Genomic DNA, 57671 nt, shown 5'->3' on the forward strand with positions numbered 1-57671 from the left:
TGAAATTACGTTGTTTTCTTGAGTCCGCGGAGGCGGACATCGTTTGTATAGGAGCGGTTTCAACCGCCGTCTTATCTGACAAATTTATTTATGCTTGATTATGATTTAGTGATTATTGGTGGAACTGCGGCCGGACGTTATGCTGCTTTGACTGCAACTAATTTCCCGGCTCGCGTTGCTTTGGTGGAACCGCTCAGTAATTCTCAAGATTTGCCGGCGGGGGGAAAAGAGTCGATCGCCCTGGGTTTGAAATACAGCCAAACTTTGAGAGAGGCTGCTCGTTTTGCTCACCAGATGAGCCACCCACAGTTCGGACTTCGCCCAGATCTGGCTAATTCCGAAATGCCGATCGCATTGCAGTTTAACGGGGTTAAGAAATGGGCTGACGGCGTTGTTTCTAATTTGTCAGAAATTGACGATCTCGGCGTTTTAGCTGCTCGCGGGGTTGATATTATTTTTGGTAACAGCGAGTTTGTTGCCAAACCGAATTTGGCTTTGATTGCGGGCGATCGGAAATTGCGATCGCGCTGTTATTTGCTAGCTTGTCCAACTCTACCTGCAATTCCCAATATTGAAGGACTTTCGTCTGTCGGCTTTTTTACTTCCGAAACAGTCGGGGAATTGGCAAAACTGCCAAAGTTGCCGAAAAGTTTGGCTGTAATCGGTGCAGATCCCAGCGGTGTTGAAGTGGCTCAGACTTTTTCTCGGCTGGGCGTTGCTGTGACTTTGGTGGTGAAAAGTTCGCAGATTTTGGCGAAAGAAGACCGCGAGGCTGCTGGTTTGGTGCAAGCTGGAATGGAAGCTGAAGGAGTGCGGATTCTGACTGCGACTGAGGTGACTCAAGCTAGGGTGATTGACGGTAAAAAGTGGATTCAAGCTGGGGCAAGGGCGATCGAAGCTGAGGAGATTTTTCTCGCCGCTGGCCGCGGACACAATTTTGCATGGTTAAATCTGGAAGCTGCTAGGGTTAAATTTAGCGATCGCGGGTTGATTTTAAATGAAAAGCTGCAAACAACTAATTCTCGAATTTACGCTTGTGGCGATGTTGCTGGCGGTTATTCGTTCCCTCACATCGCCAATTGCGAAGCTGCGGTTGCTGTGAAAAATGCTTTGTTTTTGCCGATGTATCAAATAGATTATCGCGGGATTCCTTGGGCGATTTTTTCCGATCCGCAGTTGGCGAGGGTTGGCTTGACAGAAGCGCAAGCAAGGCGCCGTTTTGGAGACGATTTGATTGTGGCTAGGGAATATTTCAAGAATGTTGAAAGAGCTCAAATGTCCGGGGAGACAACGGGTTTTTGTAAGATTGTCGGGCGGCGTGACGGGGAGATTTTGGGAGCGACTATTGTCGGCCCGCAAGCTGCGGAGTTGATTCATGCGATCGCCTTTGCTGTGCGTCACGGAATGAAGGTTGAGGCGATCGCCGAACTTCCTTATATTTGGTCTAGTTTTTCGGCAATTAACGGTCAAACTGCTGCTGTTTGGGAGTCGCAGCGTCTCCGCAGCAATACTTTTATGCAGAATTTGTGGGAGAATTTGTTTCACTGGCGCAGGTATTGGAAAAGATAGTTTTTTTTGATTGGGCATTGGGCATTGGGCATTGGGCATCGGCCTACCCAGGGCATTGGGCATTGGAAATCGGCTTTCCCAGAGCATTGGGCCGGGTAGTCAGAAACCGGGTTTTTTGGGAGAATACTTTGTTATGGCGTGCAGATTGGGAAAAAAACCCGGTTTCTTTGGTTTTGATGCGTCACAAGTGTTTCTGAATGATTAAACCGCAGAGGCCGCAGAGAGCGCAGAGGAAGAGAAGACAGAACAGCCCTTGATTTAGTGGCCAATTATGAATATGATAACCAATATCAAAACTTGAAATACAGTCGAGACACACTACTAACTACCTGAGGTCGGATTCATGGATTGCAAAACTGCTACTTTAGTTTACGAAACCGGAAATCCTCTGGAAAACATTCGCAAGATGTTTCCAGAAGCTTGGCAATTTTTGACAGCTCAGTCTGCGGCTTTTGTGGCTGGTAAAGATGATGCTTTTGATGCGGAGATTAAAAAGTCGATCGGCAAAACGCCTTTTGGGTTCAGAATTACTCACCGCGACGATACTGAACAATTGACAAAAGATATATCTGAACTGTTGGGCGATATCACTTCTCGCTTACTTTTGGAACAGCATTTTTCTCAAGTTGTCGGTCGTCCTCTTTATTTCAGCACGATTTGCTGTTCCAGTCACCTAACAGCCGATCGCGAATTGACATTAGATGAAGTTTTGCCGATTCAGCGGGCTGCTGTTAAGTTGCAATAGCAGTTAGACATTAATCATTAGTAGCTGTAGGGTGCGTCGCCATCGACAATAATCAAAAAAGAGGGACAATCTCATCGCGACGCACCTGTCCCAAGATTTTTGTTGTAGCAAGCTTTTTTATAAATATTATAAGGTGAGTCGCCGCTAAAAAAGTTGATTGAATGCTGCATGATTTTTAATGGCGACACACCCTACGCAGACTAACAAACCGCAAAGACGCGAAGGTTGAGAAAAGAAGGGAAAGAGTTCAATTTGTGCCTGACTCGCTCTTGTGTCACCCAATCACGGGAGCGTCACAAACCTGTAATCGTTGCCTTGGCGTTTAACCTGTACTAAAATCGCTTTGTTCCATCGATCGCCCGTTGGCAAAAACCTCACATCTTCACTCGCACCAGAGGTAACGAAATTCGGAGCCCTAAGTGCTTGTTGCAATCCTTCTCGCGTATTGCTGCGCTGCAAACCGCTCATAATAGCTTTCGTCGCATCAAAACTCGTGGCGGTTCGCCAATTCACGGCACCTCCCCACTTTTGAATCGCATTCTTAGAAAATGGGTTGTTCGGATTAGTGTCAGGATGCCACGGAACGGACAAAACAAGCCCGTCAACGTCTTTGTTCCCCTCTTTTACCGTTTGAAACGTGTACAGTGTCGTGCTGCCGTAGAGCGCTAATTTGCCAGTATTGAGGCGAGCTAGGTCGATCGCGCGATCGATGCGATCGATATGAGGTGCTAGCATTAACGCTTGTGCACCTTTGCTAACAGCATCAGCAATGCTAGCACTCGAATTAAAAGTTGGCGTTGAAAAGTCACAAACCGTAGGCACTACCTTGCCACCCAAAGCCGAAAACGACGAAACAAATTCATCCTTAAACGATACGTTATCAGGAGCTTGAGAATCATAACAGATAGCAACATTAGTTTTGCCAGCTTTTTTAACCATATATTCTGCTAAAGGAGCCGCCATCGATTGAATCGCGGGGACTGTCCGAAAAATATAGCTACCGAAAGCTGATAAATTGTTAGCAAAGCTAGTTGGTGTAACCATCACCAGTTTTTTTTCTTGATACGTGGGAGCAGCAGCTAGAGAAGCATTGCTAGCATTGTGTCCGACGACTGCTAAAATTTTCGGATCCTTTACGAATTCGGTTGCAACTTCTTTGGCAAAATCTGGACTGTTGTCATCGTTCGCAATCAAAACTTGCAAACCCGCACCATTAATCCCTCCCCCAGCATTAACTTCCTCTTGAGCTTGGGCAACTCCTCGGAGCATTTCTTGCGCTACATTCGGGTTAGTGCCAATCGGAACGCTGACGGCTATTTGCAGAGAATTATCATTATTGACTTTGGCATTATTTAAATAAATTAGAGTCTCTGGATCGTTGCGATTTTGTTGCAGCGATTCCCGAAAGTTTTTAACAGCTTCTTTGTAATTACCCTCAGCAAAAGCTTTGACACCTGCTTGTTTTCCTGCTGTTTTTTGCGATTGCATCAATATCTTATCTCCCAAACTGAGACGACTGTTGCCAGAAACTGATCTAGGTAAAATTCCGCCCTTTAATATCTGTGGAATAAATGTGAATGCACCCCAGGCAATCAAAGGAAATGCAATAAAAACAATTGGGGGCGGGCCTTTCCTTTTTTGAGGTTGTTGATACATAATTAGTTCTCCTGCACTAGATTTTGTTTAGATACTTTGATTTATGTCAGCATTTCCTGGCACAGTCTAATAAATCTGTTACTTACCAGAAAATACTCCTGGTTGCAACCTGTAGAAATATCTACATATATTTGATTTAGCTGGACGAGTGCAGTATTAGCTGCTAGGCTTTGGCGACATGGGTTTCTTCCTGTCCTAGGTTCATATGATGATTATGAATAAAAGCTTTTTTAAAGTCAATTCATAAAGTCATTGGATGGACTCATAAAAATCATATTGTTAAGTTCATAAAAGTCATATTCGCCTAGGTTGGCTTCAATAACTCATCTCATGCCTGTTGTATTACCGTAATAAAACGTGTTTGTAGTGAGGACTTTAGTCCGCATCATCCGAGGACTAAAGTCCTCACTACGAACCAACTTTATTGGGAGCGTTCTTTTCGGACATGATAGAATTCTTCCACAATACTGTATATGTGGCTCAAAACAGCAGTTGGGCGATCGCTCTTTCCGTACATAAATAAGATGCGCGGTTTGAAGTTTAAGAATTGTGTCAAATTTTCTATCATTGTAACAAAAGCAAATTGTCAAGTCTCTCAAATGAGTTGTCACACAAACTCCTAGTAACAGCGAGGTGGAGGAATTATTGGCTTTTTCTAAATCTTCACTAAAATATGGCGTAAGATATGCAAGTTTATCTTGATGTACTTTGCATATCTTACGCCAGAAGTCCTGAAAAACGGAGAGGGTGGGATTTGAACCCACGTTAGAGTCACCCCTAAAGTAGATTTCGAGTCTACCGCATTCAACCGCTCTGCCACCTCTCCAATAGACTTGAGATGCGAGCTAAAACTATTTTACCGCACAGTGCGCCACATTGTAAATCCTTACAGAAAAGAAGTTTGATTTTCTTCCGATTCCAGAGTCGTCTTAAATCCCCCTGCTGGTGTCCACTGAAGAGCTCCGTCGCGCCCTGTCCAGAAAATCTGGGTTTTGCTTTGGCGCAGTTGGGCGGCGGTTTCTGGGTCGATTTCGTCCGCAGATGCGATCGCCACTTGCGGCCCAACTGCGCTCAATAACTCGGCTGTCAGGGTTTTTCCCGACCACCACAGCACTTCTACCCGCTTCAATGTTCCCGTGGCTGCTAATCTCTTTGATAACATACTTTGCGCTTCCGGTGTCATGTCACCGACAAGCAACCAAGTACGCTCGCCCACCAGTAATTCTACCACCGGGATTTCCGCGTCCACGAACTGCAACCGCGTCAAACCCAGATCAATTTTGCTGTCAGTTTCTAAAGGAAAGTAAACGCCTTGGCGAGATTGCACAGCCGTTATAAATTCCTGATTGCTGCCGCGGTTAATTTGTTTGGGAGCGTTATTATCATAAAACGTTTTAATTGGCAAGCGTTGTAATAATTTTCCCCAACCGCCGCTCAAGCCTAAATGACCGTGAGTGGCGATCGCAAAATTCACAGAATTAACTCCTTGCTGCTGCAAAAAAGGTAACAGCGTAAACCTCACCGTATTTTCATCACCAGTATTAATTAGCGTCACTTTTCCCTTATCTTGAATTACCAAAACTGGTTCCCCAGATGTCGCCAGCAAAGTAACTTGAAATAAAGATGATTGAACGTGCCAAGCTGGCAAAACTACGACTCCAATTCCCGCCATCAGCGCCAGCGGTAAAATCCAAGCCGAAGAAATCCGCAACGCAAAAACTCGGCTTTTCCCCTGCTTCCCTCTCCCCTTTCCTTGATTCTTGCCTTTTCCTAATTCCTGTTTCCCTCTCCTATCTTCCTGTTTCCCTTTTCCCTCGGACTTTTTCCTTCTATCCGTTACATCCGTTACATCCCGCACATTGCTCGTTGCCGAACTTCCCCCCAGCCAAACCCAGCAGATTAAACTGTAAAGCGCGATTAGCTGAAACACCGATACTTGGCCGACAGCTACTGAATTACCGGGCAATTGTGAGAAATATTCGGCGATCGCAATTAACCCCTTTGCCGGATAGTCAAGCAGTTGGGCTAACACACTCCCAGCCGGCGGAAAAATCAATCCAGCTAAAGCGCTAACCATCCCGCCAATACTCAAAATCCACAGTAAAGGAGCCGCAATAATATTGACTAAAATGCTGTAAGGTGATACCACACTAAAAACGTAAAGTAGCAGTGGCAGCACCCACACTGAAGCGGCGATGGGAACCACCAGAATTGAAGCGATCGCAGGTGGCATCCAGTCGAACTTTGCCATCAGCGGCGGCGCTGTCACCACTAATCCCAGAGTTGCCAAAAAACTCAGTTGAAAACCTAAATCCCAAATCCACAAAGGGTTAACTAGCAGTAAAATAGTAGCAGCGATTAACAGCAATCCCAACGGCTTAACTTCGCGACTTAGTACCAAAGCAAATAGTGTACCAAATCCCATCAAGGCGGCGCGGCAGATTGAAGCTTCAAAGCCTGTTAATCCCACGAGCAAAAATAAAGCACTGACGCCAAAACCAAATTGTAATTGTTTGGAAAAGCGCCTGGTTAAAGCTAAAACTAAACCCAAAACCATCGAAACTTGAGTACCCGAAGCTGCGATCGCGTGGGCTAATCCAGCCTGCACAAAAGAGTCGCGGATGGTGTAGGGTAAATCAACTGCTTGTTTGCCCAGGGCGATCGCACTGATCAACGGCCCTTCGGGAACACTCAACTGTGATACTTGCGATCGCACAATCCGCATCCGCATCGTTTGAATTGGCGACGGCTGCATCCCGGTTGACTCCCAGAAAGCACCCGTTTTGGTGTTAAGTCGATTGACATCCGCGATCGCATTTTCTCTCTTCCAGTCAATCTGACGCCCTTTGAGTCCTGCAAAAGCCCCTTCTCTGGCTAAATAGGCTTGAAAATCAAAAGCCCCCGGATTCGACGGCGGCTGCGGTTTGTACAATGAGCCCACAACTGCGACTGTATTGTCGGCATACAAGCCCGTTGCTTGCAGCAGGGGCACTGTAACGTAGAGTTTGCCGGATACTGGGCGGTTGACGACTACTCCTCCTTCGCCGCCGTTGATTTCGCTAACTGCATCCGTGTCTAGCCAAAATTGCGATCGGCCCGATCGAGTTAATCGGGGCGTACTAGCCAGTCTACCGCGAACTGTCACCGCCACTTCTTGGGTGTTTCCGCCAACGGGAATCAGTTTGCTGATGTCATTCATTGCCGGTTGGGGCGATCGAATTGCAAAATAAATGCTCGCCAAAAATGCGATCGAACCCGCGACAGCCCACACCCATTTTGCTCTCGGCAGCATCTCAAGCAAGCTCAATTTTTCCCTCGTTTCTAAGGGTTCCTCCAGAGCATTTTCTTTCGTTCTGCTGCGTCTTTTATTAGTGGTTTTGAAAGAGTTCCTTGTATGCTTTAACAACAATTTAGGCATGGCGACTGCGACCGCTATTCCTAAAGCAAATATCGCGTACCTACCCCAAGAAACTCCTGTAGAAATCAATCCCACAATGTAGGCAAGACAGAAAATGACACCCGTTACTTGATTCATTAATTAGAAACTATGGAATAAGTCATTAGTCATCAAGCAGAATAAAGAAAAGCAATGCTTCTCCCAATTCATACAGCAGATTCCACGTTGATGAAGTACACCCCCAAGCGATCGATCTCTGTAGGGAAACGGCACTGCCGTGTCCTCTATCTCTGCATCGACTTACCTGGAAGCGATCGATCTCTGTAGGGAAACGGCACTGCCGTGTCCTCTATCTCTGCATCGACTTACCTGGAATCTGCTGTATCTCAATTAAAAAAGACTGGTACTACCTTAAATAGACAGACCTAATTTTAAACCGAAAGCCGCGTGCAGCACCATAAGTGCCAGGGCAGTTGTGCCCAAATAAGCGTGAACCGCCCGCAGTGCCAGCTTATTGCCTCCAAAACCTGTCAGTGAAATCAAGCTACCAACAGCCAGCAAAACCAGCACTCCCGAACCCGTCCAAAAGTGCGGGCTTTCCATAACAGGCTTGTGCTGCATTACCAGCGACAGCAAGCCCCCTGTGTAGCCCAAAGCTAGAAACAGAAACATCCACGGTGCTAGCTTGCGGTGATCCGCTCGACTTTTGAGCGCGACATCCTTATCGGCGGCCAAACGTCCCTGCCATCCCGTATACCCGACGAAGCTACCCATGGCCACAACCACGATTCCCATCATTACAGGATGTCCCCAATGGGTAATTGGTTCGGGAATTCCGAGACTGCGAAATTGGCTGGCGATGGGTTCTAGAAGTTCGCTTAAATTTACCATTTGATTCTGACTCCAACCTTGGGGATAAATATTTTGGGAGAAAATATTAATATATTATAAAATATTAGTAGCAACTGCGATCGCGCACTTCAAAAAACAGTTGACAGTTGCCAGTTGCCAGTTGACAGTTGACCTAATGATGAGTGATAACTTCCGCGGCTACAACGGTCAAACATGACGCAGAAGCTTAAAGTTACACAAAACTTAGCCGGCTTTAGCCGGCTGTGAGATTTTTTACAGCAGTGATGCTGTTTTAAGTTAATTGTGAGCTGTTAACCAACCTTATCAGCTAAATCGAAAAGCAAAAATAAACGCAATTCGTCCGCATATCCACCCTGGGGCGGCTTTTCGCCCAATCTTCACAGCCTCATCCTCACTCTGGATGTTAAATTTTACCTGCCTGCTCATAGTTAATTTCAATGCCTTGACTTTTGAATGTCAAAGTGAGAAATTAACATCGCAGGCGACGAGCATTAGCAGTTTTACTTTTGGCAAATCGCTCTTAAGACAGAATCAACTGCTGCCAAAAAACTAGAGGTTCCAAGTTAGACACTTTTTGCATAAAGTTATGCAGATACCTTTAACCTAGAAAAATCGGGCTGATGCCGGAGTTTTCTGTCTGTGGCACAATCTGAAATGAAACTTTCACGTCAGATGTTGCGGTATCTGTCAAAGCTTTTAACTGAATGTTAAAAGCACCATTGATATCGCGTCATATAGCATGACTGCTGTCGGCCCTGGCAGACTTCGATCGACTGACGGCTAAAATGAGTGTCTGAAAGCACCCTGAAATTACCCTTGTCTATTGAGCTGCCATTGCTGTGCAACCTGTTCCTCTCAACTAACTCGCTGGGGATTCGGTTGCAGGTGGCAAACACCGACTTTCGCTGTCGCTTTCCTCAGAACCGTGCAACTGCTAAACTCGCTGCGCCGTCGCCAAAGTAGCTTCCGAAGGTTGGATTTGGTACTTTACGAGATTTGCCAGTTCTTGTAACTGACTAATTGCCTCTGCACCTTCTAGTTTCATCAGTTCGCGATCGTCCCGCATCTCAGTCCATGTGATACCGTAATCTGACACTAAAAATCGAATCAGATGGTTGTCCGTCAAACTGACCATAAATGAGGCACTGTTCATCTGACCCCCGCAAGTGTAGCAGGATGCCAAATAACCCCGACGCTCTAGCACGATCGCCAAAGCCTGGAGGTTCATGACCAAATCTTGGACGAATTTACGGTGTTGTTCTGCAAGTCTCAGAAACACAGTTTTTCTCCTATCACCACGCCGTATATTTTACACCCAATTTCATAATTTCTTAAGAATTGAGTATCTAGGTGCTGGTTCAGTATACGTTTAGTATGCTGAAAAAAAATCGAATTAGCGACCTCTTCAGCCTACCTTTACTAGATTAACCGAGTTGCGATCGCAACTAAGTATCAGCAGCGACATTAACCTCAAACACTATGTAACCGTAGACTCCAGCCCCCACAAAACTTCTGCTGTGACGGCTGATTCAGCCCTCGAACAGCCGAAAGATACAAATAACTAATGATAGCAATCGAGTTAGTTAAGTATAATAGTTCAATCGCCCTGGGGATACTCCTCCCAAAGCGTCGTAGTCTGTCGCAAGCTCCGAAAATCGCCATTTCCCAAAATCAAGTGATCCAGCAGCGGAATCGACAAAAACTGCGCTCCAGCAAGCAACTGCCGTGTCAAAGCAATGTCTTCCGGGCTCGGCTCGACATTCCCCGAGGGGTGATTGTGCGAGATAATCGCCCGCGTTGCCCCAAGGCGGATCACTTCCCTAAAAATATCCCTGGGATGAGCTAAAGTTTCGGTAGCTGTGCCGATCGTAATTACTTGAGTACCCAGCAGCCGATTTTTCACATCCAGCAGCACCACAGCAAAACGTTCCTGAGACTGCCACATCAAATCCTGACTCAGAGCATCCGCAGCAGCTTGTGGAGAGTCCACCACGGCCATGTCCGGCGGCCGCGACTGAAACACCCGTTTCCCCAACTCCACCGCAGCCAAAATCGAAGTAGCCTTGGCTGGGCCGATCCCGTGAATCTGCGTCAACTCCTGCACGCTAATGCTCCGCAGTACACCCAGAGGGTCACGGGAATGCAAGCTCAACTGATTTAAAATATACTGTCCGAGTCCGACAGCCGAAAGTTTGCCGGGGCCCTGACCGGTACCCAGTAGAATAGCAATCAATTCCGCAGTCGCCAAACTTTTCGGGCCGCCGGCCATCAGCCTTTCCCGCGGCCGTTCGCTACTCGGCAAATCTACAATTCTCAAGCTGTAAGTCATAGATGGACTCGCACCGCAAGCTCAACAATTAAATCATATTAGCCGATCGATCGTCCTTCTTCAAATCAGTACGATCGCCCAAAACAGCTAAATCATTAACCGAGGCTGTTGGCGCGTGCAAATCTAACACAACGTTTCGATTGTCGATCGAGCCGATCGCCCGGAGCTGCCTCTAACAGGTAAAATTGCCCGTAACTGTGCCATTAGAGCCAGGTGCGCTAGCACCCCCTCGTTCATCGCCAAGATGTGCTACCCCTAGATGCTTGCGATTCTGTGGAGCTCAGCAGCGAGGAAACAGGCTGTGGCTGCTTAGGTGCTGCCAAGCCAACCGATACAAACGAAGCGACCATCAAAACGCCGTAAACAGCCACAGATAGCTTGCGAGTTGCCAGTCCCACCCATTGAGGATTTACTAAACCCAGACAAAATGCTGGCGTTGAAAACATGAAAGTTAAAACAAACAAGCTGGACATCAGGCACCTCCTCCTTCGCGAACTGCACCGATCGATCACTTGTTTATCCAATTATCAGCTAAAAAATCCGCTGAAAACAGTTGCGATTGATGATTTATAACTTAAGGATTATTGCCGTTTCTCAAACAATAATCAAGCTGCTTAAATCTCACGCTTTAGCTAGTTGTTAAAAAATAAATGTCTTTTTATATCGCCAGAAAATCTAGCTTAAAATAGAAACTAAATTCTTTACTCAAAATATGCAAGTCCGCTTTAACGTAGTCCGCCAAAATCAAAATGAGGCTCCCCGCGTTCACACTTACACCCTAGACGTGGATGAAAGCAATACCATCCTAGACTGCCTCAACAGCATCAAGTGGGAACAAGACGGCACTTTAGCTTATCGCAAAAATTGCCGCAATACAATTTGCGGCAGTTGTTCGATGCGAATTAACGGGCGCTCGGCTTTAGCTTGCAAAGAAAATGTCGGTAGCGAACTTGCGAGATTGCAAAAAATAGCCCATTCGAGTTCAGCAGAACAGCCTGCCGATTTTATCCCAGAAATTACCGTCGCCCCCATGGGAAATATGCCGGTAATTAAAGATTTGGTGGTTGACATGACCAGTTTTTGGGACAACCTGGAAGCTGTTGAACCCTATGTCAGCACAGCCTCGCGAGCAATTCCCGAACGCGAATTTCTGCAAACTCCCGAAGAGCGATCGAAACTCGACCAAACTGGTAACTGTATCCTCTGCGGCGCGTGCTATTCTGAGTGCAACGCTCGGGAAGTCAACCCGGAATTTGTCGGCCCCCACGCCCTCGCCAAAGCTTACCGGACGATCGCCGATTCCCGCGACAGCGAAACCGAAAATCGGCTGGAAAAGTACAACGAAGGAACCGCAGGCGTCTGGGGCTGCACCCGCTGTTACTACTGCAACTCGGTTTGTCCGATGGAAGTGGCGCCGATGGATCAAATTGGTAAGATTAAACAGGAGATTCTCGATCGCAAAGACGACCAAGCCAGTCGATCGATCCGCCACCGCAAAGTCTTAATTAATCTCGTTAAAGAAGGTGGCTGGATAGACGAGCGCAAATTCGGTATCGAAGTAGTAGGAAACTATTTCCGCGACGTTCAAGGCTTGCTGAGTCTGGGCCCGTTGGGTTTAAGAATGCTCGCCCGCGGCAAATTCCCCTTGTCCTTTGAGCCTTCTGAAGGTACCGAAACCGTGCGAGATTTGATCGAATCGGTGCAAAATTTAGAAAAGTCGGCAGATTAGCGATCGGCGGTCAATTTCGGGTAAATTACAAGTTGTGCGATCGGCAATCTTCCCAAAAATCCTGACTCAAAACTCACAACTCAAAACTTTTAAATGACTGCTAAAACACCTCCATCACCAAAACCGACAACTCCAAATACCCCACAACCAGCAGAACCTGCTTTTGGCTGGAATGCCTACGCCGAAAAAATCAACGGACGATTTGCAATGGTGGGATTCGTGGGACTTTTGCTGCTAGAATTCTTCACCCGCCAGGATTTTTTTACCTGGCTGGGCTTGCGTTAAATTCAGTATAACTCGGTGGATAGCTACTGATGCGTAATATCATTTCCGCTCCAACAACACTGTAAAATTGGTTCGATCGTTTGGACTTCAAGTCCTCATGATCCGAGGACTGAAGTCCGAACAATCAAACAGCTTTATTAGGGTAATTTGGGTGCATATAGCCTTTCTCAAAAAGATGAGGTATGACTGACAGCTTATATAATCAGTTCAACTAAGAGGGCTGAAGCCCAACAACGTACCTCATCTCTCTGAGAACCGCTATATCACTTTTCAAGAGGGCGAAGCATGACCGCATATAAGTTATTAGTTATAATCTCATATTTACTGCGGTCATGCTTCGCCCCTACACACATATTTGCAAAACCTGAGATGCACCCGGTAATTTGCCCGACATGATATACATCCTCTCCCTGAAAAACAGGTAAAAAAATAGATAATCATCCATTTTCAACCTACATTCCTGCTTGTAAAACCTGGAAATTGAGTTAAGTAATAGAAATAGATACTGGATTTAGAGCCAATTAATTTCCAGTCACTTCACGGATAATCAAACTGTACTTACCTTTACCTTTTGGAGGTGGATCGTAAGCATTGACAACTACGCGGTAGCGGCCGCTCGCAGACAAGGTAAGAGTTAGCTCAGAATTGGAATTTTGCTGCGTGACATCATCATTTTCTCCCAGTAGCTCGCCCTGGGAGTTGAGAACAGCCAGATAAGTATCAAACTCGCTACTTTCTACATTGACAACCACTTTCTGACCCTGAGTGCCTTCAAAGGTGTACTCATCGTACAAACTGCTGTCCGAGGGCAGTACCGAAGACTTAGAAGTTGTGAGTTCTCCCTTTTGCTCTAAAATGATTTTTGACGATCGCCCATCAGGACTTGGCGAAGGTTGTACAGTTGGGGTCTGAGTTGGCGAGGCCTTTGGAGTTGGCAGCCCAGAAGGCGACGGGCTGGGGCTTGCTTGAGCTAAAACAGCCTTGCCCGCTTGACTCGCATTATGTGAATTTTGAGGAAATTCTGCTGAAACGATCGGGGAACTGCTGTTAGTAACTTCACCTGGATTTGACACTGGTACCGAGAGAGTCGGTTTCCCAGAAAAAATAGCTAGTAGAGCAATTGGCGCGATCGCCCAAAATCTAATTTGACCCATGAATTACCTCGATAGTCAGTTGACAGTTGACAGTTGACAGTTGACAGTTGACAGTTGGCAGTTGTCAATAGTCAGTTGTTAGTTGTTAGTTATGAGAATGAAGAACGTTTTAACTGCCAATCACTAATCACCAATTACCAATTACCAACTTTTAGCGGATAGTTAGATTGTAACGACCCCGACCCGAAGCATCATAAGCATTGACAATCACGCGGTAGCGACCCGTAGCTGGCAAAGTAACGCTCAGAAACGCATTTTTGCTCGAATCGCTCGCATCGTCATTTTCTGCCACTAATTTGCCGTTAGGGTCAAAGATAGCCACATAGGGATCGAAATCTGTACTTTCCAGGGAAATGCTGACAGACTGACCCGATCGACCTTCAAAAGTATACTCGCGATACAGACTGTTATCAGAAGGCAATACCGGGCCACCTGCGACTAAAGCGCCTTCTTCTTGCAAAATCGCCCGAGAAGGTGCGCTAGGAGCACTCGCTTTGAGTTCTAACGTATAAGCCCCCAACTGCCTAGCTTCGTTGGAATTTGCCAGCAACGTGTAAGTGCCATCTGCTGGCAGCCTGACTGTAATTCTGGCGTTTTTACTGCCTGCTCCGTCATTGTCTTGCGCGATTTCGCGCTCGTTGGGGCCGAGCAAAATTAAATAAGGGTCAATCTCTTGACTTTTCATTTCTATTGTGATTTGCTGTCCCGCTTTTCCCTCAAAGGAGTAGAGGTCAAAAAAGCTGTTGTCTGCGGGCAGAATGCTAGACTTGTCGGTAAGTTTGCCTGTGACGGCGGGCCCGTTTAACGCAACTTTTTGAGGTGATTTGCTGCCAAATGGCGATCGCCTTTGAGCAACGCGGGGAGCTCGCCCTTCTCGCACCGCACTCAAGAAAGCTGGCACTTTGTCTATGACAATTGCAAAACCGATACCGATATTGCCTCCGCCCTGGCCGCGAGTAAAAATAGAAGTATTGACGCCAATTAATTCTCCAGAACTATTAAGCAGCGGGCCGCCGGAATTACCGGGATTGATGGCCGCGTCAGTTTGAATTAAGCCACGGGCTGCGTCGATGCGGCTGACGATTCCGACTGTAAAAGTACCTTGAAATCGACCGAAAGGATTGCCGATCGCAAATGCTTGTTGTCCGACTTTCACCGAACCGGCACGGGCTAAAGGAATTGTCGGCAAATTGGTTTGACCGCGAATCTTCACCACGGCTAAGTCTAAACCTTCTTCGCCGAATCCAACGACATCGGCGACCAGTTTTCTGCCGTCTGACAAAATTATATTTACGGTACCGCCGGCAGAAACAACGTGGGCGTTGGTTAACACCATGCCGTCGGGGCTGATAATTGTGCCGCTACCGTTAGATTTAGCTGTATCGACGGTAACAACCGCCGGACTGGCTTTTTCGTATACCCGAATATTCGTTTGTTCTTCGGCATTTTGGGCGATCGCGCCTGGGAAACGCACAGAGTTAAATTCCGCTAAATTTGCCTCCTGCTGTCGGGGGGGCACCTTAACAACCGCAGCAGCCCTGGCTGCAACCCCAACTATGAAAATTCCTGATACCGCTAAACTTAGAAGTTTGAAATTCATGAGCGTGAATTAGTATTTTTTAACGATCGGCAGCTAGTAGTTAGGTGTTCGGGTCAACTGCTAACTATGGCCTGTAATTATTTTAGGACTTGGAGAGGGCTATTGATAAATTTAAGCTTGAGATTGCTTTAAGATTTAGCCTGCTGCTGAGTTTTTGGTAAATCGATCGACTTATAGGGCCAGAGTTTGGTTGCAAAACTAAGATCAGCCAGCAGTTTCGGCAATTCTCGAATCTTCTGGCGAGCGATCGACAATATACTTAAAATTAGCGTCCCGCACCAAAGCATCCTCATCGCCGTAGAAAAAAGACAGCAAAGCAAAACGCTCACCGCTAATCATCGCCGTCGCTTCGTGCAGCAAAGAACACGAAAAAATAATCGCCGTGCCAGAATCTCCTTTATAACCGTGCGGCGCGTACTCCGGAAACCGCAAAAATCCCCCCGTGTACTCCCCAACATTCAAGTTCAAAGTCATCGCAAACCTGCGGTGCACCGTACCTTTGCTCGTATTGTCGCGGTGTGGATGAAAATAACCGCCACTTTGGGCATCGTAACAAGCTATTAAATACCGTTCAAACCGAGTAATTTTAAACTGGAAAGCTTTTTGTACTTCCGGTACCACCCTACGCAGAATAATCGCACTCAATTTTCGCTGCAAATTCGGGTTTTCAATAAATAAATCTCGACGTTTCTTGAAATTATCATCGTGAATGCCAACAGTTTTCCCGTCTATTTGCCTCATAAAACCTGAGGGAGTGCCGCCGTCAGCTTTGTATATATCGATCAAACTGCGGCAACATTCTCTGTCCAAAACGTTAGGAATTACCAACACCGGGGTGTGGCGAGTCGCTGGTCGGGCTTCCTCAATTGGGGGCAAAGTTTTGATAAAATCCAATACTTGCTGGGCGTGTTGGTGCGGTTCGCCCATCGGTAAAATGTTAATTATCTGAAGGTTTTCGTTGAGAATAAAAGTTTGGGGTGCATAGTGAACTCCCCCAACTCCATTTTGTTCTACATCTTGGCAAACACCGTACTGCTGGCTGATTTTTTTGTCGAAGTCCCAGAAAAAGATGAATGACGGAGCCATTAGTGTGACTCTGTTTTGTTCTTTGTCTGCTGCATCAACGCTCACTCCCAACAGCGGTACTTGCAAAGTCTTGAATTCTTCTGAAAGCTCTTGAAAGCTTTTGAGGATAACTTGGATTTGTTCAAAAGCTGCGCTAGCAAAGAAAAACAGCACGACTCGCCGGCCGCCAACCGTCGAGAAATGAAATAAGGGGTTATTGCTGGAAGCAATCGAAAACCAAGGCGCCGGATCTCCTATTTCCAGTAAGGGCATATTGCTGATTTTAGATTTTAGAGTTTAGATTTTAGACTATTGTACTTTGAGTTAGTTCCAGAGGTTGTATTTTCTGCGATCGAAGGGGTTTGTAGTGAGGACTTTAGTCCGCAAAAATCAGAACAGGTTTGTAGTGAGGACTTTAGTCCGCATAAAGAAGGACTAAAGTCCTCACTACGAACCTGATAAGGATTATTTTATAGGAATACTATTAAATATATTTAAATAGTTTTTTTTGGGAATTTTATGGTTATTTTACTTGACCAAGAATTTCTTGATGGTACCCGCCACGTGATTTATCCATGGAATCAATCCCAAATCGAAAATCGAAAATCCTCAAGCCCTCGAATTTATCCGTGGGGTCGCCTCTAAAATCTAAAATCTAAAATCTAAAATCGATTGATTGAGCTGTCTTTAAAATTTTATTTTATAGTTATTTAAACATTCTAAGATATGAGAATAAGTAGATGGGCATCAATAAACGCAACTTAATTTTTGTCTTGCTCGCGGGAGAAATGTTTAGTTTAACCCACCTACTTATCTGTGCCTATTTGTCGAAATTGGGGGAACTATCCGGTTGGTCTTCCGGGTATTCTACGGGGCGATATTCCACGTAGTCCGATGGCGGTGCTTCTACGTCACGGTTGCTGGGGCGAGACCTCGATGCTTCCGCTGGCCGAGGTTTTTTGGTTCTCGGCGGCGCGTCAGAACTGCGGTTTTCCGAAGTTGGGGGGCGGTTGCGGCTGCTGCGGGCCGGTCTTTCTTCGGGGTTGTCTGAAACGTCCCAGTTGTCAGAGCCTTGGGCGGGCGGGGCTTCTGGGCGCGCCGGACGTTTGCGCGAGGGAGGGCGATCGATCGACTCCCGAGATGTGTTCGCGCTACCGTTGCGATTCGACGAAGGACGGCGGCGGGGCTCATCGTCGTAGGTTTCCCGCGAGGAACGACTTTCTTGACTACCTCTAATCCGGGGACGCTGCGGGTAGTCTTCCTCTGGTTCTATCTGGTCGAAGTCGTTATCGTAGCCGTCGTAAGCGTAGGCGTTGCTGACTGGTCGCTCTTCATCTACGTATTGCGATCGACTTTTAGCTTGGGCTGTGGTCGCTCCCCGCAATTTGATGCTTTCGGCTGCAAAAAATATGGCGGAACCTGCAAGCAGAAATTGACCGAATGCCAGAATTGGGTCAAGCCGCCATCCTTGAAATAACAGAATACCGCCACAGAGCAAGCCCACGGCTGCAAAAAAAATATCGTGGTCTCGGGCTAGTTTGGGACGCCACGATCGCAGAAAGTACAGTCCTGCCCCTGCTACTGCTAGGATGATCCCTAACAGGCTGCTCAAGTTCAATCCTAAATTGACCATTAGCCTATCTCCTATGTCTTTCCTATGTTAGCGAGTTAGATTTTACTTCTATCATTAAGTCTGTCAGTCTGTTATTCCGACTGTGGTTTCACAGGGCAGCATCCGGTGAAGCTTTCAGAACAGGGAAGCGCACCTTATAGTTATGAGTTTAACGGGAAAAAACCTCAGCTTGGCCGTCAACCGAAGGTTTTGCCTTCACAGTTGCTGGTAGCCGAGGTTTTGGAAGCGGGGAAATGCCCGATCGTGCGATCCCAAAATTGACTCGCGCGCCGGACGCTTGAAACCCGCAGACTTTTTAGGTGCGCTTGATTTTGTCTTTTTGGCTGATAAAGATCAGGGCGATCGTTGCTGGAATGACTACCAGCGAAATGCCCACAAGCAGGCTGTACAAAAAGTTAGCGAGTGAAGGAGTCATAAATTCAAAGCCTTTGTTACAACAATTTGATTTTTATTAATTTTATCAGCAGTCAGTTCTCAGGGAGAAGTTCGGCAATGGATTTTGCAAGGGATGTGGTGCTACCAGCAATATTTTTACCCTGGAAAACTCTCAGTCTCGCACCCTCAAACCCTCTAACTCTTTCCATCCGAAGGTATAAGGCCGGAAAAATTTTGTCGATCGTGTTCGATCGCACCTGTGAAACGGTTAAAATTATGAAAGGCTGACGTAACAAAACTTAAGATTTTCGAGATAAGACCCATGACTGGTATTACCGTTGCAAGTTGGATTCTGGGCTCTGTCCTAGTGGTGATGACTTTGCTATTTATTTTTCGGATCGTTCTGACTTGGTATCCCGGCGTGAACCTCAGCAAACTGCCGTTGAGTCTGATTGCTTGGCCGACTGAACCTTTTTTAGTCCTAACCAGAAAAATTGTAGCGCCGATCGGCGGAGTGGACATTACACCGATTATTTGGGTGGGCATCTGTAGCTTGCTCCGGGAAATGATGCTCGGCCAGCAAGGAATTTTGACGATGATGATGTAGGAATGGGGAATGGGGCATGGGGAATGGGGAATGGGGCATGGGGAATGGGGCATTGGGCATTGGGCATTGGGCATGGATCAACAGTTAACAGTTAACAGTTAACAGTCAACAGTCAACAGTCAACAGTCAACAGTTAACAGTCAACAGTCAACAGTCAACAGTTAACAGTTAACAGTTAACAGTCAACTGCCTACTGACTATTTTGATTCATGAACTGTTCGACGAAATTCGTGTAAACTTCGCCGCTGAGAAATTCGGGGCTATCGAGGATTTTTTGGTGGAAACTGAGGGTGGTGGGGACGCCGGTAATCGCGCATTCCCGCAATGCCCGTTTCATGCGCCGGATGGCTGAAGGTCGATCGCGCCCCCAGACTATCAATTTACCAATTAATGAATCGTAGTAAGCCGGTATTTCGTAATCGGTGTAAACGTGAGAGTCCATCCGCACGCCAGGGCCGCCAGGAGGCAAAAAGCCGGTGATTCTGCCGGGATGGGGTCGGAAGTTGCGATCGGGGTCTTCAGCGTTGATCCGGCACTCGATCGCGTGGCCGCTAAGAATTACTTGGTTTTGCTTAATTTGCAGTTTTTCACCTTGGGCGATCCGAATTTGTTCGGCGATCAAGTCGAGCCCTGTAATCATCTCCGTAACGGTATGTTCTACTTGAATCCGAGTGTTCATTTCCATGAAGTAGAACTTGCCCGATTTGTCAAGCAAAAACTCCACAGTTCCTGCACCCGTGTAGTTGATGGATTTAGCCGCAGCAATCGCAGCGTGACCCATTTGATCTCGCAGTTTCTGGCTGAGGGCGGGGCTGGGCGCTTCTTCCAGGAGTTTCTGGTGTCGGCGCTGAATCGAACAATCTCTTTCGCCGAGGTGGATGACATTACCGTAGTTGTCGGCGAGGATTTGAATTTCGATGTGGCGCGGTTTTTCGATGAATTTTTCGAGGTAGACTCCGGGATTGCCGAAGGCTGCATCGGCTTCGCCTTGGGCTGCTGAGAAGAGTTTGGGGAGTTCGGATGGTTCTCGGACTAGCCTCATGCCGCGGCCTCCACCGCCGGCGGTAGCTTTGATCATCACAGGATAGCCGATCTCGCGGGCTATTGCTAGAGCTTCGCGATCGTCCGCCAGCAATCCGTCGCTACCGGGTACTGTGGGGACTTTCACCCGCTGCATGGTTTCTTTGGCGGTGGATTTGTCGCCCATCGCCCGCATCGCAGCCGGACTTGGGCCGATGAAAGTAATTTGATGATCCGCACAGATTTCCGCAAATCGGGCATTCTCCGCGAGGAAGCCATAGCCCGGGTGAATCGCTGCGGCGTTGCGCGTCAGGGCGGCCGAGATGATGTTGGGGATGTTTAAATAGCTTTTGCTGCTGGTGGGGGGGCCGATGCAAACGGCTTCGTCTGCCAACTGAACGTGTAGGGCGTGTTTATCTACAGTGGAATGAACGGCGACTGTGGCAATCCCCATTTCCTCGCAGGTGCGTAGTATGCGGAGGGCGATTTCCCCCCGATTAGCGATTAAAATTTTCGAGAACCCCATCTTCGCTGCTTAATTCACTCAATATTCTGTACAATAATCCCTTTCGGTATCTTCTGGATAATGGTTTCCCATAAATTCTTAATAAAAATTTATTTTACAATTTGGTGGTAGTTGTGCTATGGTTTTAAATCGGTGGTCTCAAAGGGCTAGTCACAAGTTAAATTTCAGGAACCTCAACCTGTGAATCTTTAACTCGTAACGCAAAAAATCCCAGAGATTGTCGGAAAAAGCGGATGTGGCGGAATTGGTATACGCGCACGCTTGAGGTGCGTGTGGCATTATGTCCTTGCGAGTTCGAGTCTCGCCATCCGCATTGAATATATGAAACAACTGTTGATGGCTTTGACTGTTGGCGGTTGTTTTGTTTTTGATGGGTGGGTAGTCAGAAACCGGGTTTTTGCGAGAATATTTGGTTACAGGCGAAGATTCGGGAAAAAACCCGGTTTCTTGGATTTTAGTTGCTATACTGTAGACACTCTGTATATACATCCTCAAAAAAGGGTGAAGTCCTCAGAATAATATCACTAGCTAGAGGATTGGGCTATGGTTGGGACGATCGCAAAGTGGGGAAACAGTCTTGCTGTTAGGATTCCACAGCATTTAGCTAAAGAGATTAACTTAGTGGAAGGTTCCCAAGTGCAGCTTGTCTTGATAGATGGTAGGCTGACGATCGAGCCGATAACTCGTCGGCGGTATTCGCTTGAGGAGTTGATTGAGGCCATTACCCCAGAAAATCTTCATACTGAGATTGACAGTGGAGTTGCTGTGGGGAATGAAGTTTGGTGACACAATCAAATCCCTACATTCCGAGTCGAGGCGATATTGTTTATTTAGACTTTGACCCCACTAAAGGACACGAACAAAAAGGACTTAGACCTGCTTTTGTGCTGTCGCCTCGTGCTTATAATCAGAAAAGTTCTTTAGCTTTATTTATGCCTATTACCAAGCAACAAAAAGGGTATCCTTTTGAAGTTGCTTTACCAATTGGATTAAAAGTTCAGGGAGTTATTCTTGCAGATCAAATCAAGTGTCTAGACTGGAAAGTTCGCGGTGTTCGATTTGTTGAATCTGTATCTGAAGATGTGATTGAGGAGGTACAGACCAAAATTGAGCCGTTGTTATTCTAAAAGTGGTGGCGAGAAACCGGGTTTTTGTGACAGACTTGGTGACAACTCCTAGATTTCGGGAAAAACCCGGTTTCTTAGATTTTGGATTGTGGGTGGGTGGCGAGAAACCGGGTTTTTGCGACAGACTTGGCGACAACTCCCAGCTTTCGGAAAAAACCCGGTTTCTGTGGTTTTGCGCGAGTATCGTCGGGTGCGTCGCTATCAGATATATTTAAATGCGATCGAACTTCTGACAGCGACGCACGATACAAAATACTCTTTAACTACGGAAACTTGCGTGCACAAAAAATACATTTTATGGCAAAATAATAATTACTCATTTAATCGATCGCCATTATCCCCATGACTACTGTTACCCAAGCACAAATTGAACAATATCGCTCCCAACTACAAGAATATCCCGATGCTCTGAAAGGCCTTGAGGTGCTCGAAGGGTGTGAAGGCGATTTAGAATATGCCGCCGAAACTATAGCAATTGAGTCAGGAGAATTACCGGACAATATGAGCGAGGAAGATCCGAATGAACCTAGCTGGTTAGAAAAGTCAACTCAAAAATTGCGTCCTTATATTTGTACCTCAGCCTTTAGAGAATCATTAAAACAGGGTTTTGGTGGTGCAATGACTTTGCTAATGCCTTATGTTGGTATTCCAGCATTATTAATATTAATAATTCTTTACATAAACGAGAAAAATCTGGATGAGTTTTGTAAGGAGTGCTAAACACCGATCGCAATGAAGCCAGACCAATAATGAGGTTCAACAAAGGGAAATGGCTTGCGGTTCTGTGCGCCCTTCAGAGGAGCATTAACATAGCGTGTGCGTTCCTTTAGGGGTAGTCGATCGAAAATTTCGTCGATTTGGGGTTTGAGGTCTTTTAATAAGACTTCCAGCCCCTCTGAGGTCATATTACGCAGCCATTGCTGTGCCTCATTGAGAGCAGTAACCGTTGACATACTTTCTAGGTTTTCATAGAACCGCATTAGTAATAAAGTGCTGGTGACTTGATCCACTTCCCAAAGCGTGCTGACTATACTAGGGCTACCAGCCAAGAGAAAGCCAAAAGGTAAGCCAATATATTCATCGCTAGTTTTGGATTTTGTCAATCCAGTTTCGCAGGCGGAGAGGGTGACAAGACGACATTGATTTAGGTCAAGATTCAAGATTTCCAACAGTGTCAAACGTTCTTTATTTGCGAATACCAGGGATGATTCCAAAGGCGAGTCAGGCTCAAACTTGCCGTGACAACCGAAATGGGCGCAGTTGGCAAAATTGAGTTTCGCGTTTAGAATTGCGTTCTTATTAGCATCATCTTTTGCCAAGAAATCATTAGATTTGAATTTCTCGCAGATATTCGCGGCTTGAAGTTCAAGTAAATAGCGATCTTTGGTAGGATTAGCAATCGCAAATAGGTGAGAGAAATTGGGGCGTTGTCGCTGTTTCGCCTGTTGCAGCAGTTGGCAACTGGGGGCATAGCTGACTCCACCTGGGAATAAGTCGAGAAAGCATAAATCTGATTTGGATAGGGATACAGTAGTAGCAGAATTCTGTTCATCGGTGTATCCACGTTCAACATCCCTTTCGTGAGAGATTGGCAACGCATGAAGAGGGAAAAGATGCAAGAAACGATGGGGAATTAAAATTAGTCGATCGCACTGTTTCGGAATATTCTCTAAAATCCGATCTAGCTGCAAAATCTCAGCTAGATTGTGGAGGCGAGAGGCTAGTTTTTCCTGCCATTGCGGTTTTCTTTCAGGTGGTTTACTCTCTTCGTAGTCTTTTCTATACTCGTCATACCAATTTACCAAGGCTTCAAAGTTTGCTGTTGAAGATTGCCAGATGATGGGTGTTGGCGTTTGCGGGGTGATGATGAAGGTGAGGAATTTGTCACCTGTAATGTACCACTCAAGAATAGCGGTGTTTTCACCTGTCAGAGTTTGAATGTCTTTGTAGAGGATGGGCTTAACTTTTTGGGTTAGGCTAAAATCAGGATCGATCGGTGTAATTTCACGAGCAATCAATTCATCGAGTTGTTTACGTAATTTGGTGAGATGAGTAGAATCGCGGCTAGTTGTTAGGCTGTCGATTTGGAGGCTGCGTTCTCCCAATATTCTGCCGCCATTACTGTTACTGTTTATCTGTTCGATTTCCAGTCGTCGCTGTTCGGCCTCAATTTCTCGACTGAGGCGCGACAATTCGTTGAGAACAGTTTCGGGGATATTGCCTTTAGGTTTGATGTCACGGTTGGCAAAGAGTTCTACAAGGTTGCGGGCTTTGCTGCGTTCGACGTATTCGATCGCTTCGGTGTAGTTTTCCAGTTCTATGCAAACTTCCACCATGCCCAGATAAAGTTGATTCCATTCTTCGGCTAATTTCTGTTTGCTTTCATCCCCAAATTTAATTTTATTACGTAAAAGTTCTACTGTTTCAATGGCTGGGGTGTAGGTATCATAGGCTAGTTGCCATTGCTGGTTGTTTTGGTAAAGATTGCCTAAATTAGACAAAGTTTCTGTATGCTCTTGCGGAAAAGCCTCGCGAGTTCTGATCGTTAAAGTAGCCAGACAAAACTCAATAGCCCTCTCTAAATTATCTGCCCGCGAACCGTTGATTCTGCTTCTATAGGCAATAGCTAGGTTGTTTTGAGTTATTGCCCATTGTTCAGGGAAATCCTTAAGGATATAGACTGTTAAAGCAGCCAGATAAAACTCGATAGCCCTCTCTAAATTATCTGCCCGCGAACCGTTGATTCTGTTATTGTAATCAGCAGCTAGGTTGTTTTGAGTCATTGCCCATTTTTCGGGGAAATCTTCAAGGGTATAGACTGTTAAAGCAGCCAGATAAAACTCGATCGCCTTCTCTAAATTATCTGCCCGCGAACCTTTGATTCTGTCACTGTAGGCAGTAGCTAGGTTGTTTTGAGTCATTGCCCATTTTTCGGGAAAATCTTCAAGGGTATAGACTGTTAAAGCAGCCTGAGAACACTCGATCGCCCTCTCCAAATTATCCGCCCGCGAACCGTTTATTCTGTCACTGTAGGCAGCAGCTAGGTTATTTTGAGTCATTGCCCAATCTTCGGGAAAATCTTCAAGGGTATAGACTGTTAAAGCAGCCAGATAAAACTCGATCGCCCTCTCCAAATTATTCGCCCGCGAACCGTTTATTCTGTATAAGTAGGCAGCAGCTAGGTTGTTTTGAGTCATTGCCCAATCTTCGGGGAAATCCTCAGGAGTACGAACTGTTAAAGCAGCCAGATAAAACTCGATCGCCCTCTCCAAATTATTCGCCCGCGAACCGTTGATTCTGCTTCTATAGGCAATAGCTAGGTTGTTTTGAGTTATTGCCCATTTTTCGGGGAAATCTTCAAGGGTATAGACTGTTAAAGCAGCCAGATAACACTCGATCGCCTTCTCTAAATTATCTGCCCGCGAACCGTTTATTCTGTCACTGTAGGCAGTAGCTAGGTTGTTTTGAGTCATTGCCCATTTTTCGGGGAAATCCTCAAAAGTACGAATTGTTAAAGCAGCCTGAGAACACTCGATCGCCCTCTCTAAATTATCTGCCCGCGAACCGTTTATTCTGTATAAGTAGGCAGCAGCTAGGTTATTTTGAGTCGTTGCCCAATCTTCGGGGAAATCCTCAGGAGTACGAATTGTTAAAGCAGCCTGAGAACACTCGATCGCCCTCTCTAAATTATCTGCCCGCGAACCGTTTATTCTGTCACTGTAGGCAGCAGCTAGGTTATTTTGAGTCATTGCCCAATTTTCGGGAAAATTTTCAAGGGTATAGACTGTTAAAGCAGCCAGATAAAACTCGATCGCCCTCTCTAAATTATCTGCCCGCGAACCGTTGATTCTGTTCTTGTAAGCAGCAGCTAGGTTATTTTGAGTCATTGCCCAATCTTCGGGGAAATCCTCAAGCTTATAGACTGTTAAAGCAGCTAGATAAAACTCGATCGCCTTCTCCAAATTATCTGCCCTCGAACCCTTGATTCTGTCACTGTAGGCATTAGCTAGGTTGTTTTGAGTGCCAACGTATTTTTTTGTTCCCGGTTGCCGATTGTTTAAAACTATTTTATAACCTGTAATGGCAATTTCAATATTTTTCGCTCTATTCCCACGGGGAAAGTCAGAAATATCAATACTCAGCTTTTCAATAAAGGCGACAATGTACTCAACTGCTTCGGGATATTCGGCAATTAAATTTTCGGCTACTTGCTCTAAAGTTTCGGCAAAACGGAGATTGAGGAGAGGTTGTCGCTGTGCCAGCATTGGGTAAATTACTTTAATATCGCCCTTGCTATCTAATTCTGCTAGCAATAATTCTCGGACAAACCTTACATAATCTTGGGGACTTTCACTTTCAGAGTTATCGCTATCTCCTCTATCGTTAGTATCCAAGAATTCCTCTACCTGACTGGCCAGATTTCGTAGAAAACTAGCTGCATTTTCCTGTCCTTGTTCTGCCAAATTTGCCGCTACTGACTCGCAAGCTTGCAGAAATCCGCGATCCAATAATTCTGAGTTATCTTGTAATATCTGCGATTGTTCTCCGTTGGGGCAATTCAGCAGGGCGTGAATTAATTGCTGGTAGGCTCGATCGCGGGTTTCGTCCATTGTGGGGAGTTTTGGGTGACACCGATGTTTATTTTACCATGATTCGATGGGTTCGGTGGCCAGAAACCGGGTTTTTGCGAGAATATTTGATGACAGGCAAAGAGATGGGAAAAAACCCGGTTTCTTCGATCGTGCGGAACCGTATCAATTTCTACCCAATCTCGTGCAAGAAATCGAAATTACCGTCTCCCACAGAGTTTCTAAGCGTATTGATAATTTTCGTTGTATTATCGTAAGGCCCTTCAACATAACAAGGTTCTCCATTGCGACCGAAATTCAAGCCGATTTCGCTGGTTGATTCTCCTAAATGAGCCTTCGACTGCTCGAAATCGCGATGCGGTTCAAAGCCTAATTTTTTGGCATAGGCGATCGCACCCCAAACCAGGGCTTGTGCTTGCTCTAAACTAATCTCCTCGTATCCCAGAAACTGCGAATAAGCATTCTCAACAAGATTTTTATATTGGCTATCGTTGCAGTTACGTGGCGGCATGGCATCCTTCACTCCCAAGCACCAGTAGTCGATCAAATAAGAGGTTACAACAAAACGATTGTAGCCCTTGGAACGGGTAACCATCACTAAACCCAAACCGCTCATTTCAGAGGTTTCATTGCCCAACAATACCTTCGCAAAATTTACATCGACGAGACATTGAGCAACGGGCAATAACTCTCCTTTTTCGGCGCTAGCGAGGGCTGTTTGTTCTGCATGAGATATCAGAAAGCTACTGACTTCGGATGCTTTCAATCCTAACTTTCGGGCAATTTGTTTGGGCGTTAATTGGCGATCGCGCAGGTTGAGAATCTCTTGTTCTTGTTCGGGTTGCATGGTTTTTCTACTGTTGTCAGGACAGGGTTCGATCTGAGTAGATCATTGTATCGCGATCGGGCGTGAAAGTACAGATTGACTTTGGTGACGAGTGGCTAGAAACCAATACCGTTTACTTAAGACCGCCCTGGGGGTAAAACCCTATGAAAAATAGATACGGAGATTGCTTCGTTCCTCGCAATGACCATCTTAAGTAAACCGTATTGGGCGAGAAACCGGGTTTTTGTGACAAACTTCGTAACATTGCAAATATTCAGGAAAAAACCCGGTTTCTGAGATGGTGCGCGGGTGGCGAGAAACCGGGTTTTTTTGAGATTATTCGTTACTGTCGATAAAAATCGTAAAAACCCGGTTTCTTGGATTGGAAGGACTGAAGTCCTTACTAGGAACCTAGTTTTGTGCTAATTTCGGCGGCCGCCCCATCAAACCTGTCATCAAGCGCAATGCTAAAAACCTCACAGGCGGAATTGTCCGCAAACACCACAATCCGAAGCGGCGAAATGCTACAATTGGCAGCCAAGTATTGGAAAACAATCTGTCTAGAAAATCGGTAAATCCTAATACGATTAAGTTTTCTTTTTTGCGCCAGTTGTGATACCGTTTTAATACTCGCAAATCGCCGATGTCTTCGCCTTTTTGGTGCGCTTGTTGCAAGATTTGCCCGATCGCCCCTGCGTCTCGAATGCCCATATTCAATCCCTGTCCGCCCACGGGATGGCAGCAGTGCGCCGCATCCCCAATCAGTGCTAATCTGGGCAACACGTAGCGATCGCTCTGCATTAACTGCACTGGAAACAAAAAGCGATCGCTCTCCAACTCCAAGCGCCCTAAAATCCCGCCCGTGCGCTGTTCCAACAAAGTTAAAAACTCTTTTTCGTCCATAGACTGCAAAGCTTTTGCTTCCGCGTGGGGTGCTGTCCAAACTACTTGACAACGGTTCCCCGGTAATGGTAAGACTCCCATCGGGCCGCTCGGCCAGAAGCGCTCAAAAGCAATATCGTTGTGCGGCTTTTCAGCTTTAATAGTAATGGCAACGCAGGATTGCCAGTATTTCCAGCCGCGAGTGCTGATCTTTGCTTCTGTGCGGATGCGCGATTTAGAACCGTCGGCGGCGACTAATAATTTGGTGCGAATTGTGCGAGTTTCGCCCTGTTGTTTGATTTGAATTTCGGCGCAATTAGTTAAATATTTTACCTCGACTACTTCCGCCGGACAAACCCAACTAAAATTCTGGTTTTTTGCTAAGGATTCCTGCAAAGCTGACAGCATGACTCGATGCTCGCCAACATAACCTAAAGCTGTTTTTGGTACGGGTAATTTGCCAGTATTTCCTAAATCCGGGCGGTGGAATTCGACGACTCCGGGATAGTCGCCGTCGCAGAGGCTAATTTGCTCGAAGGTGGTGATTTGCGGCAAGATTTGTTCCCACACGCCGAGGCCTTCTAAGATCATTCCCGATAGCAGGGTGATTGCATAGGCTTGTTTTTTGGCTGCTGCTGCTGCGGGGAGTTGGGTTTCTATGATGGCTATTTTTAATCCTGAATCTTTGAGGGCGCACGCTAAGGTGGCGCCGACTATGCCGCCTCCGACGATCGCGATATCAAAGTCTAATTCCGGTGTTTGCGCGGAGGCTGTTGTTGCAGAAAGTTGGTTTATGGGCATTTTCAAGGGATTTTTTTAAGTGAATAATTATATTTACTCTTGTATTGTAAAGAATTATTTCGATTTTGGGCGATCGACTGAGACGGGGAGATGACTATTTTGCAAGGTGCGACGCTTGCTACTGCGGAGTGTTTTCTGTGGCGATCGCAATTACTGGGTATGTAGTTGGGCTTTAGCCCCAAGAGCGCTGAAGCGCAACTACGTACCTGGTTGGTATGTTGTTGGGCTTTAGCCCCAAGAGCGCTGAAGCGCAACTACGTACCTAAGAGCGCTGAAGCGCAACTACGTACCTAAGAGCGCTGAAGCGCAACTACATGCCTAAGAGCGCTGAAGCGCAACTACGTGACACTCAGAAATTAATGACTGATGACTAATGACTGATTACTGCTCACCATTTCCTTTTCCTTGATGTTTTCCGTTGCTTGGGCTGATAGATTCTGGGAAATGGGAATCTCTATGATAAACTCTGCACCTTTCCCGGGTGCAGAAACACATTTCAATTTTCCTCGGTGTTTTTCAACTATAATTTGATAGCTGATTGATAGTCCTAAGCCAGTGCCTTTGCCGACGGGTTTGGTAGTAAAAAATGGATCGAACAATTTGCTCATAACTTCAGGATTGATTCCCATCCCGTTGTCGGCAATCCGAATGGTTACTGTGTCTGAATTTGCACTGGTGTTAATCTGAATGGTGTTGGGGCTAGCATATATTTCTGTTGGAGAACGCTTGCTGTTGTATTCTTCGAGGGCATCGATCGCATTTGCTAACAGATTCATAAATACTTGATTGAGCTGACCTGCATAGCACTCGACTTTGGAGAAGCTGCCGTAGTTTTTGATAATCTCGATCGCCGGACGAACTGCATTAGCTTTGAGCTTGTGCTGCAAAATTACTAAAGTGCTTTCGATTCCTTCGTGAATGTCTACTCGCTTCATCTGCGATTCGTCGAGTCGGGAAAAGTTACGCAAGGATACAACTAAGTCGCGGATGCGATCGGCTCCTACTTTCATTGATTCCAAAATCTTCGGAAAGTCTTCTATTAAGTAATCAATTTCTATCTCTTCGGCTGATAAAGCAATTTCCGTGACGGGATTTGGGTATTTTTCCTGGTAAAGGTTGAGCAGATTTAGCAAGTCTTTGGCGTATTGGCTGGCGTGGGTGATGTTGCCGTAGATGAAGTTAATCGGGTTGTTGATTTCGTGGGCGACTCCGGCGACTAGCTGGCCGAGTGAAGAGATTTTTTCGGTTTGGATTAGTTGCGCTTGGGTTTCGTGCAAGTCGCGGAAAGCTTTTTCGAGCTGGGCTGCTTGCGATCGATATTGCCCTGCTGATTGCTTGAGTGCTTCCAATACTTGGACGCGATCGCTAATATCCGTGTGCGTGCCCACCCATTCGCGAATGCTGCCGTCTGTTGCTAAAACTGGGACTGCGCGCACCCAAAAGTGCCTGTAGCTGCCGTCAGACGCCCGCAAGCGGTGTTCGACTTCATAGAGGTTTTTGGTTTCGACTGCGCGCATCCAAGCTTGCAGCGTGAGATCGCGATCGTCTGGGTGAATTGCCGAAAACCAGTTGTTTGTGGCTTCCTCCAAGCTTTGGCCTGTATATGCCATCCAGTCTGTGGGCGCGATCGGCTTTCCTTGTGCGTCTGTGATCCATACGAGTTGCGCGGTAGCAGCGATCAGCGATCGGTATCTTTGCTCGCTTAAACGCAGGGCTGTTTCGGCTTGGAAGCGATCGCTGATGTCGCGGGCGATGGTAGAAATATATGCGAGTTGGCCGTCTGGTGCTGAGTGGGAGATGATGACTTGGCTGACGGGAATTTCAACTCCCGAGGCTGACACGAAGGCTGTTTCTCCACTCCAAACACCGCCTGAGATTGCGGTGGCGATCGCTTGCTGGAAGGTGCTGCGGGCTGAGGCTGCGGCAAATTCTCCAACTTGTTTGTTCGATATATCTTCGTTTTCGTCGATACCCACCATTTTTCTGCCTGCTTTGTTCATGTAAACAGCGTGCCCGTCGAGATCGCAGATACCTACAAAATCCGGCGTTGCTTCGAGAATTGCTGCCAGACTTCTGTTGGCGACTTCTGCTTGTTTGCGATCGGTAATATCCCGCGCGATGCTAACTATACCGCTGATTTTTCCTTGCCCGTCTCGGTAAGCGTTTTTTGTCGAAAGAAATGTCCGCAATTTTCCTTGAACTGGCAATTCTTCTTCCATTACTTGCGTTTTTCCCGCTGTCACGATCTGGCGATCGGTTTTGGTAATATTGGCCGCAATTTCCGCAGGAAATAACTCGCTGTCATCTCGGCCGATAATGTCGTCAAAAGACTTGCCAATGATGCTAGCTCCCGCAGCGTTGAGCATCATGTAGCAGCCCTGAATGTCTTTGACAAATAGGGCGGTCGGCGTACTGTTAATGACTGTGAGCAACAGGTTGTAGTTTTTTTGGAGCGCCTGCTCTGTTGTGTGAGAATCGAGAATTTGCTGCTGCAATTGCTCGTTAGCAAGTTGGAGTTCAAGAGTCCGTTTCTCAACTTGACTTTCTAAGTCTGATTTAGCTTTGATCAGCCCCAGTTGGGTTCGATAGCGCCTTCGGTCTGCGGTGCAGAGACTTTTCGCATTCTGCCAAATCAGAACAGTAAAAACGATCGCGTTCAATATGCTTAACAGCGATATTCCTAGCTCCGGGGAGTAGGCTTGCAACCGCTCTCCCGAGATGATGAAGTAACCTGCCAAAGTCGGAATAACCATCGCCTGTGGCAACAACCGCCTTGCCATGATGCCGCCCGCGCGATCGCTCACAATTACTGCTATCAATCCTCGCTCTGGACTGGCAAATAAAATCCCCAGGCTCAGTAACATAAATGCTACGGAGGTGTGCAAAGCCATTCCTGTATAGCCAATTGTGTAAAAGAAAGGTTTGCCGTAGATGTAGCCGATCAAACCCAGATATGCAATTAAAAATGCACAACAGCTTAAGATTTGAACCCGCAGGTATTTGGGGCGGCGTAGAGACAGCAGCAGCAAGGCAGTTCCCTGCAATAAAAAAGCAGTGGCAGTATTCGGCGCCATCCGTCCCGGTGCTGAGATACTTGTGAGGTTAGAATTGTCTTTAAATAGCAGTTGATCGATGCCTAAGTCTAAATTAGAGCTATATTGAATTAGGGTGAATAGACTGATTAATATAATTAAAAGTGAACTGGAAACAATTAAAGCTTTATCTATTTTCTGAGGTTTAATTATTGTTGATTTGGCGCGCCTGCGCTGTTGCAGAAATAGAGACAATCCGCTCAAAATAAAGCAGAACGCTGTGTTCGCTTTCATGCTTGGGAGTTCTGGAAAAATGCTCTTTAAGAGTTGCAGGTCGAAGATCCAACCCAACATGACTGTACAGCCGATCGCGATTACTGCAATACCAGCCTTTTTGGAAAAAGACTGGAGTGCTGCAATTGGGGTTGAGGGCGGCTGCACTTTTTGCGATCGTTCAAAAAATTCCAATTTCTCGCTCCCTCAAATTATGTGGGTTTCTAGGTGTTGAAGGTAACAATAAACACTCTACTTATATTGTTGCTAGATATACCAAGCTGCTTAAGAGATTGTTAAAACTGCGTAGATAGCACATAATACTAACTATGTTATCTAACTTGAGATAGAGTGTCAACTAAAGTAACAGGCTTTGATGTATAAGGCATTGGTCAGAATTCAATAATTTTTCTTGATTGTTAGTTAAAATAAAAAATTCTTTTTTCTTTCGGATTTGTCCTTATTGTTTGTTACTTATTCCTTGTTCCTGCGAGGTGGTAAAAAGTGCGATCGCCCGATTCATCTTCCGGGCAGAGTGTTTTTACTCACTCATTCGAGGGGTAATGGTAAAGGATTGTGCGATCGACTCCGCAGGGCGCTAACAACAAAAATAGCAGTCGGATTGTCAACCGGCTGCTGTGGCTGTGGTTCGTGTTCTGCTATCAGTTGGCTCCGCTAACCTCACAAAAGATAAAACTGTCCGCTTGAAACCAATCCTAAACAAACTTTCGTCCGCTTTCGCAGACTCAAGAGGGGGATATTCAAGCCGGATTTGGTATCAAATCTGACATCAACGGTGTTGGGTTTCCTTCTTTCATTAATGACTGTTGACTGTTGACTGCTGACTGCTGACTGTTGACTGTTGCTAGTAATTAGTTAACGGTTGTGTGTTGTTAGTAAGTAATTAACGATATTACTGGTTATTAGTTACTGGTTATTAGCACGAAATAACCAATAACTAATAACCAATAACCAATAACTAATAACTAACAACCAATAACCAATAACCAATAACCAATAACTAATGACTAATGACTACAGACCAAATTTTGAACTGCTTCCAAAGCTTCGGTTGCTGACTGGTAACGCTGGGGGAAAGAGTACAGCACCATCTGGTCTAAAATGCTAGCAAGCTCCGGCGTCACGGTTGCATTTTTCTGCCAAATAAGATTGCCTAAATTATCGACTTTGAGTTGTTTCGGGCGCATCCCTGTCAAGGCTTGAATCCCGATGATCCCAACAGCATAAATGTCGCTGCAAAATTTCGGTGCGCCGATGGCTTGTTCGGGAGGAATGTATTCTTGATGAGTGCCGCCGCCGCGCGATTTGGTTTGACCGTTGCTATTTTGGGAGGTATTAATTTCTTTGACGGCCCCAAAGTCAATTAATACAATCTTGTTATCTGGTGAGCGCTTGATTAAGTTTTGAGGGTGCAAATCGCGGTGAATTACATTTTCTTTGTGAACGAAGACTAGCACTTCTAAGATATCTTTCAACAAAGCAATAACTTGATGTTCTTTCCAGGGTTGACCTTCGATGAGTTCTTGATACAGTGGTTGTCCTTCGATGAATTGATAGACTAAATAAAAATATCCATCTTCTTCAAATCGAGCTAACAATTCTGGTATGCGATCGTGTTGGCCTAAGCGATATAACACTCGCGTTTCTAGATCGAATAGCTTGCTGGTTTTCTCTGACTGGCTTTTCAGGCGCTTGACGAGACACAAAGGTCGATCGGGCAAATTTTCATCTTCAGCGAGATATGTATCGCTGTACTCGGTGCTGACTAAGTGTTCTCGGATTCGGTAACGCATCCGCAGCAGCCTTTGCAAGATCGGATCGACAGATTTAACAGGTTTTGTGCCTTTTTCTAGAGATCTCATGATACAGTCCCAAAGATTTGCTCCGACTACTCTTTCTTCTGGTCGAATAATTTCTGCTTGCTTCAATACCTTGGTGAGGTCTTTCCACAATTTGTAGCCGACATATCGCCCCAGGTATCCCACTGTGTACCCGCGGGCGATCGGATCGTTTTGCTGAATTTCTTGGTACGTCAAACCAGTTAAAACTCCTTTAATTATCGACTGCTGCAACCGACTCAGGTTTTTTTCTGTTTGTTGGTATACCAGGTTGTCCAAAAAAATTATTGCTTCTTCTACCGTCATAGGCTTCATATTTTAAGTGATTTGTACGGGAGTCACGCATTTTTCTATGCTTAAGTTTCTGTTATACATGATTTGACTTAACTTTGATAGCTTTGTCTACTGATTGAAATATATTTTTATAAATATGACTTTTATGACTTTAAGTTATGACTTTTATGAATTGACATGATTCATAGTTGCGATTATTGTATCAAGTACAAGTTTTAAATAGAGAATATATTCCCAAATTAGCACGTTGCAATTTTGACTGTACCCAATTAAAAAAAATCCTTAGTTAGCTTTTTACCCAGAGCGAAGCCGAAGGGCTGTCTTCCTTCTATAACTACAGCAAAGTGCGATCGACTCGGTACCGATCGTAGCGTTACTTTAATCGGCGCCAGCGGTAACGATTTTATCAGCGGCAGATAATCAAGTGTTGGCAACGGTGACTGGGTTCAATAGTTTGGTTACTGCATCGGATTTCGTGTTGCTGTAGATTCATTTTTGAGATTCCCTACTTTTTTAAGAAGTGGGGAATCTCGCAACTACGATTTTTTCTGGATGATTTTACCGCAGAGGCCGCAGAGAGCGCAGAGAAGAAGAGAGAGATAATATTAAAAAGGCAGAAGGAAGTTCGGCAACGGATTGTGTAACGGATGTAACGGATGGAATTCCGATGGAAGAATGAATAAGGAAGAGGGAAGAAGGGAAGAATTGGACAATTGAAGAGAGGGAGAAACGGCTATTAATGCCCAATGCCCAATGCCCAATTCCCAATTCCCAATTCCCAATTCCCAATTCCCAACTACTTAATCTTGTTTACGTAGCCCCACAAACTGTAATCGCGACTCAGCCAACCCCGGAAAAAAGCCATTTGACTCGGATCTTCTTGCACTCGTTTGTAGCGGTAAATAATCCGTTCGTTAATCATTTGCAGCGCCGTATTTTTGTTATTAGCAGATTTTAGTGCATCCCTCGTGCGCGCATCAAAAACACCAGTTTGCGGCAATCCTAAAGCTTGCTGCAAAAATGTAATAGAATTGTTAATACCAAAATTAACAGCAGTGTCAAACATGACGATCGCCAAAGCAGGCTGCATCGTACCCGACAGGCTCGAATCCCAGTAATATTTATAAATTTCCATGAGCTCTGCTTCCGACATCTGCGTCACGTCGAGGGGTGGCAGCCCGCGACTGTAGCGGTAGGAGTTGTATTCCGTTTGCAGGATGCCCCGATAGGTTCTGCCGCCCTTATCTGCGGGGTGATTGCTGAATCCGCCCTCAAAATATAGGGTGAAATAAAGGGCTGTTTGAAATAGTCGCTGCCGAAAGTCGGCTGTCTGCTTTTGCGCGAGAGTCTTTTGGGCAAAGGGTAAGGGGATTGCTAAGGCTAACAAGAGTATCCCCAGCAGGAGGTTTGGTTTCCACTTGATGTGATGTTGGCGCTGTGTCGCTTGCTTCTCGCTCATAAATTATCTGTGACGATCGCCCGTAGTTCCGATAAAACTGCTACTCTGCAAAATAATCTAAATTCAACCTTTAACTTGATAGCACAGATAGGGCGCCAAATGAATTCCGATTTTCGCAACCAATCCGAAACACCCCAATTAGAAGATGCTGCATCGCTGACTGTCGTTGCAGAAACTTATTACTCTGAAGGCAATTTAGCAGCCGCCGTGGCTGCTTGTCGCCGAGCTCTGGAATTGCAACCGAATTGGGCGGCGGCTTACGTGACAATGGGCAATGTGCAGCAAGCAAGCGGCCAGATTCAGGAAGCAATGCGGTTTTATTCGGAGGCGATCGCCCTGAATCCCGATTTTGCTGAGGCTTATGCTAATTTGGGGAGTATGCTCTACAAACAAGGGCATTTCGTGGAGGCGATCGTCAATTACCAAAAGGCGATCGAACTTAAACCAACTTTGGCTGCTGCTTACTGGAATTTGGCAGGCGCACTGAAGCAGCAAGGGCAGTCGGATGCAGCCGTAGCCTACGAGCAAAAAGCCCTAGAACTCAATCCCCATCTAGCTCAGGTAGATTTTCACATAAATTTAGGCGATAAATTAGCGCGGCAAGGGAAGTTAGACGAGGCTGTGGCTGCATGGCAACAGGCGATCGCATTTAAACCCGATTTACCCGAAGCCTACTGTCAAATTGGCATAATTTTGCGCCACCAGGGCAAAGCAAAAGAAGCCATACCCAACCTGCAAAAAGCCCTAGAAATCAAACCAGATTTTATTGCCGCCCACCAACATTTGTGCGGCATCCTCCGAGATACTAGCGATTTAGCAGCCGCGCGGCAAGCCGTACACAAATACAGCCAAATGTGCGCCGAAACCGATCCAATTATGACGGCGATTTACTACGTCAGCACCTATCAAGTCTCGGGATTGAATCAAATTGCGCGCGATCGATTTTTAGAGTTAGAGTCGTACTTGCAACAAAACTTAGAAACGGCTAGCTCGGTAGAAATTAAATCGCTTTATGCAAACTTCTTATTCAGCACGCCCTATGTGCGAGATGACTTAGCAGCCAACTCTAAACTTTACAGATTAATTGCCCAAAAGTATATCGAAAAATGTATCAAACCTAATTTTTCTCAACCCGCAAATTACAGTTTTAAACCACAATCCCCAGCCAGTAAATTAAAAATTGGGTTTTTGTCCAATCACTTCAGCCGTCATTCTGTAGGTTGGTGCAGCGCTGACATCATTCGCGAATTGTCCGAGTTCACACCCAATTTATATCTGTACGCTTCCGAAAGAATTACTCCTGACGATCGCACTCAGCAATTTGATAGTTTGGGCAAACTCACTTTCCCCAAAACTTACCCAAACGGACTTGCCAATTCCGCAGAAATTATCAACCAAATTCAGCAAGATGAATTGGATATTTTAGTCGATTTAGATTCTCTCAGCGTCCCAATTCACGCTGAAATTCTTCACCAAAAACCCGCACCAGTTTGTGTCTCTTGGCTCGGATTTGACGCCCCTTACATATCCTCGGAAAATCACTTTCTTACAGACTGGCATTCGCACCCAGCAGGTAGGGAAAAATATTATGACGAGCAGCTAATTAGAATGCCGGATTCCTTTGTCGCAGTGTCAGGTTTTCAGAGGTATGGAGTCGATCCGGTGGCGTTGAGAAAGTCGAATCGCATCGGTTTAGATCAAATAGTTTACTTGTGCGTCACTCCCGGCAGAAAATTCAATTCCGACTTAGTAAAAGCACAAATTGCGATTCTCAAACAAGTGCCGAACAGTATTTTAATTCACAAAGCTTTGGGCGATGCTGCCGTATTTGAAGGTGCGTACCATCAAGCTTGTGAAGCTGAGGGAGTTAGCCGGCACAGAATTAAGTTTTTGCCCAGGTTTGCTACGGAGGAAGAACACAGAATTGTCTATTTGCTGGCCGATGTTTTGTTAGATTCTTATCCTTACAATGGAGGTACTCACACTTTAGAGGCTTTGTGGTTTAATTTGCCGGTGGTGACTCGCACGGGAGAACAGTTTTTGTCGAGAATGGGTTATTCGTTTTTGCAGGCTTTGGGAATTGAAACTGGTGTGGCTTGGTCTTGGGCTGAATATGTGAATATGGGTGTAAAATTGGGTAAAGATGGTGAATTAAGAAAGGCAATTCAAGCACAGTTGATGAAATCTAAAGACTCAGCCAATTTGTCGCCGTTGTGGAATCCGAAAAAGTTTGCTGGTGATATGTATGCGGTGTTTGAAAAGTTAGGCAAAGTCAATTCCCAAAAGTAGGAAAACGGCACAGTAGATTGTCCTCGGTTGCCTATCCTTACCGAGGCAAAAATAAACTAGATTGTATCAAATCTGGTCAATAGATCGTGATTGTTGTAGGGGCTGGTTCACCCTGATATTCAACACAAATCCTAAATCCAATAAACCCGCCCCGACCGGATATTACGATCGACCGGACATGATATCATATCAAATCAAATCCGGTTACATCGTCGGGCGTAGGGGCGGGGCGGGTTTATATAATTTGTCGATACTTATCTAATATTTCGGCGAACCCGCCCCTACAGAACTCGATCGAATACCAGGACGAATTAAACGGAAATGATCTAAAATCTCACATCTAAAATGTCAAATAATATGAGTTCAACACTGCCAACAATTAAGTTTTTGAAACAGCCGACTTCGCCAGCTTGGATCGAACAGGCGATCGCCCATTTGGATACAATCTTATTAGATCATTCTCATTGCGAGCGGAAAGCGGCCGGAGTAGCGTTAAATTTAATGTTTCGCTACCCAGCGCGGGAAAAATTGGTGCGGATGTTAACCGCCATCGCCCGCGAAGAATTGGAGCATTTCGAGCAAGTCAACCAGCGCTTAGAAGAGCGCGGGATCGCTTTGGGCCCTTTGGCTGCGCCTCCCTACGGTGGGGGTTTGTCCGCCCAAATTCGCAAGCAGGAACCGGAGAGACTTTTGGATTCTTTGTTGGTTTCTGGTTTGATTGAAGCGCGGAGTCACGAGCGGTTGGGGCTGCTAGGCGAACACTGTCCCGACGCAGAATTAGCTAAGTTTTACCGCAGTTTGATGGCTTCGGAAGCGCGCCATTACGGGGTATATTGGATTTTGGCAACAACTTATTTCGATCGCGCTCTTGTTATTGAGCGGCTGGAGCAATTATCATTGATAGAGAGCGAGTTGCTGGCAACTCTTTATCCTGAACCGAGAATTCATAGTTAAAAGTTGGGTGCATTTCCAGACTGTAAAACACTAATTATCAGTAAAATTACAGTTGCCAAAGTCCAAAAATAAGTATAATTAGTAACAACTAATGAGAACCCAACATCGGGATTTTTTAATTCGTTCGTGGGAAACGCGCGATCGGGCTGAGGCATTCCATTTAATTCAGAATGTTTTGGTAGAGTACGGTTTACAATGCGAAGTTCATGGCGCAGATCGAGATGTCTATGATGTAGAACTACACTATCAGAAGAAGGGCGGGGAATTTTGGGTAGTTGAAAAGCACGATCAAATAGTCGGTACGGCGGCTTACTATCCCATCGAGCGCGGGAAGAATGCTGTGGAAATTCGCAAAATGTATATTTTGCCAGCAGCAAGGGGACAAGGTTTGGGGAAATTTTTACTGCAAGAATTGGAAAGTAAAATAATGGCTCGCGGCTTTGATGAAATCTGGATCGAAACTGCTAGCGTTCTCAAAGAAGCTGTGAAAATGTACGAAACTAGCGGATATCTACCGACAACGGGTGTGGAAACAGCAAGGTGCGATCGGGTTTACGTAAAATCTCTCGGCGTCAACAAGCTAGAATAGAGATTCGCGATCGCTTGGAAATAGTAATAATGCTTTCAGTCATCTGAAACAACAAAAGCAGGATAAAAACCAATGACTATCCTCACAGAAAATTCTCAATCTCAAAATAACACTAGCAACAAATTGCTAGACGGCCCTAAACAGGGGAGATTTGTTCAGACAGTCCGGGGGATTTTAAATCCCCTCTATTATTTAGAGAAAAATTATAAGACATACGGCGACATTTTCACCACCCAATTCAGCAACTTTCCGCCCCAGGTAGTTATTAGCAATCCTCAAGCAATTCAAGAAATTTTCACAGCGGATAGTAAATTCTTTGAATCTGGTACGGGAAACCAAGTAACGTTACCTTTAGTAGGCCCCAATTCCTTATTGTTGTTAGATGGCGATCAACATTTGCAGCAGCGCAAGCTTTTAATGCCACCTTTGCACGGTGAACGTATGAAAGCTTACGGAGAAATCATCCGCGACATCACCGAAAAAGCAATTAATACTTGGACTCCTGGTAATACTTTCGTCGCCCAAGCAACCATGCAAAACATTTCTTTGGATGTGATTTTGCACGCAGTTTTTGGGCTGAGCGAAGGAGAACGCTACCAACAAATTCACCAATTAATGGTTGATATGTTCAGCGTGTTTAGTAATCCATTAAATGCTACCTTTTTGCTGGTAAAGTCACTGCAAAAAGATTTGGGGGCTTGGAGTCCTTGGGGACGGTTTTTGCGGCAGAGACAGCGTTTGGATGAACTGCTTTATCAAGAAATTCGCGATCGCAAAACTCAATCTCAACCCTTGGGCGAAGACATCCTCAGCTTGTTGGTTTCAGCCCGCGACGAAGCGGGACAGCCGATGAGCGACGTTGAATTGCGCGATGAATTAATGACAATGTTATTCGCGGGACACGAAACTACCGCCACAGCTTTAGCCTGGGCTTTGTATTGGATTCACTATCTCCCGGAAGTCCGCGAAAAATTGCTGCAAGAACTCTCTTCTATTGATGTTGACAATTGCGATGGGATGGAAATTGCTAAACTGCCGTATTTGAATGCTGTCTGTTCGGAAACGCTGCGAATTTATCCGATCGTATTTTTTGCATTTCCGCGCGTTCCGCAAGCTCCGATGCAGTTAATGGGTTATGATATTCCCAAAGGAGTCATGCTTTCTACCTGCATTTATTTGGTTCATCACCGAGAGGATCTTTACCCCGAACCAAATCGTTTTAAACCAGAACGTTTTCTAGAAAGGCAATTTTCACCTTACGAATATTTGCCGTTTGGGGGAGGGAACCGTCGCTGTATTGGCGCGGCATTTGCGATGTTTGAAATGAAGTTAGTCTTGGCGAAAGTGCTGTCGCGATATTGTTTGGAACTTGCAGAAAATCGTCCGGTTGTGCCTGTACGCCGCGGTTTGACAATGGCGCCCGCTGGCGGTGTGCGTCTGGTGGTAAAGGGTAGTTTGTCGTAGTGTCGTAGGGTGCGTCAGTATGCGCGATATTTGGTGATGTTGAGAAGCTAGTGGCTGACGCACCATAGTTTGTTGAAAGGTGCGTCAGCTTACAGGATTTTCTGGGGAGCATCTCAGTTTTGTATTTACAGTGCTGTCCCCGCTCGCGTGCTTACAAGCACGCGAGCGGGGACGCTCGCACTACAAGAAAAAATGCTTCTTGCAAAACTGAGATGCTCCCATTTTCTGTGCTATTTGAATCCCTAACTGACGCACCCTACGAATAACCAATAACCAATAACCAATAACCAATAACCAATAACTAATTTCTTTTTTGCCGCAGCGGAATCTCGATCGCAAATTCGGAACCTTCTCCCAATACAGAATTGCAGGTCAGCTCGCCTCCGTGTTTTTCTACGACAATAGAGTGCGAAATCGCCAATCCTAAGCCTGTGCCTTTGCCGATGGGTTTTGTGGTGAAAAATGGGTCAAACAAGCGCCGTTTCACGTTTTCGCTCATCCCGGGGCCTGTGTCAGCTATCCGCATCATTACGCAGTTATTGTCGGTTACTTCGGTGCGAATTCTAATTGCTAAATCCTTCCCTTCCTTGCATTCTGGTTTATTTGTCTCCATTTCCAATGCGTCGATCGCATTGCTCAACAAATTCATAAATACTTGATTTAACTGACCGGGATAGCATTCAACTAAAGGCAAGTTACCATATTCTTTAATCAGATCGATTGGCGGGCGATCGGGTTTATTTTTGAGGCGGTTTTGCAAAATCATCAGCGTGCTTTCAATGCCATCGTGAATATCAACTTGTTTCATTTCGGCTTCGTCAAGTCTTGAGAAAGTCCGCAGGCTCAAAACTATGTCGCGGATGCGATCGGCTCCGACTTTCATTGATGTGACAATTTTTGGTAAATCTTCAACAATATAATCAATTTCAAAGGCTTCTCTGGCATTTAAAATTGCTACGCTAGGCTGGGGGTATTCACGATGGTAAAATTGCAGCATTTTTAGCAAGTTTTCAGTATATTCGCTGGTGTAGCTCAGATTGCCGTATATAAAATTAACTGGGTTATTGATTTCGTGGGCTACACCTGCGACTAACTGTCCCAAACTAGACATTTTTTCACTTTGAATTAATTGAGTTTGGGTTCGTTGGAGTTGGTGCAAAGTTTGTTCTAGCTGTTGAGTTTGATCTTGAGCTAATCGGGCTGCTGTGCGGGTTTGATCGTAGAGTTCGGCGTGGTCGATCGCGATCGCAATTTGAGCGATCACCGCTTGCATCAATTCGACTTCCGAATCGCTCCAATTTCGCGCCGACAGAGCCTGATAGCAGGTAATCGCGCCAATATCGCCGGCAGCAGTATGAATTGGCAGCGACAGCACTGATTTAACTTTTATTGCCTGGAAAGCTTGGCGCAATTCTACATTGTCAAAAGTGCTAACATCATCAATTCGCAGAATTTCTCGGCGCAAAATTTGCTCTACTCCTGCACTAGATGTGTTCTCTACAACATAAGTACCTAGGAAACTTGGCAAAGCTACATTTTTGGCTTCGCAAGTCACGTCCCAAACCGGAGGATTGCTGTTGGGACGGTACCAAGTGAAGATGCACCAATCTGGCTGCATGAGATTCTGAATTTCTTGAACGGCGGTTGCTAAAATTGTGTCTAAATCTAAAGAAATGCGGATTTGGTTGGCTATTTGATTGAGTAGTTGTTCTCTCTGAGCTTGCTGTCTGAGGGCTTGTTCCGATCGCACTAATGTTTCTTCTGCAAGGAAGCGATCGGTTAAATCTTGGACGACTGCTTGAATAACGCTTTCATTTCCAACTTCGATGACTGTCAGCACGACTTCTGCGGGAAAATTCGTACCGTCTAAACGCTGGTGAACCCAATCAAAACGGTGATTACCACATTCAAAGGCGATCGCCATCATCTCATTCGCCATGCTCAAAGAGTCTCTGCCGTTGGGTTGGAAAGGAGGCGACAATTCGCCTGGATTCTTGCCGACAAACTGCCCTTGGCTAGTGGCTCCAAATAGTTCTATGGTGGCGTTGTTGACATTGCGGATACCGTTTTCATCTAACATTAAAACAGCCAAGCTGGTTGATTCGTAAAGTAATCGAAATTTGGCTTCTGACTGCTGTAATGCGGCTTCTGTTTGCTTGCGATCGGTAATGTCGGCAACCATTGCCAAAGCGCCGATATAGCGCCCTTCTTTGTCTGGCAATGGATTAGTAGAAAGCATCGCCCACAACTCGCTCCCGTCTCGGCGCAGGAACTTAAAATCGTGCTGTTCGCGAATTCCTTGACTGCGGCGGTTGAGATTGGCTTGGGCGATCGCGATGCCTTCTGCATCCATGAAAGCAAATAGTGACTGCCCGATCGCATCCTCTGCGGTGCAGCCTAGCATATCAGCCATTTTTTGGTTAACAAAAGTAGTTTTACCCTCCGCATCGATCATCCAAATGCCTTCATCGGCTGTTTCGACAATGCAGCGATATTTTTCTTCGCTTTCTCTGAGGGCTTCTTCTGCTAATTGGCGAGCCGTAATGTTTTGAGTCATTAGCAATCCGCCGGTGATTTCTTGCCGTTCGTTTCTGACTGGCAAAGTATAAGCGAGGTAAATGCGATCGCCATAGGTAAATTCTGTAACAACTGTTTCTCCAGCCAGGGCCGCCAGATAATTTGGCTCGACAGCAGCGCAAAAATCCGGCTGGAATACTTCCCAGATTGTCTTGCCTTCCATTAACTCTTTAGAAAGCCCCACTCCTGCTAATTCTGTGCCTTCTACCAGGGTAAAGCGCATTTCGCGATCGAACAGCATCACCGCACTGTTGGGAATGTTGCTTGCCATAGTGCGGTAGAGCTGTTCGCTTTTTTGGAGGGCTGCTTCTGCTTGTTTGCGATCGCTAATGTCAATAACCAGTGCACCCATGCCGATCGCCTCACCGTCTTTGTCGAGTAGAGGAAAATAAGAAGCTGTCATGTGTCGCATAATCCCCGGATTTCTGGGATTCTCAGCGCTCATTTCCATGTTAATTAGAGGTTGCTTGGTTCTCAATATTTGTTCGTATAAAGGCTCTACCATTGGAGCGATTTCCGGCAATATTTCGCGTAAAGTCTTGCCAATGTGTTCAGCAGGACTCAGGCTATTTATTTCGGCTAGAAATTGATTAATTTGCACGTACCGAAGTTGGGAATCAAAAATGCAAAATCCTGCGGGTGCCTCCTGCAAAAAGGAATCAAATAGTGCTTGTCTCTGTGCTAATTCTTGTTCTATTTTTTTGCGATCGCTAATGTCTCTGATGCAGCCGACACTTCCAATAATTTCGCCACGAACGTCTTTTAACAGAGAAAGTGACAAGTGCGAGTAAAAATTTTCTCCAGACTTGCGCTGCATGGTAATCTCTAGATCCGACTCGCCTGTTTCTTCTAGCTGTTGAGCCACTAATATAGATAGTAATTCTCGCTGTTCTTGCAGATAAAGTAGAGCAATATTTTGACCGATTACTTCACTATTCTCATATCCGTAGAGTCTTTGAGCCTGTTTATTCCAACTGGTGATTGAGCCGCCAGCATCCGTGCAAATTACGGCTTCGCGAATTTGCTCTAAAATCTGATTTTGGAGTTGCAGTTGCGATTTTGCAAGTTCGAGTTCGGCGATTTTTTCTTGGAGTAGTTCGTGAGTTTTTGCCAACTCAGTATTCTGGTTTTCCAGCAATTTTTCTAGATGACAATTGCAGTGCGACGGCGCTGATTCCAGCAGCTCGCTATTTTCAGGCTCCCAATTAACAACTTGTTCAGCACTCAACCAAATCGCCCACTCTCCGTCTGTTTCAATTGCCCGCTCCGACACTCGCACGGGTACGAGATGGTTGTTTTTATGTTTGTATGCTGCTGCACACGTGCCCGCGCACCTATTTTTGGTTGGAATTTCTAGATACTTGTCTCTGGCAGTACACTGTGTTTGCACAATTTCCCAGTAGTTGAGGTTGAGAGTTTCTACAACTGTCCGACCAATAATATTCGCAAAAGCTGGATTTACGTCAAGAAAAGTCCCGTCCGTCCGGCACAATGCCAGCCCGAGCGGGGACGGTTCTAATAATTTGCTGTTGCTGCGCTCTTCTCCTAACTGGCTTTGCATCTGACCTAGCTGGGCTTGGGATAATTAATTATATCTTTATTATGTCGATTATCTGGTTTATTGGTGTGATTTTTATCACTCAGCAAAAAAGCAGGAAGAAGGAAGTTCGGCAACGGATTGTATAACGGATTTCATTCAGTTGACAGTTGACAGTTGACAGTTGACAGTTGACCGCTTGAGGGCAACTTCTACCTGGAAGTCCGAGGATTGGAGTAATGAATCGTCTGATTTTAATTTATCCCTAAAACGGAGAGGCTTTCAACCAATGATTTCTGGTAAGGGATAGATGTTGAGGTTCGGGGGCAGAAGGAAGAGGTTAAAGGTTCGAGGTTCGAGGGAAGTTCGGCAACTAGCAGTGTACGGAATTTAATGCCGATCCGCTGAGGGAGGAGAGAGGGACAAAGAGAGGATGGGGAAGAAAAAAGGAGTAAGAATGAACGGGAAGGAGGAAACGGAGAATGAGAATAAACCAGAAAAATCCCAAAACAAGAAGTACAAAACTGCGACAAAGACCATGAATTTATACATGGTATCTTCCCCCTTCCTTCTTCCCTCTTCCCTCTTTTCTCCCTCAACTGTCAACTATTCTCGACTGTCAACTGCTTTCCTGCTTTCGGAGTCAACTGTCAACTGTCAACTGTCAACTGTCAACTGTCAACTGTTCCTTCTGTTAATCGCGGGCGATACCTTCGGATCGGGCGGCCAACTGCACTGCACCGGCGACAGCAATGGCAACTCGCTCGTCAAAAACTGAGGGTATAATGTGTTCTTTGTCAAGCTGCGAAGGACTGACTAAAGAGGCGATCGCGTAAGCTGCACCTAGATACATACTGGTCGTAATCGTGCGAGCTTTGCAGTCCAAAGCACCTCGAAATATCCCCGGAAACGCCAAAACATTGTTAATTTGATTCGGGTAATCGCTGCGTCCGGTAGCAATAATCGCCGCATCCTCCATAATTAATTCTGGCTGAATTTCGGGAATGGGATTTGCCATGGCAAAAACGATCGGATTCTCGGCCATCGATCGCACCATCGATCGCGTGAGCACGCCAGGGGCGCTGACACCTAAAAATACATCCGCACCGGCGATCGCATCTTCCAAAGTACCGCTCGAAGCTACAGCAAATTCCAGTTTTTCTGGGTTCATATCCGTGCGATCTTTGGAAAGGACGCCTTTGGAGTCGCACATGATGATGTTTTCGGCACCTGCTTTCCGCAGCAAACGGGCGATCGCGACTCCGGCCGCACCGGCGCCGTTAATTACGATACACACTTCTGCCATTGTTTTTTTGACGAGTTTCAAGGCATTAATTAATGCTGCCAAACTAACAATCGCAGTTCCGTGTTGATCGTCGTGAAAAATCGGAATATTTAAGGTTTCCCGCAATCTTGCTTCAATTTCAAAGCAGCGAGGTGAAGAAATATCTTCGAGGTTAACACCACCAAAAACCGGGGCGATATTCTGCACTGTGCGAATAATTTCGTCAGTATCTTGGGTATTCAAACAGATAGGAAAGGCGTCAATTCCGGCAAATTCTTTAAATAGCATGGCTTTGCCTTCCATGACTGGCAGGGCGGCTTCGGGCCCCAGGTTTCCCAGTCCCAAAACTGCGCTACCGTCGGTAACAATGGCAACAGTATTTTGTTTGATTGTCAGGTTGTAAACTTGTTGGGGGTCATTGGCGATCGCGGTACAGATGCGAGCGACTCCTGGAGTGTAGGCCATTGCCAAATCTGACTGGCGTTTGAGGGAAATTTTGCTTTCTACGCTGATTTTACCGCCGCGGTGCAGGTTGAAAGTGCGATCGTACACGTCGATCACTTTGATATCCGCTAGCGCTTTCACTGCTTGGACTATTTCTTCGCTGTGCTCGGTGCTGTAAGCATCGACGGTGATATCGCGAACTGTAGTGGCGCGGGTTTGCTCGATCAAGTCGATTTGGCCGAAGTTGCCGCCCACAGAGCCGATCGCACTGGTGACGCTAGCGAGCATTCCCGGCTGGTTCGGCAGAGCAACGCGAATCGTTAAACTAAAGCTAGGGTTCGGTGTCAGTTTTACCATGATGGCTTGATTTTAGATTTGAGAATTGCAATCTTAGATTTTATCGCCAATGCTAGGCATAAAATTTAATAATTCAATTTTTCAACTTAAATTTTTAACAAATTCTATGAGCCTGGGATGCGATCGCACTATATATCCCCTTCAACAGTTGACAGTTGACAGTTGACAGTTGACAGTTTGAGATCGACCTCTACCTAGAAGTCCGAGTATTGAAGCAGTAAATAATTTTGTTTTATTTCCCCCTGCTTAAGGAGGAGGCTTTAAACCCATTCTTCTTGGTAAACTGCGTCAGTTTCTCTGTGTTTAAATTGTGTCAAAACTTGGGACTGATGGGGTGCATCTCACTTTTGAAGAGGGCGAAGCATGACCGCATATAAATTATTAGTTATCATCCCATATTTTCTGCGGTCATGCTTCGCCCCTACGGATGATGCACCCTACTAACTACTAACTATCTATTTTTTCCAATATTTCTGCTCGCTGCAAACTTAATGAATGTCAAGCAAAACTCTCTTTTGCAACGAGCAGTAAATGCACCTAATTCAACCTAAAATATCTCTTGTTAAAAAGCTTGCTGTGTATATCTTCTGCCCTCGAACCTCTTCCTTCTTTTGACGCGATCGCGTAGCCGAAGCAAGCCTTCTTCTCTCTTCCTTGACTTTTAAATCCGTTACATTCCGTACATTGCAAGTTCGGATGAACTTCCTTCTTCCTGATGACTGATGACTAAGACGGCGGGCCTGCACCATCCACCGCCCCTACCAACTAACTAACAGCTAACAACTGTCAACTGTCAACTGTCAACTGTCAACTGTCAACTGTTTGCTATCTTTTGAAGCGAGACACCGAGGAAAGTTAGTGCGGCTTTTTGGCGGCTTTGATTGGGGAGCTAAAAAGTAGATGCACGGCTGCTTGAGCCGGCAGGTAAAAATCAGATCGACTGATAAGCGGGCATGAAGGTATGTTAATTGTGCCTGCTTGTTGAACAATCTTTGATAGCGAGTGCAACCTTGCTTTCGATCGAATTACCTGCACGCTTTGCCCTGATGATTCCAGGGATTGTTACTAAGTAGGCAATGTCTCCCGCGCCGGTACTGGCACAGGTTCGGCGCAACACAGCAAGTTGCTGGTTGCTAAGTGTCAATTTTACCGATCGCTCGCAGCATCAGCACACATAATTGTAAAGAATTTGCAAGCGAGACAATCGGGGGGAACTTTTTCTAAGTTTTGCAGATCTACTTGTTCCTCGGCCTCGCTGCCGGGGGGAACGATGCACAGGGCAACTTGTCCGACTCCAGCCATGAGTTCGGCAACTCGCTCTAAAATGTTGTCCATTTTGCCAATTAGTTGCTCGGCTGCATCCAGACTCGGCGCGATAATGAAAAAGGTTTTGACTCCTTCGGGACAAGGGGCGAAACCGAGGGTACACTCTCGTAATAGTGCTTGAGTCGAAAGACTCAGAGGGTCATCGAAGCGATCGATTACAGCTTGATAAAAGGCTTGGGTCAGAGAACGATCGCCAAAAACAGGTTGAGATAACATAACTACTTCCTTCCGTAGAATTTTGGGGAGCATTAAAAAAATATTAACATACGTTAATGTAACTGATTTAAATAAATTATCTAGCGATCGCGATCGTTGACTAGATGTGATCTTTTTGGATTTGTGTAGCGATCGCAACTGTGATAAAATGTACTATGTGTTAATGCGGTCAGTGATTTCGACTGCACCAGCAGCTCAAACCTAAGCACACAAAATTTTATTGGGAATCGGGAAAGAGGGGGAGAGGGAAAGAGGGGGAGAGGGAAATTGCCTGAGTTGTAAGATTATTATTGACACAAAGTGCTTAATCTAGAGTTTAAAATAAGTATCCAATCAAAATATAAAAGATGAACTCGATCGCCCAACAGTTAAAAACAAGATTTGAAAAAGCCTTCACCTCCGCATTCGGCGAGAGTTATGCCGATACGGATCTGATGCTAGCGCCTGCGAATAATCCCAAGTTTGGGGATTTTCAGTGCAACGCGGCGATGAGTTTGGGCAAAAAGTTAGGCAAGCCACCGCGGGCGATCGCCTCTACAATCGTCGAAAACCTAGATATTGCCGACATCTGCGAAACTCCAGAAATCGCCGGCCCGGGTTTTATCAATTTGAAGCTGAAACCGGCTTATTTGGAAGCGCAGATAAGCGCGATCGCCGCCGACACCCGTTTGGGGATTTCACCGACTCAAACGCCTCAGAGAATCGCGATCGACTTTTCGAGCCCGAATATCGCCAAAGAAATGCACGTCGGCCATTTGCGATCGACAATCATCGGAGATGCGATCGCCCGCACCCTCGAATTTCAAGGCCACGACGTAATCAGAATCAACCACATCGGCGACTGGGGCACCCAATTCGGAATGCTAATCGCCTATTTGCGCGAAGTTCACCCCGAAGCTTTAACAACTGCTGACGCCCTAGACTTAGGCGATTTAGTTGCATTTTACCGCCAAGCAAAACAGCGCTTCGACGCAGACGAAATCTTCAAAGAAACCGCGAGACAAGAAGTCGTAAAACTGCAAGCCGGCGCCGAAGACACCAGACGCGCCTGGAAACTGCTGTGCGATCAATCCCGCCGCGAATTCCAAGTAATCTACGATTTGCTCGACATCAAATTAACCGAACGCGGCGAATCATTTTACAATCCATTATTGCCCGGAGTAGTCGAAGATTTAACCAATCTCGGTTTGCTAGTAGAAAGTGACGGCGCCAAATGCGTATTTGTAGACGGATTCACCAACAAAGAAGGCGAACCATTACCGCTAATCGTCCAAAAAACCGACGGCGGCTACAACTACGCCACAACAGACTTAGCTGCCATCCGCTACCGCATTCAAAACGACAAGGCAAAGCGCATAATTTACGTCACAGATTCCGGACAATCCAACCATTTCGCCCAAGTATTTGCAGTCGCCAGAAAAGCCAATTGGATTCCCGAAGATGTCGAGATTGTCCACATTCCCTTCGGTTTGGTATGCGGAGAAGATGGCAAAAGATTAAAAACTCGTTCTGGGGATGCAGTGCGGTTGCAAGATTTGCTCGATGAGGCGATCGTGCGAACCCGCGCAGATTTGGAAAAAAGATTAGCAGCAGAAGAAAGACAAGAAACAGAAGAGTTTATAGCCAACGTATCTCACGTAGTTGGTTTGAGCGCCGTTAAGTACGCCGATTTAAGTCAAAACCGGGCGAGCAACTATGTATTTAGTTACGACAAAATGCTCGCATTGCAAGGAAACACCGCACCTTATATGCTGTATGCTTACGTGCGCGTGCAGGGAATTCGTCGCAAAGGTGAGATTAATTTTGACAACTTAGATGCTAGTGCAAAAGTAATTTTGGAGTCGGATGCGGAGTTAGTTTTAGCCAAGCATTTATTGCAGTTGAATGAAGTTGTAAATGCTGTTGGCGGCGATTTGTTGCCGAATCGAATCTGTCAGTATTTGTTTGAATTAAGTCAAAAGTTCAATCAATTCTTTGAGCAATGTCCGGTGTTGAAAGCGGAGGAACCGTTACGGACTTCGCGGTTAATTTTGTGCGATTTGACGGCACGGACTTTGAAGTTAGGATTAGGATTGTTAGGGATTCAAGTGTTGGAGAGGATGTAATCTAAGGTTTGTAGTGAGGACTTTAGTCCTTATCTTGTATTTCTTCTGTCGTTTCTCCTGCGTCTTCAATCAACTCGTTAAATTCGCTGATAATTGCTAAAACTCGATCGGCGGCAATATCTGATTGTTCTGATTTTGAATAAATGGCAATCAAGATAACGATCGTCATTGTTTGAAGGTAGTAAATGAATCTATATCCACCGCTTTTTCCTTTTTGAACATCGCTGTTTTTAACACGCACCTTAAATATTTCGTAACCAATCCCAGGTATCGGAACTCCCAGCAACTCTCCAGCTTGCAGTTTTTCAATAATTGGCTGAACATCCGATCGGATATGGCGGTACTTTTTAGAAAGAGCGCGTAAGTCGCGTTGGAATTCTCGCGTGGGTATAATCTGCCTTAAAGGAGGATTATTCTGCATCAATTCCATCCCACAGTTCAGAAAGCGGTATAGTCTGCCCTGTCATTGCTTCGTACCATCCTTGGCGAAAACACTCTTCTGCTGACTTCAGCGGTTCCTTAGCAAGAGCAATTTCTTGTTTTGCGCGTTTGGCAGCCGCCACAAGTTGCGGTTGTGTTTTTTTGAAAGATTCTTCCCATTGAAGCTCATCTTTTAAGTCTGCGATATACTCTTTCAAGTATTCTGCTACTTGCTGCTGTAAATTTTCTGGCAGAGACTCCATCATCTCGATCGCTGCATCAATACCTTCCCACAGTTCCGATACAGGTCTAGTTTTTCCGGTCTTTATTTCCAGCCATGCTTGCCGAAAGCTCTCTTCTGGAGATGGGAGTGCTTCTTCGTCTTCGTTAGCAAGAAGGATGATGCGAACTCTGCGTCCAGCAAATTTTTCGGATAGGGCTACAATCTCTTCCCACGTACCCTCTACTTCTAATACTTGTCCTGTCATTATGTTTTCTTGTGTAATTGTTGGATTTAGTTAATTGTAGCGCATCTCTAAAATCGAACATTTACGGCTTTTGATTAATAGTCAAGCTCTCCAACATATCTTTAAACATCTTTACAGCAATCCGGCGATGATTATCTCTCACAAAAATCTCAAAATTAGGACTTGAATTAATTTCAATTAACCAATATTTCCCATTTGTATCTAGCGCAATATCAAACCCACCATAATTAATCCGAATCTCTTCAAAAACAGGGCGAACAAAATTTTCAATTTCCGAAATAATCTCTGAGTCGGTAATATGCTTAGCTTTTGCACCCTCCCAGTGCAGCGGGCTTAAATTCCCCGCAAATTTAGCGTCTGATTTATCTTTTTCATACAGCAAAACCAGCTTGTGATTGAAAAAAACCGCCCGATATTCGTGTCGGATATCAATGTACTCTTGAGCTAGACAAACATAGTCATAATCTTTGCTATTGACATTAAATACAATTTCAATCGCGGCTTGAACTTGCTCCTTCGTTTCACAAAGCAATACATTGTTTCCAGCCGAACCGCGATTTCTTTTCACAATCACGGGTAGAGAAAATGTTTTACTCACTTCGGCTGCAATTTCTGCACAATCTTTAAACTCTAAATATTTGTGATACTTTTCCTCGCAAAAAGGCGAGAGAAATCCTAGAGTTTGAGGAGTGTTAATCTTGCCTTTCAGTAAGTGATAGGTATATTCTTTGTCTTTAAATATGTGTACAATTTGCTCGTTGTTAAACGGCATACTGAAATTGACAAAGTAATAATCTTCACCGTTCAGGTTGATTCTCACTAAGTTTTGGTTGGGCGCGAGGATTTCATAACTGATATTTAACTCTTGACAAGCTTCGAGAACCAGACTGATATTTGTCTGCATAATTTGCACAGTATATTTGTTTATAACTTGCGCGCGCCGCTCCAGAAACCGGGTTTCTTCGATTATTTTTCGTCACTCAACGTAAAAATCGTAGAAACCCGGTTTCTAGCCACCATGTGTAATTCATGATTTTTTTCATTAATACTGTACCACAACAGGAAGCAAGGAGAATTACTGAATATTTGTCCACTCGCGAGCATCCACAAATCGCGACAAATGCCCGACATTTGTTGTAGCAATTACAACCGTTTCTCCACCTCCACGAAGCAGCAAAGCTTGAGCCGCTAAAATCACATCTCCATCAAGTTCTTTGGGGTCTGCTGTTGGCATTCCTGCTTGGCGCGATGTCGCCCACAACTCAGCCGCTTTGAGAATTACTGGCGTTGTTATCGGCAAATATTCCAGCCAGTTTAATTTGCATTCATTAAGTCGTCTGATACCTGCCAGCTTATTTGCTCGCAATAACTCGCGTCGCACTTCGTAATCTGCTATTTCAGGTAAAATCATCCTGTAGCCTTTTAATAGCAAAGATTCTACCCAAAGTTGGCACTCTACCGTCACGGGAGGCCCTTTGGGATTCGTTAATATTCCTAGAGGGCCAGAATCCAATAAAACTATCATGCTTGTTGCGTAAATAGCGGTCTATTAGACGAAAGTCGATCTTCATCTAATACTTTTTGCAAATATTCAAACGTTTCTGTTTGTTCCTCGGTGTCTCCTTCCTCTCGCCACTTTTGTAACCACTCTACTGCTGCTAAATTCCTCTGCATTTGTTCTTCCTTCGTCCTTAGCGGAACTAGGGGCAAGGTATTGCTATTAAAAGGATTTATCCATTGGCTTAAGCGCATATCGACAACTTCCGCAATTATCGATCGCAATTCTCCAACAGTCAAGTCTGCTACTCGTTTAGTTTCGAGAATTATTGATTGCAGTTCTTCAACTGTCAAGTCTGCTACTCGTTTGGTTTCCATTTTGCCACCTCATTGTGTGAAAATAATTTTAAAGATTTGAGAATCGATCGCACTTCTCAAATCTCAAATTCAATCAAATTCTACCCAAACAACCGCTGCTGACCGTTTGCTGCCTCTTTCCCGGCATAAATCTCGCGGGTTCCCTTGGGAATGTAAATCCAACCAAACTCTTGCAAGCGGTTGGTCAAATTGGAAATGCTCACTCCCAATTCATCTCTCATTTTGTATAAATGCGACCACTTTGTTAAATCCCGTCCCTGTCTTTTATCTTCCAAAATACATCGAGGCATTAACAAGCAACTTGCAAAATATTGGGCTTGCCATTCGATCGACAAAACCTTATTATCCGCACCCGCGCCCCGACACACAAACGGTTCCTCGACATCCTGGGCGGTTTTTTCTGTATCGCCCAGGTTGAGTTCCAACTGTTTCACAGTTCCGTCTGCTTCGTCTTGATTGACGTGCAGCACCCAGTGGCCGATTTCGTGGGCGATCGTCGATTCGATGAACCCCGGCGGTTTTTCGAGAATCAATTCGTTGATTTCGATTAACCGCTGCTGGGGTAAAATCCTGGCGGCGATCGCACCTTCCTCATCGGGCTCAATGCAGTCCCAGACTACGCCCAAATCCAGGAAATCAGCCACCGTTGTCGCTTCAAAAGGCCATTTCGGAGCAAAATTTTGCGTTTTCTGCATCTGCATCAGGATGTCCGAAGCCAAACGCTCGATCGATTCTTTGGGATAGAAGCAATACGGTTTAAAAATACTCACTGTGATAGGCCTCTGTTACGCTTCAAAAGATTGTTTGAGCCAATCTGGATTTTCTTGCATCCGCCGGAAAAGAGCCTGCATTTCCTTCGGATTCTGCTTCAGCAGCGCTTCGTACTGCTGAGGCAGTCTCCCCGCCAGAAAAATCAATTCCTCTTCGTTGATATCGAGATTCCGCGCTAATGCTCGGATTACCTCCTCTTTTGGCGCATAATCGGCGCGATCGTTCTCCAGCTTCGACAAATAAGTAAAATCCACACTTAACATACCCGCTAGCTCACGTTGTGAGTAAGCTTTGTCCTTGCGAGCTTGACGGATCAGTCTTCCAAATGTTTGTTCCACGGTTTTTCGCCTCCTGACAGGCATTCTAGCCTGTTTTGATGAAAAGTTCAACAAAATACTTGACGGGAAAATCAACACAGGCTACCATAGGTTTAGTTGACGGTTTAATCAACCAACTTAACCGCACAGGTATGGTTGAGGGTGCAAAATATCCCAGACAAAACACTAGATATAGCACCATTAACTTTAGAGGAGCGATCGGCGCTGGGCGTCAAAACGCTTGTACGCAGCAAATTAAGGAGGAACAGATAGCAAATGCTGAGAACCTGGACAGACACGCATTACAAGCTCGAAGACGATGACTGGCTATACATCGCCACCCACGAAGAACAAAGCTCGGCCTCACTGGTTTGTCCGGGCTACGCACGGGATGGCGAAGGCTTCAGCATCCACTTCACCCCAGCGCACTTAGAAACGTTAGAGCATTTGCTCACCGCGCTGCGAATTATTCAAGCTCAACAAGAGGCGATGCTTGAATACACATATCCAGAACCAAAAGCGACAACACATCTTATTCGGTAATCGGAAGGGGAGAGGGGGAGAGTGGGAGAGGGGGAGAGGGGGAGAGTGGGAGAATTAGCCAATTACCAATTACCAATTACCAATTACCAATTACCAATTACCAATTCCCCATTACCAATTACCCATTACCAATTACCAGCAAATAAATAACCAAGGAAAAACGAACAATGACTACTACAAAAGAAAGACCTACATTTTCAGTATTTGGAGCCAAACCGAGCAATGCTTTGCTAGTACCAGAAATCCCGATCGCAGTTCGCAACAACTGCCAAAGCGGCCAATGGGCGATCGGCGACACAGACTACGGTTCCAAGTGTTCGATCACCATCCTCAAATTTGCCAAATTCTTCGGTTCCCTCGGTCAAACTTCCCACACACTTTGGGGTCAACTTTGGTTCGTCGCAGAAACAGGCGAACTGCCCCAAGGAGTTGTGATGGTGACCTACATCAAAAACCGCAGCTTGAACGATTTTAACCGTTTAGTCGCATCAGTTCAATCGCGCGGCGTAGAGCCAGCAACCGGAATTTTTATCCCCGAATTTGTCAAACATTCCGGTCAAAAACCCGACGACAGCGGAGTAGTAAAACCGATTAATTACTACAGTTTAAAATGGTCGTGGATGGAGCGAAAAGACTGGGGAGTTATCGATCAAGCAGCAGCAGTTTTATCCGATCTGAGCAATCAATCGCGGATGATTGACTTGGAAGGAACCAGGGCTATGATTTGTTTAGATAACCTACCAGCAGCACAAGTTGCATCCTTGATGGCCGCTCACGCCAACGGTGAAAGCGATGCTATTGCTTTGAATTCCAACGGTAATATGTCGCTGCCATCAGCGGAAGACAGAGCAACTGCTGACTTGTTCTAATTTTGTGGAAAAGGCGCGATTTAATCGCGCCTTTTCCGTAACTGTGACAGCGAAAAGTAAAATGAAGAAATTAACGAAAATTAAAACCAAACCAAACCTGCAAGAAAGCCGTTTGCGAGAAAATTGCGAGCTACTCGACCAAATTCGGGCAGATACAATTAACGACATCGAAAGTCTCACCGAAGACTTCCAGCACATGAGTGTAGTTGCCGAATCTATCCGGCGAAATTACCAAGCTTTGCTCTCAGAAAATCAACTGCTTAAAGACACACTTGTAAGTATAGTTGACGATTGCGAGTGCTGGCAAGCCAATCGGTGCGCTCGCTGTAAAAAAATTCTCAAATCTCTTGAGAGCAATCATCCAAACTTCCCACCAAATGCAGCCAAAAAATATCGATCTATTCTCAGCCAACTCCGGAACTTAGGATAGTTCAACACGTCTTAGTAACAAGGTCTCGAAAAGTTTGAATCAGGAGCAACAAGCATTATGACACTAGCAAATGTTAAAGATAGCAAAGCCAAAATTTTGCAAAATTTTCAGCAGATTTTAGCTGAAAAGAAAAAAATTGAATCTAAAGTCGAAACGAAAGAACAATCAGCCGAAAAAGCTAAAAACAAACAACTCCTCGAAGTCGCCTCTACCTACACAATTGACAGCATTGTCAAAGGCTTGGCCGACTTACAATTAGATTTCGGTAGCATCACCAGCGGACTTTCCGAAAAACTGAAGGCGGAATCTTCAAAATTAGATGAGTTAAAAAAGGCGATCGACATTGAAGCTCAACAATTACAGGAGTTGCAGCAAATTCGAGTTGTAGCAGATGCCCTCCACATTTTAACTCAAGAGCATCAAGAAAAATTGACTGTACTCGAACAAAATGCTGCGAACCAACGTGAAATTATCGAAAAAGACACGACCCAAAAACGCAAGACTTGGGGGAAAGAACAGCAAGAATTTGACACCGCAGTTTCCGAAAAAACTGCATTCACAACTAAACAGCGCCAGCAGGAAGCGGCAGATTATCAATACGAATTGCAGCGCGATCGCAAAATTGAAACCGACGAATACGAAGAAACGAAGCGCAAACTAGAACGGGAATTGCAAGAGTCTACCCGCGAAAAAGATAAAAACTGGGCAGAAAGAGAAAAAGTCCTCAGCGACAATCAAGCGGAGTTTGAAAAGAATCAGACCAAAGCTGCGGGATTTGAAGAAGAACTCAAACAGGCTTACATCAAAGCTAAAGAAGAAGCAATTCAAGAAGTTTCCCGCGAAGCTAAAGTCAAGGCAGATTTAGCGGATAAAGAATGGGAAGGAAGCAAGCAGGGATATGAGTTGAAAGTACAATCTTTACAGCAGACAATGCAGCGCCAAACTGAACAAATCGCCGAAATTTCTGCACAACTGCAAGCTACGATGAAGCAAGCACAAGATTTGGCAATGAAAGCTTTTGCGAGCAAAGCTTAAAATCCGGTTGGTAGTGAGGCTTTTAGTCCTTTCCCCGGTTCGCAGTGAGGACTTTATTCATTATTTTCTCAACAC

At 45.5% G+C, this 57671-nt stretch carries 51 protein-coding genes and 2 tRNA genes; 23 read left to right on the forward strand and 30 right to left on the reverse strand.

From position 1 onward, the window contains the following. The first annotated feature begins 90 nt into the window (after nt 1-90). The gene (locus JGK07_RS13195; protein WP_293223663.1) at nt 91-1569 is read left to right on the forward strand and encodes an NAD(P)/FAD-dependent oxidoreductase; all 1479 of its coding nucleotides are present in this window, start codon (nt 91-93) and stop codon (nt 1567-1569) included. A gap of 343 nt (nt 1570-1912) precedes the next feature. Beyond that, on the forward strand, nt 1913-2314 hold the full coding sequence (locus JGK07_RS13200; RefSeq protein WP_293210578.1) for a hypothetical protein: 402 nt from the start codon (nt 1913-1915) through the stop codon (nt 2312-2314). Nucleotides 2315-2596: 282 nt separating this feature from the next. Here JGK07_RS13200 and JGK07_RS13205 read toward each other — a convergent pair whose 3' ends face one another. From JGK07_RS13205 to JGK07_RS13225, 5 genes are all read right to left on the reverse strand, one after another. Then, nucleotides 2597-3802 carry an ABC transporter substrate-binding protein gene (locus JGK07_RS13205; RefSeq protein ID WP_293175250.1) on the reverse strand — a complete coding sequence of 402 codons (1206 nt, stop codon included), beginning with the start codon at nt 3800-3802 and terminating at the stop codon, nt 2597-2599. Nucleotides 3803-4709: 907 nt separating this feature from the next. After that, nucleotides 4710-4796: transfer RNA gene (locus JGK07_RS13210), tRNA-Ser, on the reverse strand. Between the two features lie 60 nt (nt 4797-4856). Further along, nucleotides 4857-7505: a ComEC/Rec2 family competence protein gene (locus JGK07_RS13215; protein ID WP_293241365.1), complete on the reverse strand. Its 2649-nt coding sequence runs from the start codon at nt 7503-7505 to the stop codon at nt 4857-4859. 273 nt (nt 7506-7778) lie between these two features. After that, on the reverse strand, nt 7779-8258 hold the full coding sequence (locus tag JGK07_RS13220; RefSeq protein WP_293149068.1) for a DUF4079 domain-containing protein: 480 nt from the start codon (nt 8256-8258) through the stop codon (nt 7779-7781). Nucleotides 8259-9174: 916 nt separating this feature from the next. Next, a complete protein-coding gene (locus JGK07_RS13225) occupies nt 9175-9519 on the reverse strand; it encodes a DUF1815 family protein (protein WP_293148941.1) in 345 nt (114 codons plus the stop codon). A 154-nt stretch (nt 9520-9673) separates the two neighbouring features. Here JGK07_RS13225 and JGK07_RS13230 point away from each other — a divergent pair, with 154 nt between their 5' ends. Beyond that, nucleotides 9674-9805, forward strand: a complete 132-nt coding sequence (locus JGK07_RS13230) for a hypothetical protein (RefSeq protein ID WP_293175254.1) — start codon at nt 9674-9676, stop codon at nt 9803-9805. 32 nt (nt 9806-9837) lie between these two features. On the opposite strand, the gene radC is transcribed toward JGK07_RS13230, so the two are convergent. Both radC and JGK07_RS13240 read right to left on the reverse strand, forming a co-directional pair. After that, the gene (gene radC / locus JGK07_RS13235; RefSeq protein WP_293175256.1) at nt 9838-10569 is read right to left on the reverse strand and encodes a DNA repair protein RadC; all 732 of its coding nucleotides are present in this window, start codon (nt 10567-10569) and stop codon (nt 9838-9840) included. Nucleotides 10570-10802: 233 nt separating this feature from the next. After that, entirely contained in the window at nt 10803-11042 is a 240-nt protein-coding gene (locus JGK07_RS13240; RefSeq protein WP_293175258.1) for a hypothetical protein, read from the reverse strand. A 239-nt stretch (nt 11043-11281) separates the two neighbouring features. Here JGK07_RS13240 and JGK07_RS13245 point away from each other — a divergent pair, with 239 nt between their 5' ends. Both JGK07_RS13245 and JGK07_RS13250 read left to right on the forward strand, forming a co-directional pair. Continuing rightward, nucleotides 11282-12298: a succinate dehydrogenase/fumarate reductase iron-sulfur subunit gene (locus tag JGK07_RS13245; protein ID WP_293175260.1), complete on the forward strand. Its 1017-nt coding sequence runs from the start codon at nt 11282-11284 to the stop codon at nt 12296-12298. A 93-nt stretch (nt 12299-12391) separates the two neighbouring features. Further along, nucleotides 12392-12583: a chlorophyll a/b-binding protein gene (locus JGK07_RS13250; protein WP_293175262.1), complete on the forward strand. Its 192-nt coding sequence runs from the start codon at nt 12392-12394 to the stop codon at nt 12581-12583. A 521-nt stretch (nt 12584-13104) separates the two neighbouring features. On the opposite strand, the gene JGK07_RS13255 is transcribed toward JGK07_RS13250, so the two are convergent. The 4 genes from JGK07_RS13255 to JGK07_RS13270 all read right to left on the reverse strand — a co-directional run bounded on the left by JGK07_RS13255 (nt 13105) and on the right by JGK07_RS13270 (nt 18035). Continuing rightward, the gene (locus tag JGK07_RS13255) at nt 13105-13737 is read right to left on the reverse strand and encodes a pre-peptidase C-terminal domain-containing protein (RefSeq protein ID WP_293175264.1); all 633 of its coding nucleotides are present in this window, start codon (nt 13735-13737) and stop codon (nt 13105-13107) included. Between the two features lie 151 nt (nt 13738-13888). Next, complete coding sequence (locus JGK07_RS13260) at nt 13889-15337, reverse strand: trypsin-like peptidase domain-containing protein (RefSeq protein WP_293175266.1); 1449 nt, start codon at nt 15335-15337, stop codon at nt 13889-13891. A gap of 204 nt (nt 15338-15541) precedes the next feature. After that, nucleotides 15542-16675 carry a redoxin domain-containing protein gene (locus JGK07_RS13265; RefSeq protein WP_293202719.1) on the reverse strand — a complete coding sequence of 378 codons (1134 nt, stop codon included), beginning with the start codon at nt 16673-16675 and terminating at the stop codon, nt 15542-15544. Nucleotides 16676-17222: 547 nt separating this feature from the next. After that, the gene (locus tag JGK07_RS13270; protein ID WP_293202717.1) at nt 17223-18035 is read right to left on the reverse strand and encodes a Ycf66 family protein; all 813 of its coding nucleotides are present in this window, start codon (nt 18033-18035) and stop codon (nt 17223-17225) included. A gap of 105 nt (nt 18036-18140) precedes the next feature. Here JGK07_RS13270 and JGK07_RS13275 point away from each other — a divergent pair, with 105 nt between their 5' ends. Next, nucleotides 18141-18296 (forward strand): hypothetical protein, encoded by a 156-nt coding sequence (locus JGK07_RS13275; RefSeq protein ID WP_293202715.1) that lies wholly within the window; start codon nt 18141-18143, stop codon nt 18294-18296. A gap of 34 nt (nt 18297-18330) precedes the next feature. Here JGK07_RS13275 and JGK07_RS13280 read toward each other — a convergent pair whose 3' ends face one another. Continuing rightward, nucleotides 18331-18450: a photosystem II reaction center X protein gene (locus JGK07_RS13280; protein ID WP_293175272.1), complete on the reverse strand. Its 120-nt coding sequence runs from the start codon at nt 18448-18450 to the stop codon at nt 18331-18333. A 77-nt stretch (nt 18451-18527) separates the two neighbouring features. Here JGK07_RS13280 and JGK07_RS13285 point away from each other — a divergent pair, with 77 nt between their 5' ends. Continuing rightward, nucleotides 18528-18698: a hypothetical protein gene (locus tag JGK07_RS13285; protein ID WP_293175274.1), complete on the forward strand. Its 171-nt coding sequence runs from the start codon at nt 18528-18530 to the stop codon at nt 18696-18698. A 34-nt stretch (nt 18699-18732) separates the two neighbouring features. Then, nucleotides 18733-19017 (forward strand): YggT family protein, encoded by a 285-nt coding sequence (locus JGK07_RS13290; RefSeq protein ID WP_293202713.1) that lies wholly within the window; start codon nt 18733-18735, stop codon nt 19015-19017. Nucleotides 19018-19207: 190 nt separating this feature from the next. Here the strand turns inward: JGK07_RS13290 and accC are convergent, their stop codons facing one another. After that, nucleotides 19208-20563: an acetyl-CoA carboxylase biotin carboxylase subunit gene (gene accC / locus JGK07_RS13295; protein WP_293189424.1), complete on the reverse strand. Its 1356-nt coding sequence runs from the start codon at nt 20561-20563 to the stop codon at nt 19208-19210. A gap of 229 nt (nt 20564-20792) precedes the next feature. Between accC and JGK07_RS13300 the strand changes: the two genes are divergently transcribed. The 5 genes from JGK07_RS13300 to JGK07_RS13320 all read left to right on the forward strand — a co-directional run bounded on the left by JGK07_RS13300 (nt 20793) and on the right by JGK07_RS13320 (nt 22410). After that, a tRNA-Leu gene (locus JGK07_RS13300) sits at nt 20793-20876 on the forward strand. A gap of 230 nt (nt 20877-21106) precedes the next feature. Continuing rightward, nucleotides 21107-21349: an AbrB/MazE/SpoVT family DNA-binding domain-containing protein gene (locus tag JGK07_RS13305; protein ID WP_293148968.1), complete on the forward strand. Its 243-nt coding sequence runs from the start codon at nt 21107-21109 to the stop codon at nt 21347-21349. Next, nucleotides 21346-21690, forward strand: a complete 345-nt coding sequence (gene mazF, locus JGK07_RS13310) for an endoribonuclease MazF (protein WP_293175280.1) — start codon at nt 21346-21348, stop codon at nt 21688-21690. Before JGK07_RS13305 ends, mazF begins: the two co-directional genes overlap by 4 nt. An 88-nt stretch (nt 21691-21778) precedes the next feature. Further along, complete coding sequence (locus JGK07_RS13315) at nt 21779-22036, forward strand: hypothetical protein (RefSeq protein WP_293189426.1); 258 nt, start codon at nt 21779-21781, stop codon at nt 22034-22036. Beyond that, nucleotides 22033-22410, forward strand: coding sequence for a hypothetical protein (locus JGK07_RS13320; protein WP_293202711.1), 378 nt, complete (start codon nt 22033-22035; stop codon nt 22408-22410). Before JGK07_RS13315 ends, JGK07_RS13320 begins: the two co-directional genes overlap by 4 nt. Here JGK07_RS13320 and JGK07_RS13325 read toward each other — a convergent pair. The 7 genes from JGK07_RS13325 to JGK07_RS13355 form a co-directional block, all read right to left on the reverse strand. Further along, nucleotides 22407-26300 (reverse strand): CHAT domain-containing protein, encoded by a 3894-nt coding sequence (locus tag JGK07_RS13325; protein WP_293223673.1) that lies wholly within the window; start codon nt 26298-26300, stop codon nt 22407-22409. The two genes, JGK07_RS13320 and JGK07_RS13325, sit on opposite strands and share 4 nt — an antisense overlap. A gap of 151 nt (nt 26301-26451) precedes the next feature. After that, entirely contained in the window at nt 26452-27126 is a 675-nt protein-coding gene (locus tag JGK07_RS13330; RefSeq protein ID WP_293223675.1) for a DNA-binding response regulator, read from the reverse strand. A gap of 390 nt (nt 27127-27516) precedes the next feature. Then, nucleotides 27517-28788: an FAD-dependent hydroxylase gene (locus JGK07_RS13335; RefSeq protein WP_293223677.1), complete on the reverse strand. Its 1272-nt coding sequence runs from the start codon at nt 28786-28788 to the stop codon at nt 27517-27519. 356 nt (nt 28789-29144) lie between these two features. Next, nucleotides 29145-32288: a PAS domain-containing protein gene (locus JGK07_RS13340; RefSeq protein WP_293241367.1), complete on the reverse strand. Its 3144-nt coding sequence runs from the start codon at nt 32286-32288 to the stop codon at nt 29145-29147. 833 nt (nt 32289-33121) lie between these two features. Continuing rightward, complete coding sequence (locus JGK07_RS13345; protein ID WP_293290904.1) at nt 33122-34258, reverse strand: serine/threonine-protein kinase; 1137 nt, start codon at nt 34256-34258, stop codon at nt 33122-33124. Between the two features lie 257 nt (nt 34259-34515). Next, nucleotides 34516-34680 (reverse strand): hypothetical protein, encoded by a 165-nt coding sequence (locus JGK07_RS13350; RefSeq protein ID WP_293175292.1) that lies wholly within the window; start codon nt 34678-34680, stop codon nt 34516-34518. Between the two features lie 362 nt (nt 34681-35042). Continuing rightward, complete coding sequence (locus tag JGK07_RS13355) at nt 35043-35705, reverse strand: glycosyl hydrolase 108 family protein (protein WP_293175294.1); 663 nt, start codon at nt 35703-35705, stop codon at nt 35043-35045. Between the two features lie 99 nt (nt 35706-35804). Here JGK07_RS13355 and JGK07_RS13360 point away from each other — a divergent pair, with 99 nt between their 5' ends. From JGK07_RS13360 to JGK07_RS13375, 4 genes are all read left to right on the forward strand, one after another. Further along, nucleotides 35805-37994: a tetratricopeptide repeat protein gene (locus tag JGK07_RS13360; protein WP_293241369.1), complete on the forward strand. Its 2190-nt coding sequence runs from the start codon at nt 35805-35807 to the stop codon at nt 37992-37994. A gap of 357 nt (nt 37995-38351) precedes the next feature. Next, nucleotides 38352-38948, forward strand: a complete 597-nt coding sequence (gene miaE / locus JGK07_RS13365; RefSeq protein WP_293175298.1) for a tRNA isopentenyl-2-thiomethyl-A-37 hydroxylase MiaE — start codon at nt 38352-38354, stop codon at nt 38946-38948. A 91-nt stretch (nt 38949-39039) separates the two neighbouring features. Then, nucleotides 39040-39537 (forward strand): GNAT family N-acetyltransferase, encoded by a 498-nt coding sequence (locus JGK07_RS13370; RefSeq protein ID WP_293189440.1) that lies wholly within the window; start codon nt 39040-39042, stop codon nt 39535-39537. 72 nt (nt 39538-39609) lie between these two features. Then, the gene (locus JGK07_RS13375; protein WP_293241371.1) at nt 39610-41001 is read left to right on the forward strand and encodes a cytochrome P450; all 1392 of its coding nucleotides are present in this window, start codon (nt 39610-39612) and stop codon (nt 40999-41001) included. A gap of 301 nt (nt 41002-41302) precedes the next feature. Here the strand turns inward: JGK07_RS13375 and JGK07_RS13380 are convergent, their stop codons facing one another. The 3 genes from JGK07_RS13380 to JGK07_RS13390 form a co-directional block, all read right to left on the reverse strand. Continuing rightward, a complete protein-coding gene (locus JGK07_RS13380) occupies nt 41303-45139 on the reverse strand; it encodes a PAS domain S-box protein (protein WP_293210558.1) in 3837 nt (1278 codons plus the stop codon). Between the two features lie 670 nt (nt 45140-45809). Beyond that, the gene (locus tag JGK07_RS13385) at nt 45810-47201 is read right to left on the reverse strand and encodes a malic enzyme-like NAD(P)-binding protein (RefSeq protein WP_293175307.1); all 1392 of its coding nucleotides are present in this window, start codon (nt 47199-47201) and stop codon (nt 45810-45812) included. A gap of 1146 nt (nt 47202-48347) precedes the next feature. Then, a complete protein-coding gene (locus JGK07_RS13390; protein ID WP_293189446.1) occupies nt 48348-48743 on the reverse strand; it encodes a hypothetical protein in 396 nt (131 codons plus the stop codon). A 347-nt stretch (nt 48744-49090) separates the two neighbouring features. Here JGK07_RS13390 and argS point away from each other — a divergent pair, with 347 nt between their 5' ends. Further along, a complete protein-coding gene (gene argS / locus JGK07_RS13395) occupies nt 49091-50848 on the forward strand; it encodes an arginine--tRNA ligase (RefSeq protein WP_293223695.1) in 1758 nt (585 codons plus the stop codon). A 22-nt stretch (nt 50849-50870) separates the two neighbouring features. On the opposite strand, the gene JGK07_RS13400 is transcribed toward argS, so the two are convergent. The 7 genes from JGK07_RS13400 to JGK07_RS13430 form a co-directional block, all read right to left on the reverse strand. Further along, nucleotides 50871-51269: a type II toxin-antitoxin system RelE/ParE family toxin gene (locus tag JGK07_RS13400; RefSeq protein ID WP_293175313.1), complete on the reverse strand. Its 399-nt coding sequence runs from the start codon at nt 51267-51269 to the stop codon at nt 50871-50873. Continuing rightward, a complete protein-coding gene (locus tag JGK07_RS13405) occupies nt 51259-51756 on the reverse strand; it encodes a hypothetical protein (RefSeq protein ID WP_293189450.1) in 498 nt (165 codons plus the stop codon). The genes JGK07_RS13400 and JGK07_RS13405 overlap by 11 nt, the downstream gene beginning before the upstream one ends. Before the next feature lie 61 nt (nt 51757-51817). After that, nucleotides 51818-52660 (reverse strand): YheC/YheD family protein, encoded by an 843-nt coding sequence (locus JGK07_RS13410; protein WP_293216842.1) that lies wholly within the window; start codon nt 52658-52660, stop codon nt 51818-51820. A 171-nt stretch (nt 52661-52831) separates the two neighbouring features. Further along, nucleotides 52832-53281 carry a nucleic acid-binding protein gene (locus JGK07_RS13415; protein WP_293216839.1) on the reverse strand — a complete coding sequence of 150 codons (450 nt, stop codon included), beginning with the start codon at nt 53279-53281 and terminating at the stop codon, nt 52832-52834. Then, nucleotides 53278-53631 carry a hypothetical protein gene (locus JGK07_RS13420; protein ID WP_293216836.1) on the reverse strand — a complete coding sequence of 118 codons (354 nt, stop codon included), beginning with the start codon at nt 53629-53631 and terminating at the stop codon, nt 53278-53280. Before JGK07_RS13420 ends, JGK07_RS13415 begins: the two co-directional genes overlap by 4 nt. Before the next feature lie 80 nt (nt 53632-53711). Beyond that, nucleotides 53712-54401, reverse strand: a complete 690-nt coding sequence (locus JGK07_RS13425) for an ImmA/IrrE family metallo-endopeptidase (protein WP_293175325.1) — start codon at nt 54399-54401, stop codon at nt 53712-53714. 15 nt (nt 54402-54416) lie between these two features. Beyond that, entirely contained in the window at nt 54417-54740 is a 324-nt protein-coding gene (locus tag JGK07_RS13430) for a helix-turn-helix transcriptional regulator (protein WP_190739559.1), read from the reverse strand. A gap of 38 nt (nt 54741-54778) precedes the next feature. On the opposite strand from JGK07_RS13430, the gene JGK07_RS13435 reads away from it, so the two are divergent. The 5 genes from JGK07_RS13435 to JGK07_RS13455 all read left to right on the forward strand — a co-directional run bounded on the left by JGK07_RS13435 (nt 54779) and on the right by JGK07_RS13455 (nt 57596). Further along, the gene (locus tag JGK07_RS13435) at nt 54779-55042 is read left to right on the forward strand and encodes a hypothetical protein (protein ID WP_293175327.1); all 264 of its coding nucleotides are present in this window, start codon (nt 54779-54781) and stop codon (nt 55040-55042) included. Beyond that, entirely contained in the window at nt 54996-55262 is a 267-nt protein-coding gene (locus JGK07_RS13440) for a hypothetical protein (protein WP_265234661.1), read from the forward strand. The genes JGK07_RS13435 and JGK07_RS13440 overlap by 47 nt, the downstream gene beginning before the upstream one ends. Before the next feature lie 167 nt (nt 55263-55429). Beyond that, nucleotides 55430-56131: a hypothetical protein gene (locus tag JGK07_RS13445; RefSeq protein ID WP_293175332.1), complete on the forward strand. Its 702-nt coding sequence runs from the start codon at nt 55430-55432 to the stop codon at nt 56129-56131. 61 nt (nt 56132-56192) lie between these two features. Continuing rightward, nucleotides 56193-56561, forward strand: a complete 369-nt coding sequence (locus tag JGK07_RS13450) for a hypothetical protein (protein ID WP_293175334.1) — start codon at nt 56193-56195, stop codon at nt 56559-56561. 57 nt (nt 56562-56618) lie between these two features. Next, nucleotides 56619-57596 (forward strand): hypothetical protein, encoded by a 978-nt coding sequence (locus JGK07_RS13455; protein WP_293189454.1) that lies wholly within the window; start codon nt 56619-56621, stop codon nt 57594-57596. The last annotated feature ends 75 nt before the right edge of the window (nt 57597-57671 follow it).

Source organism: Microcoleus sp. PH2017_24_DOB_U_A (genome assembly GCF_020738205.1).
Lineage (GTDB): Bacteria > Cyanobacteriota > Cyanobacteriia > Cyanobacteriales > Microcoleaceae > Microcoleus.

Coding starts and splice junctions, on each gene's coding strand:
- JGK07_RS13195 (WP_293223663.1), top strand. CDS start 91: ATGCTTGATTATGATTTAGTGATTATTGGTGGAACTGCGGCCGGACGT.
- JGK07_RS13200 (WP_293210578.1), top strand. CDS start 1,913: ATGGATTGCAAAACTGCTACTTTAGTTTACGAAACCGGAAATCCTCTG.
- JGK07_RS13205 (WP_293175250.1), bottom strand. CDS start 3,802: ATGCAATCGCAAAAAACAGCAGGAAAACAAGCAGGTGTCAAAGCTTTT.
- JGK07_RS13215 (WP_293241365.1), bottom strand. CDS start 7,505: ATGAATCAAGTAACGGGTGTCATTTTCTGTCTTGCCTACATTGTGGGA.
- JGK07_RS13220 (WP_293149068.1), bottom strand. CDS start 8,258: ATGGTAAATTTAAGCGAACTTCTAGAACCCATCGCCAGCCAATTTCGC.
- radC (WP_293175256.1), bottom strand. CDS start 10,569: ATGACTTACAGCTTGAGAATTGTAGATTTGCCGAGTAGCGAACGGCCG.
- JGK07_RS13240 (WP_293175258.1), bottom strand. CDS start 11,042: ATGTCCAGCTTGTTTGTTTTAACTTTCATGTTTTCAACGCCAGCATTT.
- JGK07_RS13245 (WP_293175260.1), top strand. CDS start 11,282: ATGCAAGTCCGCTTTAACGTAGTCCGCCAAAATCAAAATGAGGCTCCC.
- JGK07_RS13250 (WP_293175262.1), top strand. CDS start 12,392: ATGACTGCTAAAACACCTCCATCACCAAAACCGACAACTCCAAATACC.
- JGK07_RS13255 (WP_293175264.1), bottom strand. CDS start 13,737: ATGGGTCAAATTAGATTTTGGGCGATCGCGCCAATTGCTCTACTAGCT.
- JGK07_RS13260 (WP_293175266.1), bottom strand. CDS start 15,337: ATGAATTTCAAACTTCTAAGTTTAGCGGTATCAGGAATTTTCATAGTT.
- JGK07_RS13265 (WP_293202719.1), bottom strand. CDS start 16,675: ATGCCCTTACTGGAAATAGGAGATCCGGCGCCTTGGTTTTCGATTGCT.
- JGK07_RS13270 (WP_293202717.1), bottom strand. CDS start 18,035: ATGGTCAATTTAGGATTGAACTTGAGCAGCCTGTTAGGGATCATCCTA.
- JGK07_RS13280 (WP_293175272.1), bottom strand. CDS start 18,450: ATGACTCCTTCACTCGCTAACTTTTTGTACAGCCTGCTTGTGGGCATT.
- JGK07_RS13285 (WP_293175274.1), top strand. CDS start 18,528: ATGGATTTTGCAAGGGATGTGGTGCTACCAGCAATATTTTTACCCTGG.
- JGK07_RS13290 (WP_293202713.1), top strand. CDS start 18,733: ATGACTGGTATTACCGTTGCAAGTTGGATTCTGGGCTCTGTCCTAGTG.
- accC (WP_293189424.1), bottom strand. CDS start 20,563: ATGGGGTTCTCGAAAATTTTAATCGCTAATCGGGGGGAAATCGCCCTC.
- JGK07_RS13305 (WP_293148968.1), top strand. CDS start 21,107: ATGGTTGGGACGATCGCAAAGTGGGGAAACAGTCTTGCTGTTAGGATT.
- JGK07_RS13320 (WP_293202711.1), top strand. CDS start 22,033: ATGACTACTGTTACCCAAGCACAAATTGAACAATATCGCTCCCAACTA.
- JGK07_RS13325 (WP_293223673.1), bottom strand. CDS start 26,300: ATGGACGAAACCCGCGATCGAGCCTACCAGCAATTAATTCACGCCCTG.
- JGK07_RS13330 (WP_293223675.1), bottom strand. CDS start 27,126: ATGCAACCCGAACAAGAACAAGAGATTCTCAACCTGCGCGATCGCCAA.
- JGK07_RS13335 (WP_293223677.1), bottom strand. CDS start 28,788: ATGCCCATAAACCAACTTTCTGCAACAACAGCCTCCGCGCAAACACCG.
- JGK07_RS13345 (WP_293290904.1), bottom strand. CDS start 34,258: ATGACGGTAGAAGAAGCAATAATTTTTTTGGACAACCTGGTATACCAA.
- JGK07_RS13355 (WP_293175294.1), bottom strand. CDS start 35,705: ATGAGCGAGAAGCAAGCGACACAGCGCCAACATCACATCAAGTGGAAA.
- JGK07_RS13360 (WP_293241369.1), top strand. CDS start 35,805: ATGAATTCCGATTTTCGCAACCAATCCGAAACACCCCAATTAGAAGAT.
- miaE (WP_293175298.1), top strand. CDS start 38,352: ATGAGTTCAACACTGCCAACAATTAAGTTTTTGAAACAGCCGACTTCG.
- JGK07_RS13370 (WP_293189440.1), top strand. CDS start 39,040: ATGAGAACCCAACATCGGGATTTTTTAATTCGTTCGTGGGAAACGCGC.
- JGK07_RS13375 (WP_293241371.1), top strand. CDS start 39,610: ATGACTATCCTCACAGAAAATTCTCAATCTCAAAATAACACTAGCAAC.
- JGK07_RS13380 (WP_293210558.1), bottom strand. CDS start 45,139: ATGCAAAGCCAGTTAGGAGAAGAGCGCAGCAACAGCAAATTATTAGAA.
- JGK07_RS13385 (WP_293175307.1), bottom strand. CDS start 47,201: ATGGTAAAACTGACACCGAACCCTAGCTTTAGTTTAACGATTCGCGTT.
- JGK07_RS13390 (WP_293189446.1), bottom strand. CDS start 48,743: ATGTTATCTCAACCTGTTTTTGGCGATCGTTCTCTGACCCAAGCCTTT.
- argS (WP_293223695.1), top strand. CDS start 49,091: ATGAACTCGATCGCCCAACAGTTAAAAACAAGATTTGAAAAAGCCTTC.
- JGK07_RS13400 (WP_293175313.1), bottom strand. CDS start 51,269: ATGCAGAATAATCCTCCTTTAAGGCAGATTATACCCACGCGAGAATTC.
- JGK07_RS13405 (WP_293189450.1), bottom strand. CDS start 51,756: ATGACAGGACAAGTATTAGAAGTAGAGGGTACGTGGGAAGAGATTGTA.
- JGK07_RS13410 (WP_293216842.1), bottom strand. CDS start 52,660: ATGCAGACAAATATCAGTCTGGTTCTCGAAGCTTGTCAAGAGTTAAAT.
- JGK07_RS13415 (WP_293216839.1), bottom strand. CDS start 53,281: ATGATAGTTTTATTGGATTCTGGCCCTCTAGGAATATTAACGAATCCC.
- JGK07_RS13420 (WP_293216836.1), bottom strand. CDS start 53,631: ATGGAAACCAAACGAGTAGCAGACTTGACAGTTGAAGAACTGCAATCA.
- JGK07_RS13435 (WP_293175327.1), top strand. CDS start 54,779: ATGAAAAGTTCAACAAAATACTTGACGGGAAAATCAACACAGGCTACC.
- JGK07_RS13440 (WP_265234661.1), top strand. CDS start 54,996: ATGCTGAGAACCTGGACAGACACGCATTACAAGCTCGAAGACGATGAC.
- JGK07_RS13445 (WP_293175332.1), top strand. CDS start 55,430: ATGACTACTACAAAAGAAAGACCTACATTTTCAGTATTTGGAGCCAAA.
- JGK07_RS13450 (WP_293175334.1), top strand. CDS start 56,193: ATGAAGAAATTAACGAAAATTAAAACCAAACCAAACCTGCAAGAAAGC.
- JGK07_RS13455 (WP_293189454.1), top strand. CDS start 56,619: ATGACACTAGCAAATGTTAAAGATAGCAAAGCCAAAATTTTGCAAAAT.